The 41,175-nt window shown below is 72.8% G+C and carries 31 protein-coding genes and 1 riboswitch (1 of these 32 cut by a window edge); of the genes, 14 read left to right on the forward strand and 17 right to left on the reverse strand.

What is annotated here, in order from left to right:
- From Q392_RS29345 to Q392_RS29365, 5 genes are all read left to right on the forward strand, one after another.
- Positions 1-1,072, forward strand: the 3' portion of a protein-coding gene (locus tag Q392_RS29345; RefSeq protein WP_038217681.1) for a formimidoylglutamate deiminase. Its footprint begins 335 nt before the window's first position; only the last 1,072 of its 1,407 coding nucleotides appear in the window; its start codon lies beyond the left edge, outside the window; the stop codon is at positions 1,070-1,072.
- 4 nt (positions 1,073-1,076) lie between these two features.
- Positions 1,077-1,901: an N-formylglutamate deformylase gene (gene hutG / locus Q392_RS29350; RefSeq protein WP_038217683.1), complete on the forward strand. Its 825-nt coding sequence runs from the start codon at positions 1,077-1,079 to the stop codon at positions 1,899-1,901.
- Positions 1,898-3,286 carry an FAD-binding oxidoreductase gene (locus Q392_RS29355; RefSeq protein WP_038218087.1) on the forward strand — a complete coding sequence of 463 codons (1,389 nt, stop codon included), beginning with the start codon at positions 1,898-1,900 and terminating at the stop codon, positions 3,284-3,286. The genes hutG and Q392_RS29355 overlap by 4 nt, the downstream gene beginning before the upstream one ends.
- Positions 3,283-4,410: a histidinol-phosphate transaminase gene (locus Q392_RS29360; protein WP_038217697.1), complete on the forward strand. Its 1,128-nt coding sequence runs from the start codon at positions 3,283-3,285 to the stop codon at positions 4,408-4,410. Before Q392_RS29355 ends, Q392_RS29360 begins: the two co-directional genes overlap by 4 nt.
- Before the next feature lie 123 nt (positions 4,411-4,533).
- Positions 4,534-5,130, forward strand: coding sequence for a HutD/Ves family protein (locus tag Q392_RS29365; protein WP_038217700.1), 597 nt, complete (start codon positions 4,534-4,536; stop codon positions 5,128-5,130).
- A 38-nt stretch (positions 5,131-5,168) separates the two neighbouring features.
- Here Q392_RS29365 and Q392_RS31575 read toward each other — a convergent pair whose 3' ends face one another.
- From Q392_RS31575 to recC, 14 genes are all read right to left on the reverse strand, one after another.
- Positions 5,169-5,618: a Fur family transcriptional regulator gene (locus tag Q392_RS31575; protein ID WP_051954084.1), complete on the reverse strand. Its 450-nt coding sequence runs from the start codon at positions 5,616-5,618 to the stop codon at positions 5,169-5,171.
- The gene (locus tag Q392_RS29375) at positions 5,615-7,012 is read right to left on the reverse strand and encodes an efflux transporter outer membrane subunit (RefSeq protein ID WP_038217703.1); all 1,398 of its coding nucleotides are present in this window, start codon (positions 7,010-7,012) and stop codon (positions 5,615-5,617) included. Before Q392_RS29375 ends, Q392_RS31575 begins: the two co-directional genes overlap by 4 nt.
- Positions 7,013-7,014: 2 nt before the next feature.
- Entirely contained in the window at positions 7,015-8,979 is a 1,965-nt protein-coding gene (locus Q392_RS29380; protein WP_038217706.1) for a MacB family efflux pump subunit, read from the reverse strand.
- The gene (locus Q392_RS29385; protein ID WP_038217709.1) at positions 8,973-10,145 is read right to left on the reverse strand and encodes an efflux RND transporter periplasmic adaptor subunit; all 1,173 of its coding nucleotides are present in this window, start codon (positions 10,143-10,145) and stop codon (positions 8,973-8,975) included. The genes Q392_RS29380 and Q392_RS29385 overlap by 7 nt, the downstream gene beginning before the upstream one ends.
- Entirely contained in the window at positions 10,142-10,774 is a 633-nt protein-coding gene (locus Q392_RS29390) for a hypothetical protein (protein ID WP_157008429.1), read from the reverse strand. Before Q392_RS29390 ends, Q392_RS29385 begins: the two co-directional genes overlap by 4 nt.
- Positions 10,775-10,776: 2 nt before the next feature.
- Positions 10,777-11,421: a DUF4198 domain-containing protein gene (locus Q392_RS29395; protein WP_038217713.1), complete on the reverse strand. Its 645-nt coding sequence runs from the start codon at positions 11,419-11,421 to the stop codon at positions 10,777-10,779.
- Between the two features lie 192 nt (positions 11,422-11,613).
- Positions 11,614-14,112: a TonB-dependent siderophore receptor gene (locus tag Q392_RS29400; protein WP_038217715.1), complete on the reverse strand. Its 2,499-nt coding sequence runs from the start codon at positions 14,110-14,112 to the stop codon at positions 11,614-11,616.
- Positions 14,113-14,203: 91 nt separating this feature from the next.
- The gene (locus Q392_RS29405; RefSeq protein ID WP_038217716.1) at positions 14,204-15,208 is read right to left on the reverse strand and encodes a FecR family protein; all 1,005 of its coding nucleotides are present in this window, start codon (positions 15,206-15,208) and stop codon (positions 14,204-14,206) included.
- Positions 15,209-15,398: 190 nt separating this feature from the next.
- Positions 15,399-15,914, reverse strand: a complete 516-nt coding sequence (locus Q392_RS29410) for a sigma-70 family RNA polymerase sigma factor (protein ID WP_084217486.1) — start codon at positions 15,912-15,914, stop codon at positions 15,399-15,401.
- A 172-nt stretch (positions 15,915-16,086) separates the two neighbouring features.
- Entirely contained in the window at positions 16,087-16,683 is a 597-nt protein-coding gene (locus Q392_RS32505) for a DUF4276 family protein (RefSeq protein ID WP_084217487.1), read from the reverse strand.
- The gene (locus Q392_RS29415; protein WP_038217718.1) at positions 16,680-17,885 is read right to left on the reverse strand and encodes an AAA family ATPase; all 1,206 of its coding nucleotides are present in this window, start codon (positions 17,883-17,885) and stop codon (positions 16,680-16,682) included. The genes Q392_RS32505 and Q392_RS29415 overlap by 4 nt, the downstream gene beginning before the upstream one ends.
- A 130-nt stretch (positions 17,886-18,015) precedes the next feature.
- Positions 18,016-20,121, reverse strand: a complete 2,106-nt coding sequence (recD, locus tag Q392_RS29420) for an exodeoxyribonuclease V subunit alpha (protein ID WP_084217488.1) — start codon at positions 20,119-20,121, stop codon at positions 18,016-18,018.
- Positions 20,118-23,828, reverse strand: coding sequence for an exodeoxyribonuclease V subunit beta (recB, locus tag Q392_RS29425; protein ID WP_038217720.1), 3,711 nt, complete (start codon positions 23,826-23,828; stop codon positions 20,118-20,120). The genes recD and recB overlap by 4 nt, the downstream gene beginning before the upstream one ends.
- Positions 23,825-27,379 carry an exodeoxyribonuclease V subunit gamma gene (gene recC / locus Q392_RS29430; RefSeq protein ID WP_038217721.1) on the reverse strand — a complete coding sequence of 1,185 codons (3,555 nt, stop codon included), beginning with the start codon at positions 27,377-27,379 and terminating at the stop codon, positions 23,825-23,827. Before recC ends, recB begins: the two co-directional genes overlap by 4 nt.
- Positions 27,380-27,456: 77 nt before the next feature.
- Between recC and Q392_RS29435 the strand changes: the two genes are divergently transcribed.
- A complete protein-coding gene (locus tag Q392_RS29435) occupies positions 27,457-27,954 on the forward strand; it encodes an SH3 domain-containing protein (protein ID WP_038217724.1) in 498 nt (165 codons plus the stop codon).
- 186 nt (positions 27,955-28,140) lie between these two features.
- Here the strand turns inward: Q392_RS29435 and Q392_RS29440 are convergent, their stop codons facing one another.
- On the reverse strand, positions 28,141-29,247 hold the full coding sequence (locus Q392_RS29440) for a fatty acid desaturase (RefSeq protein WP_038218094.1): 1,107 nt from the start codon (positions 29,245-29,247) through the stop codon (positions 28,141-28,143).
- Between the two features lie 204 nt (positions 29,248-29,451).
- Between Q392_RS29440 and Q392_RS29445 the strand changes: the two genes are divergently transcribed.
- Positions 29,452-30,498 carry a homocysteine S-methyltransferase family protein gene (locus Q392_RS29445; protein WP_038217728.1) on the forward strand — a complete coding sequence of 349 codons (1,047 nt, stop codon included), beginning with the start codon at positions 29,452-29,454 and terminating at the stop codon, positions 30,496-30,498.
- A gap of 107 nt (positions 30,499-30,605) precedes the next feature.
- Positions 30,606-31,436, forward strand: a complete 831-nt coding sequence (locus Q392_RS29450; RefSeq protein ID WP_051954085.1) for an SH3 domain-containing protein — start codon at positions 30,606-30,608, stop codon at positions 31,434-31,436.
- Positions 31,437-31,457: 21 nt separating this feature from the next.
- Here the strand turns inward: Q392_RS29450 and Q392_RS29455 are convergent, their stop codons facing one another.
- On the reverse strand, positions 31,458-32,354 hold the full coding sequence (locus tag Q392_RS29455; protein WP_038217731.1) for a LysR family transcriptional regulator: 897 nt from the start codon (positions 32,352-32,354) through the stop codon (positions 31,458-31,460).
- 65 nt (positions 32,355-32,419) lie between these two features.
- Here Q392_RS29455 and Q392_RS29460 point away from each other — a divergent pair, with 65 nt between their 5' ends.
- Complete coding sequence (locus Q392_RS29460) at positions 32,420-32,896, forward strand: PACE efflux transporter (RefSeq protein WP_051954086.1); 477 nt, start codon at positions 32,420-32,422, stop codon at positions 32,894-32,896.
- Here the strand turns inward: Q392_RS29460 and Q392_RS29465 are convergent.
- Positions 32,848-33,516 (reverse strand): hypothetical protein, encoded by a 669-nt coding sequence (locus tag Q392_RS29465; protein WP_038217735.1) that lies wholly within the window; start codon positions 33,514-33,516, stop codon positions 32,848-32,850. The genes Q392_RS29460 and Q392_RS29465 overlap by 49 nt on opposite strands.
- 127 nt (positions 33,517-33,643) lie before the next feature.
- Positions 33,644-33,718, forward strand: a riboswitch (S-adenosyl-L-homocysteine riboswitch).
- Positions 33,719-33,740: 22 nt separating this feature from the next.
- On the opposite strand from Q392_RS29465, the gene metH reads away from it, so the two are divergent.
- The 5 genes from metH (at position 33,741) to Q392_RS29490 (ending at position 40,811) form a co-directional block, all read left to right on the forward strand.
- Positions 33,741-36,485, forward strand: coding sequence for a methionine synthase (metH, locus tag Q392_RS29470; RefSeq protein ID WP_084217489.1), 2,745 nt, complete (start codon positions 33,741-33,743; stop codon positions 36,483-36,485).
- Positions 36,486-36,569: 84 nt separating this feature from the next.
- A complete protein-coding gene (locus Q392_RS29475; protein WP_038217738.1) occupies positions 36,570-38,327 on the forward strand; it encodes a glycosyltransferase family 39 protein in 1,758 nt (585 codons plus the stop codon).
- Positions 38,324-39,292, forward strand: coding sequence for a glycosyltransferase family 2 protein (locus Q392_RS29480; protein ID WP_038217741.1), 969 nt, complete (start codon positions 38,324-38,326; stop codon positions 39,290-39,292). Before Q392_RS29475 ends, Q392_RS29480 begins: the two co-directional genes overlap by 4 nt.
- A 173-nt stretch (positions 39,293-39,465) precedes the next feature.
- Positions 39,466-39,870, forward strand: a complete 405-nt coding sequence (locus Q392_RS29485) for a GtrA family protein (protein ID WP_038217744.1) — start codon at positions 39,466-39,468, stop codon at positions 39,868-39,870.
- A 35-nt stretch (positions 39,871-39,905) separates the two neighbouring features.
- The gene (locus Q392_RS29490) at positions 39,906-40,811 is read left to right on the forward strand and encodes a YihY/virulence factor BrkB family protein (RefSeq protein ID WP_038217761.1); all 906 of its coding nucleotides are present in this window, start codon (positions 39,906-39,908) and stop codon (positions 40,809-40,811) included.
- The last annotated feature ends 364 nt before the right edge of the window (positions 40,812-41,175 follow it).

Raw genomic sequence — 41,175 nt, forward strand, 5'->3', positions numbered from 1 at the left:
GCTCTATGTCGAAATGCTCGAAGCCGGCTACACCTCGGTCTGCGAGTTCCACTACCTGCACCACGATGCCGACGGCAGGCCGTACGCCGGCGACGCCGAGCTGTCGCTGGCGCTGCTGCGCGCGGCCGGGCGCGCGGGCATCGGGCTGACGCTGCTGCCGGTGCTCTACCAGACCAGCGGCTTCGGCGGCGCCGCGCCGGGCGAAGGCCAGCGCCGCTTCATCCGGTCGACCGAATCGATGCTGAGGCTGCTGGAGCGCCTGCGCCCCGCCTGCGAGGCGCAGGGCGCGCGCCTGGGCCTTGCGCCGCATTCGCTGCGCGCGGTGCCGCCGGATGCGCTGCGCGACGCATTGGCGGGGCTCGACGCGATCGATCCGTCGGCGCCGGTCCACATCCACATCGCCGAGCAGACGGCCGAGGTCGATGCCTGCCTCGCATGGAGCGGCCAGCGGCCCGTCGCATGGCTGCTCGACCACGCGCCGGTCGATGCACGCTGGTGCCTGGTCCATGCCACGCACATGGATGCCGACGAGTACCGGCGCGCGGCGGCCAGCGGCGCGGTGGCGGGCCTGTGCCCGACCACCGAGGCCAATCTCGGCGACGGCATCTTCGACTTCGATGCATGGCGCGCCGCGGACGGCCGCTGGGGATTGGGCTCCGACAGCCATGCCTGCGTGAATGCGGCCGAGGAACTGATGATGCTGGAGTACGGCCAGCGTCTCGCCACGCGCCGGCGCAACGTGGGCGCCGACGCCGCCCACCGCGAGGTCGCGACCGCGCTGACGCTCGCGGCGGTGCAGGGCGGCACGCAGGCCGCGGGCCGCGCCGTCGGCGGGCTGGCGATGGGCCAGCAAGCCGACTTCGTCGTCCTCGATGCGTCGCACGTCGCGCTGCAGGGGCTTGCCGCGCCGGCAATGCTGTCGTCGCATGTGTTCGCCAGCCATCGCACCTCCGCGCTCGATGCGGTGGTCGCCGCGGGGCAGCCGCGCGTGGCGGCCGCCCGCCACCCCTTGCACCACGAGGCGTCCGCCGCCTTCGTCGCCGCGCGCAGCCGGCTTCTCGCCGAGGATTGATCCCATGCCCTTCACCACCACCGAACCGCCCTTCCGCTTCCGTCGCGGCACGCGGCCCCTGCTGATCTCGATGCCGCACGTCGGCACCCATGTGCCGCCGCAGCTCGCGGCACGGCTGACCGACGAGGCGCGGCAGGTGCCCGACACCGACTGGCATCTCGAACGCCTCTACGACTTCGCGGACGAACTGGGTGCCTCGGTGCTGGTCGCGACCCACTCGCGCTACGTGATCGACCTCAACCGGCCGCCGGACGGCGCGAGCCTGTACCCGGGGCAGAGCGTCACCGGCCTGTGCCCGGTCGACACCTTCGACGACACGCCCCTCTATGCCGGCGGCGCCGGCGCCGGCCCCGACGACGCCGAGATCGCCGCGCGCCGCGAAACGGTCTGGCGGCCCTATCACCGGCAGCTCGCCGACGAGCTGGCGCGCCTGAAGGCGCAGCATGGCGTGGCGGCGCTGTGGGACGCGCATTCGATCCGCTCGGTGCTGCCGCGCTTCTTCGAAGGCAGGCTGCCCGACCTGAACCTCGGCACCGCCCAGGGCGCGAGCTGCGACCCCGCGCTCGCGCAGGCGCTGCTCGGCATCGCGAAGGAGGCGGACGGATTCACCAGCGTGCTCAACGGCCGCTTCACCGGCGGCTACATCACGCGCCACCACGGCCAGCCCGCGCAGGGCGTGCACGCGGTGCAGCTCGAGATGACGCAGTGCAGCTACATGCAGGAAGCGCTGCCCTTCGACTACCTGCCGGCGCTCGCGGCGCGCGTCCAGCCGCACCTGCGGCGCATGCTCGAGGCGGTGCTGCGGTTCGTCGAATCGCGCAAGGGCTGAGACGCGTGGAGGTCATCGACGCCATCGCCCGCGCGATCGGTCCCGACCGCGTGCAGACCGGCGACGCGATCCCGGCGCGCCACCGGACCGACTGGAGCGGCGCCGCGCCCGTGCAGCCGCTCGCGCTGGTGCGGCCGCGCTCGACGGAAGAGGTCTCGGCCGTTCTTCGCCTGTGCAGCGCGCATCGCGTGCCGGTGGTGCCGCAGGGGGGCCTCACCGGCCTCGCGGGCGCGGCCGTGCCCGGCGCCGATGCGATCGCGCTGTCGCTCGACCGCATGAACGCCGTCGAATCGCTGGACGCGGCCGCGGCCACCCTCACGGTGCAGGCGGGCGCCACGCTGGAGGCGGTGCAGCAGGCCGCCACCGCGCACGGCCTGCAGTTCGGCGTCGACCTCGGCGCGCGCGGGTCCTGCCAGATCGGCGGCAACCTCGCGACCAATGCCGGCGGCAACGGCGTGCTGCAGTTCGGGATGATGCGCGAGCAGACGCTGGGCCTCGAAGTCGTGCTGGCCGACGGCAGCGTGCTGCCGATGCTTCGGCCCATGATCAAGAACAACACGGGCTACGACCTCAAGCAGCTGTTCATCGGCGCCGAAGGCACGCTCGGCGTGATCACGCGCGCGGTGCTGCGCCTGCATCCGGCACCCCGGGCACGGGCGGCCGCATGGGTGGCGCTTCCCGATTTCGATGCGGCGCCGGCGCTGCTCGGGCGGCTCCAGGCGCACTTTCCCGGCGCCGTCGCCGCCTTCGAGCTGATGTGGCGCGACTTCGTCGAGACCTCGCTGCGGTGGCAGAAGCTGCGCGAGCCTTTCGAGGCGGCGCACCCCTTCGCCGCGCTGGTCGAAGTCGTCGGCCGCGACGAGGCTGCGCTGCGCGACGCGCTCGAAGATGTCCTGGGCAACGCGATGGCGGACGGCGTCGCCGCCGATGCGACCATCGCGCAATCGCAGTCCCAGGCGCAGGCGTTCTGGAAGATCCGCGAAGCGACGGCGGAGCTGCCGGTGCACATGCACCCGCCGATCAATCTCGACGTGAGCCTGCCGATGCGTGAGATCGGCCGCTTTGCGCAGGTCTGCCGCGCCGCCTTCGATGCGCGCTGGCCGGCGCACCATTCGCTGTTCTTCGGCCACGTGGGCGACAGCAACCTGCACATCACCACCGACGGGCAATCGATCGGCGGCGAGGCGGACGAACTCGAGCGCATCGTCTATGCGCAGGTGGCCGCGTTCGGCGGCAGCATCTCGGCCGAGCACGGCATCGGCCTGCACAAGAAGCCGTACCTCGGCGCGAGCCGCTCGCCCGCCGAACTGGCCGCCATGCGCGCCATCAGGCAGGCGCTCGATCCCCTTCGTCTTCTCAATCCCGGCAAGGTTTTCGACCTATGAACGCATCCGTCATCCGCGACCTCGTGCGACCCGAGGTGCCCGCGCTTGCGCCGTACAACGCAGGGCTCTCGTCCGAAGCGGTGCGGCAGCGCTACGGCGTCGAGCACATCTCGCGCCTCGCGAGCAACGAGAACCCCTACGGCGCCAGCCCTGCCGTGGCGAAGGCGCTGGCGGACCTGGCGCTGCGCGTGGGCACGTACCCGGATGCGAACTGCACCGCGCTGCGCGCGGCCATCGCCGGGCGCACCGGCACGCGCGCGGAGCAGATCGTGATCGGCAACGGCTCCGAATCGATCCTCCAGATGCTCTGCCAGGCCTTCCTCTCGCCGGGCGACCGGGTGCTGACACAGCGCCCCGCCTTCGGCCTGCACGAGATCTATCCGCGCATGATGGGTGCGCAGGTCGAACTGCTCGCGCTCACGCCGTCACTGGCGTTCGATCCCGATGCCTGGTGCGAGGCGCTGGCCCGCGGCCCGAAGATCGCGATGCTCGCCAATCCCTCGAACCCCGTCGGCTGCATGTTCGATGCGAAGGCCTTCGCGCGCCTGCTCGAAGCCACGCCGGCCGGCACGCTGCTGGTGATCGACGAGGCCTACTACGAGTACGCGCGCCTGGCGGGCGGCTTCCCCGACGCGCTGCAGATGCTGCGCGGGCAGCCGCGGCCGTGGATCGTGCTGCGCACCTTCTCGAAGGCGTGGGGGCTCGCGGCGCTGCGCGTCGGCTACGGCATCGCGTCGGACGCCTCGCTGGTGCAGTGGCTCGACCGCGTGCGCACGCCGTTCAACGTCAACGAGGCCGCGCAGGCTGCCGCGCTGGCCGCGTGGGACGACGTCCCCTTCATGGAGCGGGCGGTGGCCGAGACGGTCCGGCAGCGCGAATCGATGGCGCAGGCGCTGCATGCCCTGGCCGTGCCCGGCCTGCGCATCGCGCCGTCGGCGGCGAATTTCCTTTTCATCGACCTGGCGCGGCCCAACGGGCCGGTCAACGAGGCGCTGCTCGCGCGCGGCATCATCGTCAAGCCGTGGAAGGAGCCGGGCTTCGAGCACTTCATCCGCGCGTCGATCGGCACCGCGGAGGACAACGCGCGCCTCGTGGCCGCGCTGCGCGAGATCCTCGCCGGATAGGTGAGGCGGCGCGGCCGTATCCGCCACAAGCCGGCGATGGTCGGGCGAGGCGCGGGGGAACTGTGATGCGCCGGGACTTTTCTGTTAGGTTGTGAGCCTGCTCCGCCCTGCGCGGCGACCGCGATGACCCTCGAACGCTTCACCCTCCAGGACCTGCCGGCCACCCCGTGGAAGAACGGCGGCGGCACCACGCGCGAGATCGTGTGCTGGCCGCCGGGCTCGGGGCTGGAGGACTTCTGGTGGCGCGCCAGCGTGGCCACCATCGACGCGCCCGGGCCCTTCTCGGCCTTCGAGGGCGTGGACCGCACCATCCTGCTGCTGGAAGGCGCCGGCGTGCTGCTGACGGGTGAGGGCTTCTCGCACTGGCTGGACACGCCGCACCAGCCCTTCGATTTCAGCGGCGACACGCCGGTGGAATGCAGCCTGATCGGCGGCACCACCACGGACTTCAACCTGATGAGCCGGCGCGCGCACGGCCGGGCCGAGCTGCGCGTGCTGACGGACGAGCCGCTGGACCTGCCGCCGGCGGAGCACGGCCTGCTGCTGACGCTGGACGGCCAGTACCGCATCGACGCCGGCTACCAGCTGCAGGGCCGCGGCCTGTGGTGGGCGCGCGAGCCGCATGCCTGGCGGCTGGTGCCGGCCAGCCGGGGCGCGCGGCTGCTGGTCGTGCAGTGGTGGCCGGCGTCGCAGGAAGCGCCGGTCGACTTCGACGTCTAGGGCCCGTCAACACCACGGAAGGGGTCGCGAAGCGCCGCTCAGCGTGCGAGGCCCGGCGCCTCGTCCACCGGCGCGATCACCAGCGCCATGCCCCGCAGGTCCACCCCTTCGCGCCGCGCGACGGCGACCAGGCGCTCCTTCAGCGGCGCGTCCGCCAGTTCGAGCAGGCGCCCGCTGGACGGGCAGCGCAGGCGCAGCGGCGGGCAGGCGGCGGGCCCCTCCGGCGTGAGCCGGTAGCGCGCCATGCCGTCCGCCGCGGTCTCGCCCAGCAGCAGGCCGCGCGCCTCCAGCTGGTAGACGGTCCGGTAGACGGTGCCCAGGCTGCCGGGAGCGCCTTGCCGCAGCGCGCGGCGGAAGACCTCCTCCGCGCACAGCGCCTCCTGCGGGGCGGCGGCGAACACCTGCAGGATGCCCAGGCGCGCGGCCGTCGGGCGCAGGCCGGCGCGGCGCAGGCGCTCCAGCAGCGGCGATGCGGGCTGCGGCGTCACGAAGCGGCCTCCTCTTCGTCCTGCAGGCGCCATCCCCCGCCCAGCGCCCTGTACAGGTCCACCGAGGCCTGCAGACGCCGGGCCTGGAGCTGGGCCGCCAGGTCCTGCGCCGCGTAGAGGGTGCGCTGGGCGTCCAGCAGCGTCAGCAGGGACTCGGCGCCGGCGCGGTAGCGGCGCTCGGCCAGCGCCAGCGCGCGTTGCGCCTGCCGGAGTTCATCGGCCTGCGCCTGCCGCTGCGCATCCAGTTCGGTCATCGCGCCGAGGGCCGTCTCCACGTCCACGAAGGCGGCCACGACGGTCTGCCGGTAGCCGGCCAGCAGTTCCTCGCGGCGGGCCTGTGCGGCGTCGCGCACGGCGGCGAGGCGGCCGCCGTCGAGGATCGGCGCGGCCAGCGCCGCAGCGAGCGTGTAGGCCGGGTTGTCGAGCACCTGCCGCCAGCGCGAGGCGCCGCTGGCGAGGTCGGCCGACAGCGTCAGGGCCGGCAGCAGCGCGGCGCGGGCGGCGGCCACGTCGGCATCGGCCGCGGCGAGCTGCGCCTCGGCGCGTGCGATGTCGGGGCGGCGCGCCAGCAGCGCGGCCGGCGTGCCGGGCTGGAGCGCAGGCGCGCGCAGCGCGGCGAGCGAACGCACCTGTGCGAGGGGCGCGCCCTCGGCCCGGCCGAGCAGCAGGGCCAGCGCCATGTGCGCGGCGTGCGCCTGCTCGCGCAGCGCGGCCAGACTGCGCCGCTGGGCGGCGACCAGGCCGCGCTGCTGCGCCAGTTCCAGCAGCGAGGCGGCGCCGGCGCGCGCGCGGGCCTCGACCACGGCCAGCAGCCGCTCGGCGGTCTGCAGGTTCAGCGCGCCGAGGTCGATGCGCTCGTGCAGCGCCACGGCCTGCAGCCAGGCGCCGGCCACGCCGGCGGCCAGGGCGAGCCGCAGCGTGTCGCGGTCGTGCCGGCTGGCCTGCAACAAGGCTTCGCCGCCGTCGCGCGCGGCGCGGTGGCGGCCCCAGAAGTCGGCCTCGTAGCGCATCTGCAGGCTGGCGCCGAAGGCGGTGCCGGCCACGTCCGCATGGCCGCCCAGACGCGCCTCGCGGCCGGCCGAAACGCCCGCCGTCAGCGAGGGCCACAGCGCCGCGCCGGCCGCGCGCGCGGCGGCCTCGGCCTGCTGCACGCGCGCGACGGCGGCCGCGAGGTCGTGGCTGCCCTCCGCGGCCTGGCGCACCAGGGCGTCGAGTTCGGCGCTGCCGAAGGCGCTCCACCAGTCGGCGGCGATCCCGTCCGCACCGGTGGCAGGCGCCTGCGCCCAGCGTTCGGGCAACGCCGGTGGCGCGTCCTGCGGCGGCGTGTGCGTTGCGCAGCCGGCCGCCGAAAGCAGCGCGGCGACGGCCGCGAAGCGATGAAGGTGCAGCCGCATCCTCATTCCCCCGCCAGCGCCACCACCGGGTCCAGCCGCGCGGCGGTGCGCGCCGGCATGAAGCCGAAGACCAGCCCGGTGGCCGCCGCGCAGCCGAAAGCCAGCAGCATCGCGCTGACCGAGAACACCACCGCCGCACCGGCCGCGATGAGGCCGATGCCCACCGCCAGCCCGACGCCCACGCCCGCCACGCCGCCGGCCAGCGTGAGCAGCATGGCCTCGGTGAGGAACTGGCGCTGCACGTCGCGCCGGCGCGCGCCCACGGCCATGCGGATGCCGATCTCGCGCAGCCGCTCGCGCACCGTCATCAGCATCACGTTCATCACGCCGATGCCGCCGACCACCAGCGAGACGGTGGCGATCAGGCCGAGCATCATGGTCATGCTGCGGCGCGTCTCGGCCTCGGCCTGCAGGCGCGCGGCGGCGTTGCTGATGGCGAAGTCCTCGCGGCCGTGGCGCGCCAGCAGCACGCGGCGGATGGCCTGCTCGGCCGGCCCCACCTGCTCGGGCGAGGCGGCCGCGATGACGGTGTAGTCGGGCTGCGTCTGCACGCGGTACACGCGCGCGCGGCCGGCGCGCCAGGGAATGAAGACCATGTCGTCGTAGCTCTGCGCGCCCGACTCGGCGCCGCGCTCGGCCATCGTGCCGATCACCTCGAAGGGCGAGTCGCCGATGAGCAACTGGCGCCCGCGCGGGTCGGCCACGCCGGGGAAGAAGTGCTGCTGCGCGCGGTGGCCCAGCACCACCAGCGGCGTGAGGGCGCGGTCCTCGGCCTCGGTGTGGTAGCGGCCGAGCGCGACCTTCCACTGGTGCACGTCGGGCATGAAGTGCTGCGCGGCGAAGACGTAGACCTGCCGCTCCACGCGGCCCTGGCGCACCGGGATCGGGTCGCCGATCACCGGCATGACGTAGGCGATCTCGGGCAGCTCGGCGAGGGCGGCGAGGTCTTCCTCGGTGATGAGCCCCGGTGGCCCGCCGGTGTCGGGCGCGCGGCCGCCCAGGTACATGATGGTGGTGCCCAGCGTGCCCATCTGCTCGACCACGCGCTGGCGCGCGCCCTCGCCGATGGCCAGCATCACGATCACCGAGGCCACGCCGATCACGATGCCCAGCAGCGTGAGGCCGGTGCGCAGCCGGTTGCGGCCCATGCCGCGCGAGGCGGTGCGCGCCGCTTCCCCCAGCTCGGAAAAGAAGGTGGCGCGGCGCGCCTGCGCATCGTCCTGCGGCGGCAGCGCGGGCGCGGCGACGGGCGAAGTGCCGGCGACAGGCGCGCCGTTCATGCGGTCGGCCACGATGCAGCCGTCGCGGATCTCCACCACGCGGCGCGCCTGCGCCGCCACCTCGCGGTCGTGGGTGATGAGCACGATGGTGTGGCCGCGGTCGGCCAGCGCGTGCAGCAGGGCCATCACCTCGGCGCCGCTGGCGCTGTCGAGCGCGCCGGTGGGTTCGTCGGCCAGCAGCACGCGCCCGCCGTTCATCAGCGCGCGGGCGATGGCCACGCGCTGCTGCTGGCCGCCCGAGAGCTGGTGCGGCCTCAAGTGGGCCTTGCCTTCCAGGCCCAGTTGTTCGAGCAGCGCCTGCGCGCGCCGCGCGCGCTCGTCCGCCGGCAGGCCGGCGTAGAGCGCGGGCAGCTCCACGTTCTCGCCCGCCGTCTCGCTGCCGATCAGGTGGTAGCCCTGGAACACGAAGCCGAAGGTCTGGCGCCGCAGCGCCGCCAGCGCGTCGGCGTCCAGCGCGGCCACGTCGCGGCCCTCGAAGAGGTAGCTGCCGCCGCTCGGGCGATCGAGCCCGCCGAGCAGGTTCATCAGCGTGGACTTGCCCGAGCCCGAGGCGCCGACGATGGCGACGAACTCGCCGGCGCGCACCGTGAGGTCGATGCCGTGCAGCACCTCGACCTCGGGCTGGCCGCCGCTGCCGCCGTAGCGCTTGCGCACGCCGCGCAGCTCGATCAGCGGCGGCGTCACCATTGCAGCCACTTCGGCGTGCGCGGTCGGCGCGTCTCGCCGGTGACGATGCGCTCGCCCTCCTTCAGCCCCTCGCTCACCTCGGCCAGGTGGCGGCTGCGCACGCCCACGCGCACGCGGCGTTGCTCGGGCCGGCCGCCTTCGCCCAGCACGCGCACCGCCGCCTGGCCTGGCGCATCGGCCACGGGCTGCAATGCGGCCAACGGCACCGCCAGCGCGTCCTCGGTGCCGGCGACCTGGAAGACCGCCTGCGCCGTCATCTGCGGCATCAGCGCGCCGTCGGCGTTGTCGACGTCGAAGAGCACGGTGTAGGTGACGGCCTTGGTGGCGGGCGCGGCGGCGGCGCCGGCGGACTCGGCACTCGTTTCCTGCAGCGGCGGCGCGGGCAGCACCTGGCGCACGCGGCTGCGCCATCGGCGCGCTTCGCCCTCGCCGTCGCTGCCCAGGGTGGTGAACCACACGGCCATGCCGGGGCGCACGCGGCGCACGTCGGCCTCGGACACCTCGGTCCACACCGTCATGCCGCCCAGGTCGGCGATGCGCAGGATGCGCGGCGTCTGGTAGGTGGCGTTGAGGGTCTGGCCCTCGCGCGCCTCGACGCCGACCACGGTGCCGTCCATCGGCGCGAAGATGCGCGTGTAGCCCAGCCGCGCCTCGTCGGCGCGCTGCGTGGCACGGGTCTCGGCGATCTGGGCACGAAGCTGCGCGATGCGCGCGGCGCGCACGGCCAGCTCGGCCTCGGCGGCCTGCACGTCCTCGGCGCGCGTGGCTTCCTCGGCTGCCATCTGGCGCTGGCGCGCCATCTGCTGCGCGGCCAGGCGGTGCAGCGCCTCCTGCTCGGCGAGCTGGGCCCGCAGGCCGTCGAGCTGCGCGCGGCCGGCGTCGACGGTGGCCTGCTGCACGCTGGGGTCGATCTCCACCAGGAGCTGGCCGCGCCGCACCGCGTCGCCGGCGGCCACGTGCAGGCGGCGGATCTGGCCCGAGACCTGCGCGCCCACGTCCACGTACTGGCGCGGCTGCAGCGTGCCGATGGCGGTGACGGTGTCCTGCACCGGCTGCCGGCGCACGGCCTCGGTCTCGTAGCGCACCTCGGGCGGCAGGAGCAGCAGGGCAGCGGCGGCCACGACGCCGGCCACCGCCAGCGCCGCGCCGAGGGCGCGCCATTTCATCGGGCCGGCACCTCGAAGCTCAGCGTGGCGGTGTGGCGCACGTCGGGGTAGTCCCGGCCCTCGAAGCTGGCGCCCTTGCCGTCGACGCGCGCGCTGACCTCCAGCACGTACAGGCCCGGGAAGGGCGTCGTCAGCGTGACGCTGCCGTCCGCGTCGGGCCGCAGCGTGCGCGACCAGCCCTCGGCGGTCTCGATGTTGACCTGCGCGGCGGCCACGGCCTTGCCCTTCCACATCAGGCGGAAGGTGCTGCCGCCGGGCGTGGTGGGCACCAGTTCGAGGTCGTTCGCCGGCGCCGTGTCGCGGCGGCCGAGGCGGGCCTGGTAGTGGGTCAGCACGCCCTGCGCGCCGGGCAGCACGGCGGTGAAGCGCAAGTCGGCGGCGTCGGCACCCGCGTCGATCGCGAAGCGCGCGGCCTCGGCACGTGCGGGCACCGGCTGGCCGCCCTGGCTCGCCTTCGGGTCCTTCAGCGCCGGCAGCGCGGCCAGCGGCTTGGCAAGGGTGCCGGCGCGCACCTCGGCCTGGCCGCCGCGCGCGGGCTGCAGCCACAGGGAGTCGGCCGTCGCAGGCAGCGCGGCCGTGCCGAGGGCGATGCCGGCGAGCGCCGCGCGCAGAAGCAGCGAAACGGCCATGCTCAGTGCACCACGAAGCTCAGGGTGGCGGTGTAGTCCACCGCGTCCACAGTCTCGCCGACGACCTGGCGCTTTTCCTTGACCGAGTGCGAGGCCACCAGCACGTAGCGGCCGGGGCCGCGCGCGGGCAGCGCGAGGCGCCCCTCGGCGTCGGTCTTCAGGCGCTTGGCCCACTGGTTCGGGTCCACCACCGTCACGGTCTTGCCGGCCACGGGCTGGCCCTTGAAGACGAGCGTGAAGCGGTCGCCCTGCGGCGCGGCGGGCACGAACTCGTAGTCGAGCGCGGCGCGGGTGTCGCGGCGGCCTTCGCGGGCGTTGAACACGGCGGCCTTGAGCGTGCCGTCCTTGGCGCGCCAGGGCTTCCACACCTGGTCGTTGACCAGGCGCAGGTCGGCACCGGCGGGCGCGGGTGCCTCGAGGCGGTCGTCGTGCGCGGTGAGCTTGAGCGGCGCGGCCGGGTCGGCGGCGAACAGGCGCGTGGTGCCGGCCAGCTTGGCGACTTCCTCGCCGCGGTCGCGCTCGCCGTCGACGTCGCCGACGAACACGCGCGCGGGGCCGTCGCCGTCGCGTTCGATCCAGAGCTGGTGGGCCTGGGCCGATCCGGCGAGGACGGCCAGGGCGAGGGACAGCAGGGCGGGGGTTTTCATGCGGATGGGTCTCCTGGGGACAAAAGGGTTCATTTGGTCTTGCGCTCGAAGCACAACGACCGTTCGGGCTGAGCTCGGCCTGTCCTGAGCCTGTCGAAGGATCGAAGCCCTGCGCAGCGCTTCGACAAGCTCAGCGTGAACGGTGGTGAGGGGACAACGGTGTTGGGGGGGAACGTCGGTGGTGGAGCAGCGTCAGAACCGCGCCTCCAGCGAGACGCGCGCGGAGCGCGGCGCGCCCCAGTAGCTGTTGCCGGTGGTGTTGTAGTAGCGCTTGTCGAAGACGTTGTAGATGTTCAGCGTGGCCGCCAGCCGCGGGTTGAAGGCGTAGCGCAGCATCAGGTCGGCCACCGCGTAGGAGGGCTGCACGAAGCGCAGCTTCGCCGGGCCCATGTCGTCGCTGTAGATCTCGCTCTGCCAGCGCAGCGCGCCGCCGACCGTCAGGCCGTGGCCGATGCCGGCGATGCGGTAGCTGGTGGCCAGCTTGAGAGTGTTCTGCGGCACCTGGGTCAGCAGCCGCTTGCCGTCGCGGTCGCGCGTCATGTTGCGCGCGAAGGCGGCCGACAGCTGCCAGCCCGGCTGCATCTCGCCGCTGACCTCGATCTCGAAGCCGCGCGTGCTGGTGCCCGACTTGGGCTCGTAGGCGGCGGAGCCGTCGGGCGCGAAGGTGTTGGGGATCGCCACCGGCAGGTTGTCCTGCTTGGCCTTGTAGACCGCGGCGCTGACGTTCAGGCGGTCGTCCAGCACGCTGCCCTTGACGCCCACCTCGTAGCTGGCGCCGGTCTGCGGGTCGAGGAAGTCGCCGCTGGCCGTCTTGTTGTTCTGCGGCTTGAAGATGTCGGTGTAGCTGGCGTAGGCGCTCCAGTCGCGGCTGAAGTCCCAGACCACGGCGGCGTAGGGCGTGACCTGGCCGGTCTCGCGGCGATCGTTGTAGGTGGTGCGGCCGGTGCGGAAGGTGGTGGTGCTCTGGTCGCGGCGCCAGTCGGTCACGCGCGCGCCCACCAGCACGGCCAGGCTGTCGGCGGGCCGGAAGCGCAGCGTGCCGTAGGCGCTGTACAGCCGCTCGTCCGATGTCAGCATGCTGTTCGCCGGGTTGTAGGGCTGCGCGGGCCAGGCGCCGTTCCACAGGTGGATGTTGGGGATCGCGCTGCTCCAGCCGTCGAAGTACCAGAGGTTGTAGCCCGGCGTGGTGTAGGTGGCGCGCGAGGCCTCGGCGCCGAAGACGAGGTCGTGCTTGCGGCCGAGCGCGTCGAACTTGCCGGTGACCTGCACGTCCAGCGTGTCCTGGCGCGGATCGGCCGCCCAGCGGCCGGCCCACAGGCTCACGCCCGCGCCGGTGAAGCGGTCGGGGTTGCCGCCGCTGGCGTAGCCGAGCACCTCGTCGTAGATCGTCCAGCTGCGGATGGCGGTGGCCTTGAGCTTCCAGTCGGGCGCGAGCTGGTGCTCGATGCCGGCGAAGACGCTGCCGTAGCGGCGGTAGGAGCTGGCCCAGTCGGCGGCGGCCGAGTCGGAGACGCGCCAGTGCGTGCGCGTGCCGTCGCTGTAGTAGGCCGGCAGGCCGCCGCGCGCATGGCCGGTGGATTCCATGCGCTGCCACGAGAAGCCGGCGTGCACGCGCGTGTCGGGCGTCAGGTCGGCCTCGACCACGCCGTAGAGCACCTTGCGCTCTTCCTCCAGGCGGTCGATGTACGAGTCGCTCTTCTGCATGGCGGCGATCAGCCGGCCGCGCACGGTGCCGGCCTCGTTCAGCGGGGTGGAGATGTCCGCCTCGGCACGCCGGTGCGCCCACGAGCCGAGTTCGCCGCGCACCAGGGCCTGGAAGCCGGCCACCGGCCGCTTGCGGATCACGTTGATGGCCGCGCCCGGCGTGCCGATGCCGCTCATCAGGCCGCTGGCGCCGCGCAGCACCTCCACGCGGTCGACGGTGGCGATGTCGTAGGTCTGGAAGATGTCGGTGTAGCCGGAGTTGAGCTGACGCACGCCGTCGACGAGGTAGGTGTCCACGCCGAAGCCGCGCGAGTAGATGGGCGAGCTGTCGCTGCCGGTGTTGCCGCCCTGGGCCACGACCAGGCCCGGCGTCTGCGCGATCACGTCGGTCAGTTGCGTCAGGCCCTGGTCGTCGATGCGCTGGCGGGTGATGACGCTGATGGACTGCGGCGTCTCGCGCGGCGAGAGGTTCAGCCGCGTCGAGGTGCTGGTGGACTGCGTGGTGTAGGAGCCGGTGCCCTCGGTGGCGGCGCCGCGCTCGGCGTCGGCGCTGACGGTCACGGTGGCGAGCGAGGCGGCGTCCTGGGCGGCGGCGGGCGCCGACGAGGCGGGCTCGGCCGCCGCCAGCACGTAGCCGCCCGCGCTGCGCACGGCGCGCAGGCCGCTGCCGCGCAGCAACTGCGCGAAGCCCTCGTCCACCCCGCGGCTGCCGCGCAGGCCATCGGTGCGCAGGCCGGCCAGGCGCGAGGCGTCCATCGACAGCGTGACGCCGGCCTGCTGCGCGAAGCGCACCAGGGCCTGGTCGAGCGGGCCGGCGGGAATGTCGAAGCTGGGCGCGGCGGCTGCCGGCGCCTGGGCCGACGCAGGCAGCGGCGCGGCCAGCAGGCCGGCCAGGGCGAGGCCGGCGGCAGCGGCCAGGGGTGCGAGCCGCGCGGGCACGCGGCGGCGAAGGCGCCGCGAGGGGCGCAGGAACAGTTCGGAAGGCATGGGCGGAGGAAGGACGGAAGGAAGAAAAGGAGGCGCTTTCTTCCTTGACGGGCCAGGCGGCCGAAGCGGAACCGCTCCCCGCGAAAAAATTTCAGCCCGCCCGCTCCACCCGCACCCAGAAGCGCGTCAGGCGCGTCACGCGCAGCTGCGGAAAGCTGGCCTGCAGTAGCGCCAGCGCGCGCTCGGGGTCGTCCAGCGGCAGCACGGCGCTCACGCGCAGGCCGGCCAGCCGCGCGGCGTCGTAGCCCAGGTGGCCGGGATGGTGGCGCGCCAGTTCGTCCAGCACTTCGGCCAGCGGGCGGTCCAGCACCACCCACTGCCGTTGCTGCCACTGCGTGCGCAGGCCCTGCGGATCGACGGCGCCCAGCGGCGTGACGGCCTCGGACGTGATGCGCACCTGCTCGCCGGCCTGCACGCGCACGGCGTCGTTGGCATGGCGGGCCACCTGCCGCGCGCTGCGCACGGCGGTGGCGGACTCGATCATCGCCAGCCGCGTGGCCTCGGCCCCGCGCTCGACGACGAACTGCGTGCCGAGCGCGCGCACCTCGCCGTCGCGGGTGCGCACGACGAAGGGCCGGGCGGGGTCCCGGGCGACGTCCACCAGGATGTCGCCGCGCAGCAGGCGCACGGTGCGCTGGTGGCCGTCGAAGTGCAGGTCCACCGCGCTGCCGCCGGCCAGGGTGAGGCGCGAGCCGTCGGGCAGCGGCTGGCTGCGCCATTCCCCGGTGCCGGTGCGCAGGTCGGCCACCAGGGCCTGTGGCCATTCGTCGCGCACGCCGGCCCACAGCGCCAGCGCCGCCACCGCGGCGGCGGCCAGGCCGGCCGCGGCGCGGGAGCGCGTGCGCCGGGCGGCCGTGGCGTCTTCACCGGCCTGCAGCGCGGCACGGGCCATGCGTGCGCCGCTGCCCTGCAGCGGCTGCAGGGCGGCCAGCCACCGTTCCATGGACGCGGCGGCCTCGGCATGGCGCGGATCGGCGGCCTTCCAAGCCTCGAAGCCGGCACGCACGCGCTCGCGCTCCGTGGGGTCGGTCGCGCCCAGGCCGGCCAGCCACTCGGCGGCCTGCTCGGCCAGCATGGGCGTGCCGGATTCGCTCATGCCCTCTCAGCCATGGCGCTGCGCGCCACCCGCAGAGCACGAAACCGGCTCGCAAGCAAAGGCTCCGAAGGCCGCGAAGCAGGCCATGCCAGTGCACCCGCGGAACCGGCTTTGCCGGGCCGCCGGGTGCGCCCCCCTTGGGGGGTATGGGCCGGCCACACGAAGTGAGGACGGCCAAACGGGGGGTGTTTCATCTCACGCACTGCACCAGCACCTGGGCCAGGTACTTGCGCACCATGCGGTCGGACACGCCCAGCTCGGCCGCCACCGCCTCGTGCGTCATGCCGTCCAGGTAGTGCAGCAGGAAGGCGGCGCGGGCCTTGGCGGCCACGCGGTCGAGCACGTCGCTCAGCTCGCGCAGCGCACGCAGGGCGGCCAGTGCCGCCTCCGGCGCGGGGTAGTGCAGGTCGCCGTGTTCGGCGAGCAGGGCCACCTCGGCGCGCCAGGCGTCCTCGACGGCCTGCCGGCGGGCGTGGTCCACCAGCAGGCGCTGGGCGGTGGTGCGCAGGTAGGCGCGCGGCTCGCGCAGCAGCGGCAGGGCGTCGCGCGCCGCCAGCAGGCGCACGAAGGTGTCCTGCGCCACGTCGGCGGCATGGTGCGCGCAGCCCAGGCGGCGGTGCAGCCAGCCGCGCAACCAGCCGTGGTGGTCGCGGTAGAGCAGGCCGATGTCCTGCGCGCAACCCAGGGGCGCGGCCGGCGTGGGCAAGGTGGCTCTCCAGTCCTCGGATGTGATGCGAAGACGGTAATGATAATTGTTTTTATTTGAACGGAGTGTTGCTTGCCTGCTCTACAGGGAGATATCAGTCAGCGCACCCGCCTGGCGATGGCAGACGGGGTGGGTTCGTTCACATGCCGCTTGCCGCCTTGCCTCTACCATCTCACGAGGATCGCTCAGAGACATGGCAGCGCCACTCCTTGATCAGCTTGCGGAACGAGCGGCTGTGGTCGAATGCTTGACTCAGATTGAATCGCGCTGCAAACGCTGGCTGATCCAGAATTTCGCTGTATGTGCCACCTTTCATGTGCTCTCGCATCCAGCCCTTGGCATTGCGCGGGATCTCGGCTTCCATCTGTTCATTGGGCGCTACGGAAAAGCCGCGTGCACCATGCAGGGATTGCGCAGCCGCAATGAACCACGCTTCGAACTCCCGATTTGCCAGCACGACCGATAGCCGTCGATGCGGCACAACTTGTTGAGCTCGCCGATATGTTTCAGCTCCAAGGGCCGCAGGGCAGTCATCGTCGGCGTCCAGCAGGATCAGGATCCACCCGTTGTCACCACTCTTCGCAGCAGCCAGCAGCAGTTGCCTGCGAAGTTCCTCATCCTTATGAAGGAACTTGTCACGTCTCACGCGGATAGGCTGCAGTGGATTGACAGTGACAGCTGGGTTGATCTCCACGGCTATTCTGCGCAGCAAGATGGGCAACGCCGCAACTTCTCCATCGCCCTCCACGATAGATGCAATCGAAATCACGAACGGGTCTCCCCAAACAGGTCGATCTGCGCATCGCTTTGTCGATCGATAACCTTTCTATCGGGCGCCAATTGATTCATCCGCAGTAATTCCCCGGCAGAGAACAGATGGTCACGCAACATCTGGCGAGAAGCCTCGTCCAAGGGCGCGATCTTGGTTTCTCCTCCTTCCGAAACTACCGCGAGAATGGCATCCACATCGATACTCTTGTCGTCCAACAGATCCGGGCTATGACTGGTCACCAGCACCTGAGTGTGATTGGCCGCCTGACCCAGCACCTCTCGCAAGGCAGCGCTGGCAGCCGGATGCAATGCCGTTTCCGGCTCCTCGATCCCAATCAATGTAGGTGAATAGTCAACATTACTTTGAAGCAACGCAGTTAGCACACCCAAGGCGCGCAACGTGCCATCCGACATGTTCTGTGCCAGGAATTTCCAGGGATGCTTGGCACCAGCCATGTCTTGACGGAACTCCAAGGTTTCCATGGGACCGATGGCTTTGCGCTCCATGCCATGCACCATGGGAACCACCGATTGAAGATATTCCCGGATCGTCTCCACCCGATCCGGCGCAACACGTTCCAGGTGGCCAATCACGCTTGCGATGTTCTCGCCTACTGACTTGAGCAAACGGCCATCCTGCGGCTTCTGAAGCTCCCGCATCAGCTTCGGATTCAGGTTGTAGAAGCCCATCGCCGTCAACGCATCGAACACGGGTCTGAACGCCGTGAAGCCAGAAGCCGCTACTAGTGCGAGCCGATCCGCCGTCACGGCAGGAAAAGCAGCTTCGCTGCTGTCGATCAGTCGGCCTTTCTCAATGCGAAAGAAAGGCCCTTTGCCGATGCCCCCGATGACACACTTCTCATGTTGCACTTCGTAGCCACCACTGGCCATGGCCCCAATATCAAAGGCGTACCAGCCTTCGCGGCCGTCCTTCAAGCGAAATTCGAGGCGAATGCCGAAATAGGTAGGGTGACCGCTGGAGCGTCGGCGCACCTCGTTCAAACCGCCGCGCTCATTAATGGCGTTGTCGAGAGAGCCTGCGAGCGCATCTCGGACAAAGTGGAGGGCGTCGAGAAAATTGCTCTTGCCAGCCCCGTTTTGTCCGACAAGATAGGTCAAGGGTTGCAGGCGTACGTCGCAGTTGCCAATGCTCTTGTAGTTGCGCAACACAACGCGCCGAATAAAAACGGTATGGGGCATAGCAGACCTTCTATCCTGAACTGAAACGATGATGGCAAGCGCATTGCAGCGGTCTCGGCCGTACTCCGAACCACACTCACTGACTGCCGGGCGGCATCCTGCCACAGCACACGACGTCAGCACTCCGCTTTCAGCCTAGGTCCGCCATCAGCCCGCTCGCCCGCAGCACGCGCCGCCCGATCGCCTCGCGCAGCACCCGATCGCCGGCGGCGGCGGGCGCGGCGAGGGTGAACCAGGTCCTGGCCCGCGTGATGCCGGTGTAGACCAGTTCGCGCGTGAGCACGGGGCTGGCGGCGTCGGGCAGCACCAGGGCGCAGTGCTCGAACTCGGAGCCCTGCGACTTGTGGACGGTCATGGCGAAGACGGTCTCGACGGCCGCGAGGCGCGCCGGCAGCACCCAGCGCACGCCGCCGCTGCCGTCGGCCGCGGGGAAGGCGACGCGGCGCGCCAGGCCGGCCGCTGGGTCGGGGTGGCCGTCATCATCGAAGCGGGCGGGCAGCTCCAGCACCAGGCCGACGTCGCCGTTCATCAGGCCGAGCGCATGGTCGTTGCGGGTGACGAGCACCGGCCGGCCGGGGAACCAGCCCTGCGTGCCCTGCAGCCAGCCGGCCTCGCGCAGGATCTCCGCCACGGTGGCGTTGAGGCCGGCGACGCCCCACGGCCCCTCGCGCAGCGCGGCGAGCAGCTGGAAGCGGCCCATCGCCCGCAGCACACGCGCGGCCCAGGCGTCCCAGTCGGCGCGCGGCACGTCGGGCGCGGGGCGGGTGGCCTGCATCAGGCGCAGGGCGTGGGCCGGGCCCACCGGGCCGGCGTCCTCGTCGGCCAGGACCAGGGCGCGCAGCGCTGCATCCTGGGCCAGCCTGGCGGGCGCGGCCTGGAGGGCGCAGACACGCAGGTCGCCGCGGCCTTCGCGCAGCAGCGCCTGCGCCGCCTCGGCGCGGCCCTCGTTCACCGCGGCGGCGAGCTGCCCGATGCCGCTGTCGACGCCGAAGCGGTGGCTCACGCGCAGCATGGCGATGGCCTGGTCCATCGGGCGGCCGGCGGCATCGCACAGCGCGGGCGGCGGGCGCTGGCCGGCGGCGTCGGCCAGCCATTGCGCGGTGGCCGCGTCGTAGTGGCCGCCTTCGGCGCGGCGGCACAGCTCGCCCAGCACGGCGCCGGCCTCGACGGAGGCGAGCTGGTCCTTGTCGCCGAGCAGCACCAGGCGCGCCGCGGGCGGCAGGGCGGCCAGCAGCGCGGCCATCATCTCCAGGTCGACCATCGAGGCCTCGTCCACCACCAGCACGTCCAGCGGCAGCGGGTGGCCGGCGTGGTGGCGGAAGCGCCGGCTGTCGGGACGGCTGCCGAGCAGGCGGTGCAGGGTGGTGGCCTGGTCGGGCACGTCGTCGCGCGGCGATGCCAGTTGCGCCCAGGGCAGGCGGTCGAGCGCGCCGCGGATGGATTCGGTCAGGCGCGCGGCGGCCTTGCCGGTCGGCGCGGCCAGCCTGATGCGCAGCGCGGCGCCGCCGTGTTCGCGCGCCATCGACTGCAGCAGGGCCAGCAGGCGCACCACGGTGGTGGTCTTGCCGGTGCCGGGGCCGCCGGTGACGATGGCGAAGCGCTGGCGCAGCGCGAGGGCGCAGGCAAGCTTCTGCCAGTTCGGCCCGGCCGGCGCTGCGGCGTCGTCGAACAGCCGGTCGAGCACGGGGCGGATGCGCTCGGCCGGCGCGACGGGTGCGGGGGCGAGGCGCGCCTCGATGCGCGCGCGCACCTCCTGCTCGTAGCGCCAGTAGCGCCGCAGGTACAGGCGCGGGCCTTGCAGTACCAGGGGCGTGTCGCCCTCGCTCGCGCCGCACAGGCAGCTGCCGCGCAGCGCGCCCTGCCAGCCGGCGAGGGTCAGCGGGCGCAGCCAGCGGTCCAGGCCGCGCGGCGCGGCGCCGGCGGCCTGCTCGGGCGGCAGCGACAGGCTGGCGCGGCTGTCGTCCAGCGTCGCGGACAGGTCGAGGCAGACGTGGCCGCGGCCGAGCTGGTGGCTGGCGAGCGCAGCGGCCAGCAGCACCTCGGGCGGCGCGGCCGCCTCGCGCGACAGCAGGAACAGGGCGAAGCTGCGGTCCAGCTCGCGCAGCCAGCCTTGCGCGACCCAGTGATCGAGATCCGACAGCAGGTCCGCCCGGCGCGCATCGGCGGCCGCCGCGGCCGGGTCGGCGTCGAACAGATCCGGCATCGCGGGCGCGGGCGGTGCGGCACGGCGGGTCATGCGACAGCCTCCGCGCCGAAGAGCGCATCCAGCGACTCGATCAATTCGCGCGGCGGCCGCTCGGCGAACACGCCGCGCGTTCCGGCATCGGCGCCGCGCAGAAAGAGGTACACCGCGCCGCCCATGTGCCGCTCGTAGTCGTAGCCGTGCAGCCGCGCGCGCAGCAGGCGGTGCAGCGCGAACACGTAGAGCACGTACTGCACGTCGTAGCGGTGCGCCAGCAGCGCCTCGCGCATCGCCGCGTCGTCGTAGGCGGCGGCATCCGGCCCCAGCCAGTTGGACTTGTAGTCGGCCACCCACCAGCGGCCCTCGTGCTCGAACACCAGGTCCATGAAGCCCTTGAGCATGCCGGCCAGCCGCGTGCCGGGCAGGGCCGGGCGCGGCGCGGCGCCGAGGGTATGGCGCGTGACCAGCGCGTCGATGCGGCGCGCGTCGGCGCGCTGCACCGGCACCCAGAACTCCATCTCGGTCTGGTACTGCGCCAGCCCCGCGAGCGTGGCCGGCGCCGCGCCCGGCAGCGGCATCGGCAGCGCCAGCCAGCGCGGCAGCCAGTCGCACAGCGGGTCGATCCAGGCCTCCCAGCCGCGCACGGCGCAGCGGCGCGCGACCAGGTCGCGCAGCGCCTGCGGCGTCTTCAGCACGCGGGCGAAGCCCTGCTGCGCGCACCACTCCAGCAGGCCGTGCAGGAAGCTGCCGGGCTCGGAGCCCTTGGGGAAGGCGTGCCAGGTGCCGGCGGCCGGCTGGACCGGCGCCGCCTGAACGGATGGCGAAGCGGCCGCGGCCTCCTCCAGCGCCTGGTCCTGCCGTGCGTCCTCGGGCTCGGCACCCTCCTCGTCGGCAGACACCGAGGGCGCGACCTCGGCGCCGAGCTGCTGCACCAGCGCCGAGTAGCTGGCGATCCACCACGGCGCGTGGCCCTGGCGCAGCGGCACGCGCGCGGGGCCGAGGGCCGGCGCGGGCGGCGGCTGCCACCGCACGTCCTGTGGCGCGGGCACGGGCCGCACGGCGATGTCGGGGCAGCCGGCGGCCAAGGCATCCAGGCCCTCGTGGTACGCCTCCAGGCTGTCGACCGGCGCGCCGGCGCCGAGCACCTGTCCGAGCGCGCCCTTGTGCAGCTCGACCTTGCGTGCGCTGCCGGTGGCCAGCGGCGCCACGCCCAGCCACAGCGCATGGCGCGCGCGGGTCAGCGCCACGTAGAGCAGGCGCATGTCCTCGGCCAGGCGTTCCTCTTCGGCGCGGCGGTGCGCCTCGTCGTGCGCGCCGTCGAGTTCGAGCACGGGCGCGTCCAGCGCCTCGTCGTGGAAGCCGACGGCGCGAGTGCTGTCCTTCTTCGCGTCGCGCCAGGCGGCGATGAAGGGCAGCAGCACCAGCGGGTATTCGAGGCCCTTGGACTTGTGGATGGTCACGACCTTGATGAGCGCGTCGTCGCTTTCCAGGCGCAGGATGTCCTCCTCGCCCTCGGGTCTGGCCACGCGCTCGGCGAAGGCGCGCAGCAGCGCCTGCGGGCCGTCGAGTTCGCCGGCGCGGCGCTGCAGCCACTCGGCCAGGTGCAGCACGTTGGTCAGGCGCCGCTCGCCGCCCTCCTGCGCCAGCCAGCGCGCGGGCAGGCCGTGGGCGTGCAGCAGCTCGTGCAGCATCGGCAGCACGCCGTGGCGCTGCCACAGCTCGTGCAGGCCGCGCCAGCGCAGCGCGATCGCCTCCCAGCCCAGCTCGTCCTCCTGCAGCCGCGCCAGCTCGGCCAGCGGCAGGCCCAGCGTGCGGGTGGCCAGCGCGGTGCGCAGCAGCGCCTCGTCGCCGGGGTCGGCGGCGGCGCGCAGCCAGTGCTGCAGGTCCTGCGCCTCGGGCGTGGCGAAGACCGAGGCGCGGTCGGACAGGTAGACGCTGCGCAGGCCGCGCACGGCGAGCGCGCCGCGGATGGCGTCGGCCTCGGTGCCGCTGCGCACCAGCACGGCGATGTCGGCCGGGCGCAGCGGCTGCCAGCCGCCGTCCTCGTGCCGGAATCCGCTGTCGCCGCCGAGCCAGCGCACCACCTCGGAGGCGAAGGCCTCGGCCATGTGGGCACGGTACTCGCCCAGGCCGACGAAGGCCCTGCCCTCCGCGGGCGCCTGCGACCACAGCGTCATCGCCGGCGCGGGCGCGCCGTCCAGCCACAGCGCCTCGGGCCGGCCGCGGGCCTGCACGGGCAGGAAGGGCACCGGGTCGTCGCCGTCCCGCGCGAAGCGGAAGGCGCCGCGTTCGTGCTGCTGCGCGCGGCCGAACACGTGGTTGACGGCGCACACCGCCGCCTCGGTCGAGCGGTGGTTGGTGCCCAGCGCGTAGTGCGCCGGGGCCGTGTCGGCGCGGGCACGCAGGTAGGTGCGGATGTCCGCGCCGCGGAAGGCGTAGATCGCCTGCTTGGGGTCGCCGATCAGGATCAGCCCGGCATCTTCCGCGCCGGCGTCGCCGTAGATGCGGCGGAAGATGCGGTACTGCACCGGGTCGGTGTCCTGGAACTCGTCGATCAGCGCGATGGGGAACTGCGCGCGGATGTGCGCGGCCAGCGCGTCGCCGCCTTCGCCGCGCAATGCGCGATCTAGCTGCAGCAGCAGGTCGTCGAAGCCCAGTTCGGCACGGCGCTGCTTCTCAGCCGCCAGGGCGCTGCGCAGCTCGGCGGCGGCGTGGGCGGCCAGGCGGGCGCGCAGGTCATCGGGCTGCGCGGCGCCGGCCGTGTCCAGCCAGGCGTCGATCGCAGCCATGGCGGCATGCTCGGGCACCGGCTGGCCCTTCTTGAGCTTGAGGCCCGCGCAGCCGAAGCGCTCGATGTTCTTCGGCGCCTCCGCGCCTTCGCACCAGTCGCCGAGCGCGGCCAGCCAGCCGTCGAAGACGGTGTCGTCGTCCTTGCCACGGTAGCTGTTGCCGTTGAGGTGCGGACGAAGCTGGTCGCGCCACAGCGATTCCAGCGCGGCGCGGTCCTCGCGCCAGAGCGCGCGGGCGGCGGCTTCGCTTTCGTCGGCCCGCGCCATGGCCTCGCCGAGCGCGCGCAGTTCCTGCATCACGTCGTGCGCCGCGTCGAGCGCCTCGCCCTTCAGGTGCAGGCGCGCGTCGTCCCGCCCGAGCAGCGGCTTGGCGGCCTGCCACAGCGCCTCGGGCGAGGCGAAGCATTGCAGCAGCGCGCGCGCGGCCGCCGCATCCAGCGGGTAGTAGTGCCGACGCCAGTGGTCGTGCAGCACGCGCTGCTGCAGGTCCTGCAGGTCGGTCTGCAGCGTCTGCGCGAAAAGGCTGCCGCTGCCCATCGCGTGCTCGCGCAGCATGCGCCAGGCCCAGCCGTGGATGGTGTGGACGGCGGCCTCGTCCATCCACTGCGCGGCGGTGCGCAGGCGGTGCGCGCAGGCGGGCCACTGGTCGGGCGGGTAGCCGCCCTGCAGCGCGGCCAGCACGTCGCCGGGCTGCGGCGCGGCCTCGCCGGCGAACACGCGCGCCGCTTCGGCGAGCCGGGCGCGGATGCGCTCGCGCAGCTCCTGCGTGGCGGCCTCGGTGAAGGTCACGACCAGGATCTCGGGCGGCGTGAGCGGCCGCGCGAAGGCGGTGCCCGGCTCGCCGTGGCCCAGCACCAGGCGCAGGTAGAGCAGCGCGATGGTCCAGGTCTTGCCGGTGCCGGCGCTCGCCTCGATCAGGCGCGCGCCGTGCAGCGGGAAGCGCAGCGGGTCCAGCGGCTGCGGGCCGGTCATGCCTTGTCCTCCGCGCCCTGGCGCGGGCTGCCCAAGGCGCGCCACAGCGGCGCGTAGAGCCGGTCGCGCCACGCGGTGAAGCCGCGTCCGTCGGGCGTGGTGGCAGCGGACAGGTCCGCAAAGGAGGGGTACGCGCGCGCCAGCGCCGGCCGGCGCGCTTCGCCGTCGCGGTTCCAGGCGCCGTCGTACTCGGCCGCGGCGTCCTTGCCGCCCAGGTCGGCGAAGGCCGTGCGGCAGGCCACGGGCAGCGGCTGGCGCATGCCCGCGGCCCAGGCTTGCATCAACGCGGACAGTTCGGATTCGGCGTCGGTGCGGTCCAGCTCCTTCAGCGCCAGCACGCCCGACTCGCTGGCGAGCACCGTGCGCGTCGGCCCCGCAGCGATCTGCAGGGCGATGTGCGCAGGCCAGTGACGCACGACGTGGTGCCAGGCGAAGTCCTTGCCCTTGTGCAAGCGGCCGTTGGCGAGCAGCACGCGCGCGGGCGGCGCGTCGTGGCCGGCGGCGGGCAGGCGGCGCGGCGGGAGGGTGTCTTCCAGCGCGATGCCGCTGCCGGCGTCGTGCCAGCGCAGCGCGATGGGGTGCTCCTCCGCCACGGGCCACTGCTCGCACGCATCGAGGTAGTGGCCCAGCGTGCGCGCCACGCGCTGCTGCAGCCCGGCTGCGGCCAGCTCACCGAAGGCGCGCATCGGCAGGCGGCCCTCTCGCTGCAACTGCCCGGCCTGCACCGTGAGTGCTTCGTGCAAGCCCGCACGTGCCGCGGCCGTCGACGGCTGCGCATCGCACCACGGCTGCAGCGCGCCGCGCAGCGCCTGCTCCAGCTGCCAGTTCTGCAGGCCGTCGACGGCGAAGAGTTCGTCGTCCAGCGCCGCCTCGGCCTCGTCGTCGAAGCGCACGCGCAGTCGCTCGGCGAAGAAGGCCTCGATGGGCTGGGCGATGAAGGCTTCGAGTTCGCGCAGCGCGAGCGGCTCGTCGGGCTGCCAGGGCGGCAGGGGCCCTTCGGCCGCCTGCGGTGCAGCGGCGCCGTGCGCGGCCTGCCACTCGGCGCCGTAGCTGTACAGGCCGTCGAGCGCCGGCGCCGCCGGCGCATCGGCGGCGAAGTAGCGCGGGCTGAAGGGCTGCAGCGGGTGCTCGGTGGTCAGGGCCGGCAGCAGCGCGCCGGCATCGTCTTCATGGCCCGCAGGATTCGCCAATCGCCAGCCGGCCGCCAGGTGGTCGCGCAACTGGCCGACGAGCACGCTGGGCGCGCGGTGGCTGTTGTCGCGCACGTCGCGGCCGACCCAGCTGATGTAGAGCTGCTCGCGCGCCGACAGCAGCGCCTCCAGCAGCAGGTAGCGGTCGTCGTCGCGGCGCGAGCGGTCGCCGGGGCGCCAGTCGCCCTGCATCAGGTCGAAGTCGGCGCGCACGGCGGGGCGCGGGAAGTCGCCGTCGTTCATGCCCAGCAGGCACACCACCCGGAAGGGGATGGCGCGCATCGGCATCAGCGTGCAGAAGCTGACGCCACCGGTCATGAAGCGCTGCTGCAGGCCATGCGGCTCGGCCAGGGCGAGCCAGCTTTCGCGCACCACGGCCAGCGGCAGGGCCTCGTCGAAGGTGGCGCCGGCGCAGTCTTCGAGCCAGCGTTCGAGGGCGTGCAGCAGCTCCTGCACGCGCAGCTGGTCGCGCGGCGCCTGCGGCGCGAAGAAGCGTTGCAGCAGGGCGCGCAGGCGCTCGGCCCACTGCGCCGGCATGGCGGGCTCGGCCAGCGTGTCCAGGGTCTCGCGCAGGGCGCGCAACAGGGCGGCCAGCGGCCCGAGGGCGGCGGCGTCGAGGCCGCCCACTTCGTCGTAGGGCGCGATGCCGTCGAAGGGGGCGCCCTCGCCGACGGCGAAGCCGAGCAGCATGCGGTCGAGGCCGAAACGCCAGCTGTTGGCCTCGCCGGCGGCTTCCAGGCCGTGCGCGGCGCGCTGCGCGGCATCCAGGCCCCAGCGCACGCCGGCGCCTTCGATCCAGCGCTTGAGTTGCGGCAGCGCCTCGTCGGCCAGGCCGAAGCGCGCGCGCAGGGCCTGCACGTCGAGCAGATCGAGCACGTCGCTGGCGGCGAAACGGCTGTCGGGGAGCTGGAGCAGTTGTTCCAGCGCGATCAGGAGCGGCTCGCGCCCGCGGCGGCCCTGGTCGGCGACGGCGAAGGGGATGTGGCGCGGGTCGCCGCGCGGCACGCGGCCGAACACGGCCTCGATGTGCGGCGCGTAGGCGTCCACGTCGGGCAGCATCACGATCACGTCGCGCGGCTGCAGCGTGGGGTCGGCGTCGAAGCGGGCCAGCAGCTGGTCGTGCAGGACCTCGACCTCGCGCTGCGCCGAATGCGCGGCATGGAAGCGCAGCGAGCGGTCCTGCGCGGGATCGACGGCCGGCCAGAGGGCGCGCGACTCAGCCAGCGGGCGCAGTTCGAGGATGTCGTCCTGCAGCTGGCGCAGCAGGCTGTGCGGCGGCGCGCCGTCATCGCTGAAGAGGTCGATGCGCCCGCTGCCGATGCCGGACCATGCGGCGCGGTAGCGCTCGGGCTCGTCGATGCCGTCGACCAGGTGCAGGTGGTCGCGGCCCTGCTTGCCCCAGGCGGCCAGCAGCGGATGGGCGTGCTGGTGCAGCGCCTCGGGGTCGAGCACCGCGGGCATGCCGGGCCGGCGCGCCTGGCGGCGGTAGGCGCCGCGCAGCAGGTCCTGGTCGGCCACGATGTCGGTCCAGTGGTGGCGGCAGGGGTTGTGCACGAACAGCATCACCTGCGCGAAGCGCGCGAGGGCGTGCAGCGCGGCCAGGGTCTGCGCGGGCAGCGCGGAGATGCCGAACACGGTGACGCGGCGCGGCAGGCCGCGCGGGGCGGGGGCGCCTTCGGGCAGCGCGGCCAGCGCGGCGATGAAGCGCTGGTGCACGCCGGCGCGGCTTTCGGCCGCCGCCTCGGGGCCGGCGTCCTGAAGCACGGCGCGCCACAGCAGGGCCTGCCAGCGCTGATCGTCGGGCAGCGTACGGGTGCCGTGGCGCAGCGAGGCCAACCGGTCATGCCCCGCGGCCCAGTCGTCGAGCCAGTCGGCGCGGTAGACCTGGTACTGGTCGAACAGGTCGGCCAGGCGCAGGGCGAGCTGGTGACGCTTGCGGAGGTCGGCATCCTGGGCCAGGAAACGTGCCAGCGGCTCGAAACCCGGCGTGTCGCGCAAAGCCGGCAGCAGGCGCATCAGGCGCCAGGCCAGCGGCGCCTCGTCCAGCGGCGAGCGCTCGGGTACCGCATCGCGGCCCAGCACGGCGCGGTAGGCGCGCCACAGGAACTGCGCCGGCAGTTGCACGTCCAGCGCGGCGGCGATGCCCAGGCCCCCCTCGGCCGGCTCGGCCGCCAGCGCCAGCTTGAGCCACTGGGCGATGCCGTTGCTCTGCACCAGCACCACCTCGTTCTCCAGCGGCGCGAGCGGGTGGCGCTGCATCCACGCGACGAGCAGCCGACGCAGGTCCTCCGGCCGGTTGCCGTGCAGCACCATCAGGCCGGGCTGCAGCGTGGGGGAAGGATCGGAGGGGGTGGTCGGCATGGACGGCGGGTGCAGCGGGCGATGCTAGCGCGGCCCTGTGCCAAACTCACCCGCTTCTGCCAGGAGGAGGGAACGCCATGTCCGCCATTCGTCCGCTGCTGCCGCTGCTCGCGGCCCTGCTCTGCCTGCCGGCCGCGGCCCAGGCCGGCGAGGACGAGGCCCTGGTGCTGCCCCGCAGCGTGCTGCGGGCCGAGCCTTCCGCCCGCGCCGCCGTGGTGCAGCGGCTGGGCGCGGCGCAGCGTGCGCAGGTGCTCGGCTGCGTCCAGGACGCGCCGTGGTGCGAGGTGGTGCTGGCCGGCGGCATGCGCGGCTGGGTGGCGGAAGGCCGGCTGCAGGACCTGCCCGAAGACCGCACGGCGCAGGCCGGGGAGGAAGAGGACCTGGACCACCGCACGGACACGCCGCTGCCCTGGCGCGGCGTGCCGCAGCCGGGCGTCGGCGTGGTGGGCTACGAACACTACGGCTATGGCTACGGCGGCGGCACGGTGATCTACGTGGCACCGCGCGGCGGCCCGGGCGAGCCGCTGTTCCCGATGCGGCCGGGCTGGGCCCGCGGCCAGCCGATGCCGCGTTGAGGTCGGATCGTCTCGTTTGTTGCGCGTTTGGCTGAAACGCCCGCCCGGCCGGCGCTGCAGGCCGATTGCACTTTGCCGCTGACTCCATAAAAACCGTTCGGGCTGAGCCTGTCGAAGCCGGGTTGCGGCGCTTCGACAGGCTCAGCCCGAACGGTTGGATTGGATGTGGGTGAGCGCCCTTGCGCCTCAGAGCGCGGCCGCCGGCACCGGCGCCGGCTCGCTGGTCGCGCGGCCCTTGAAGTCGGTCCAGCAGCGCTGCGTGAAGTCGTACAGCTTGCAGCGGCGCGCGGTGTCGAAGTACCAGCGCCACGAGAAGCGCTGCACCACGATGCGCCCGGGCAGCAGTTCCTCGATACGGGCCTGCGCGGCCTTGAGCTTGTACAGCGGGATGCTCATGTCCACGTGGTGCGCCGTGTGCTCCATGATGTGGTGCATCAGCGAGCCGATGCGCCACGGGAAGGTCAGGTGCACGGTGGTGGAGACGAAGGGCTGCGCGCGCTGCCAGGCCGCGCGGTCGTCGTGCCACGAGACCTTGACGTGCGTGTGGTGCACGTACACCACGAAGCCGATCATCGCGAACCAGAACAGCACCGGCAGCACGAAGGCGAAGCCCAGCATCGGCAGCAGCGCGCGGCCGGTGGCGAAGCTCACCGCCACCAGCGCCGCCAGCCACAGCGCGGCGAAGGACAGCACCAGCGCGCAGTCGCGCGAGAACACGGGCCGCTCGGCGTTGGCCGACTTGTCGCGCGCGATCATGCGGCGCCACCAGATCTCGACCATGTAGTACACGCCGGGCGCCCAGCCGCTGCGGTACAGGCGCTCCATGAAGCGGCGCGCCGGCGGCAGCGCCTCGTACTCGGTCTGCGTCAGGGGCGCCCAGACGAAGTCCACGCCCTTGAGGTTGGTGAAGCCGTGGTGAACCGTGTTGTGGCCCATGTCCCACAGGCTGTAGGGCGTGAGCGAGGGCAGGAAGGCGATGCGGCCCAGCCACCTGTTCAGGCGCCGGTGCGGCGTCAGGCTCTGGTGGCAGGCGTCGTGGCCGATGATGAACAGGCGCCCGATGACGAAGCCGCAGGCCAGGCCGGCCGCGAGGCGCGCCCACCACGGCTGCAGCAGCACGGCGGCGGCCAGCAGCGCGAAGAAGAACACGTAGTCCAGCGCCAGCAGCGCGATCGGCTGCAGGGTGGTGCGCTGCACCAGCGGCAGCAGCCAGCCGCGGATGATCTTGCGGTGCGGCAGCGGGGCTTCGGGGGGCAGGGGAAGCGGCCCCTCCGTGAGGGAGGATTCGGACATGGCAACCAGGGCGGCGCGCACGGGGCGCACACGAACGATGAAAAAGTAAGGGAAGCGGGGTGGCCGGCGGTGTGCCGACACTAACCGATGCCGCCCGACGGCTTCATGACACCCGTCAAGCGCCGGCCGGACAGCCCGCCACACGGCAGGGCCGCCGGGATGCCGTGCCGGCCCGCGCAAGGGGCGATTCCTACAATCGCCGCCATGAGCCTGCCCGCCTACACCCGCGCCCGTGAGCTGCCCGGTATTCTCGCCGAACGCATCGCCATCCTGGACGGCGCCATGGGCACCATGATCCAGCGGCTGCGTCTTTCCGAGGAACAATACCGCGGCGAACGCTTCCGGGATGCCCCCAAGGATGTGAAGGGCAACAACGAACTGCTCTCGCTGACGCGCCCCGACGTCATCCGCGACATCCACGAAGGCTACCTGGCCGCCGGGGCGGACCTGGTCGAGACCAACACTTTCGGCGCCACCACCATCGCGCAGGAAGACTACGAAATGGCGCACCTGGCGCGCGAGATGAACCTCGCCTCGGCCCGCCTGGCGCGCGAGGCCTGCGACAAGTTCTCCACGCCCGACAGGCCGCGCTTCGTCGCCGGCGCCCTCGGCCCCACGCCCAAGACGGCCAGCATCAGCCCCGACGTGAACGACCCCGGCGCCCGCAACGTCGACTTCGAGCAGCTGCGCGCCGCCTACCACCAGCAGACCGCCGCGCTGATCGAGGGCGGCGCCGACGTGCTGCTGGTCGAGACCATCTTCGACACCCTCAACGCCAAGGCCGCCCTGTTCGCCATCGACGAGGTGTTCGAGGCCACCGGCGAGTGCCTGCCCATCATCATCAGCGGAACGGTGACCGACGCCTCCGGCCGCATCCTCTCGGGCCAGACCGTCACCGCCTTCTGGCACAGCGTGCGCCACGCACGGCCGCTGGCCATCGGCCTGAACTGCGCGCTGGGCGCGGCCCTGATGCGGCCCTACATCCAGGAGCTGAACCGCGCGGCGCCCGAGACCTTCGTGAGCTGCTACCCCAACGCCGGCCTGCCCAACCCGATGAGCGACACCGGCTTCGACGAGACGCCGGACGTCACGGCGCGGCTGCTGCACGAGTTCGCAGCCGAGGGGCTGGTCAACATCGTCGGCGGCTGCTGCGGCACCACGCCCGACCACATCGCCGCCATCGGCGCGGCAGTGGCGCCGATGCGGGCGCGGGCGGTGGCGGCCGGGCCCTTCTACCGCGAGGCTGCCTGAACCGCGCAGGGCCGCCGCGCCCTCCCCTCCAGGTGGCGCCCACCGATTGACAACGCGCCGCGGGGCTCTACCGTGGATCAGGTTCATCCGCACACAAGGAGGCCGCGATGCCCGAATCGAAACCGCCCCCCCGTTCCCTGCGCTGGCTGGCGGCCGGCGCCCTGGCGCTGACGCTGGCCCTGCCGATGGCCGCCTCGGCGCAGGAGGCCTACACGCGCGGCGTGCTGAACCTGCGCGCCGGGCCGGGCACCGACTACCCGGTGGTCGTCCAGCTGGCCGCCGGCCAGCCGCTGAACGTCATCGGCTGCACCACCGGCTATGCCTGGTGCGACGTGGTGCTGCCCGACGGCCTGCGCGGATGGGTGGTGGCCAGCCGGCTCGACTACGCCTGGGGCAGCGACGTGGTGCCGCTGGTGAGCTACGGGGCGATGATCGGCGTTCCGATCATCGGCTTCACCCTCGGCAGCTACTGGAGCGACCACTACCGCAACCGGCCCTGGTTCCGCGAGCCGCGCTGGTGGGGGCACCGCCCGCCCCCGCCGCCGATGCCGGGATGGCGCCCCGCCCCGCCGCCGCCCATCGGCTGGCACCCCCGCCCGCCCCGCCCGGGCTGGCACCCGCCAGGCGGGCCGCCGCCCCGGCCCGGCTGGCAGGGCCCCGACCGGCCGCGCCCCGGCTGGCGGCCGCCCGATCGGCCGCACCGGCCCGGCGTGGCGCCGCCGGCGGCGCGCCCGCCCGGCTGGGAAAGCCGCCCGGGCCGGCCCGGCCGCCCCGAGGGTCCGGGAAGCCGCCCCGGGCCCGGCCCGCGCCCGCCGCAGTGGAACGGCCCACCCCCGGGCGCCGGCCGGCCGATGCCGCCGCCCCGGCCGATGCCCGCCCCACGCGGTTCGGCGACGCCCTCGGCCGGCCAGAACACGCCCCTGGGTGACCGGCCCTGAGGCGGCGCCGGGACGCGGCGCTCAGCCGTTGGCCTCGCGCATCAGCGCCAGGAAGCGGGCGGCGCCCAGGCCCATCGGCCGCTCCTTGGACCAGACCACGTCCACCCACAGCGTGAGCGCGTTGGTCAGGCCGGCCAGCGGCAGCTCGCGCAGCGTGCCCGCGGCCAGCTGGGGGCGCACCACACTGCGCGGCAGCCAGCCCCAGCCCAGGCCGGCCTCGAGCAGGCTGCAGGCGGCCTCGGGGCTGTCGGTGAGCCAGCGCTGCCGCGCGAACAGCAGGCGCGGGTCGGCCACGCCGGCGTCGCGCCCGGCCACCACGATCTGCCGCGTGCGCCCCAGGTGCGCCTCGCCCAGGCCGCCGCCCTGCCCGCCGGCCTCCTGCAGCAGCGGATGGCCCGGCGCCACCACGGCCACCAGCGTCTCGCTGCCGACCTCCTGAAAGCCCTCCCGGCCGTCCTGGCCGGGCCGCTCGAAGACCAGCGCGAGCTGGGCGCGGCCGCTGTGCAGCAGCGCCAGCGCGTCGGCCTGCGGCGCGGCCAGCACCTCCACGTCCAGCAGCGGGAAATCCCGCACCAGCCGGGCGACGGCGCCGGTCCAGGCGGCGCCCAGCAGTTCGGGGGCGATGGCCAGCGTCAGCCGGCTCTCCAGGCCCCGGGTGAGCGAGAGGGCCTGCGCCTCCAGTTGCGCCAACTGGCCGGCCAGCAGGCGCGCCTGCGGCTCCAGCGCGCGCGCCGCCGCGGTGGGCTGCGGCTCGCGGCCCGAGCGGTCGAACAGCGGCAGGTCCAGTTCCGCCTCCAGGTGCGCGATCGCCATGCTCACGGCCGAGGGCACCCGGCCCAGGGCGCGCGCCGCGGCCGAGAAGGAGCCGCTGTCGAGCACCGCCAGGAAGACCGCCACGTTCTCGCTGGTGAAGGCCATTTCTATCAATTTATCTGAAAGAAGATGACTTTTTATATCAGCATTCAAGACATAAAGTGCCGTCCATGCAAGGCATTCAGCGAAAGATCGTCTACGTCACCCTCTACGAGGGCATCGCCATCGTGTGCGCCAGCGCCGGGTTGGCGCTCACTTCCGACAGCGGCCTCATGAAGGCGGGCGTCGCCTCCGCCATGGCCTCGGCCATCGCGCTGGTGTGGAACCTCGTGTTCAACACCGCCTTCGAGTGGTGGGAAGCGCGCCAGGCGGTGCGCGGGCGCAGCCTGCGCCGGCGCGTGGCGCATGCGCTGGGCTTCGAGGGCGGGCTGGGGCTGATCCTGATCCCGGTCTTCGCCTGGTGGCTGGACGTGAGCCTGCTGCAGGCACTGGTGATGGAGGCGGGGCTGATGCTGTTCTTCCTGGTCTACACCTTCGCCTTCAACTGGGCCTTCGACGGCATCTTCGGCCTGCCGGCGGCAGCGCAGGCGGCGCAGCCTCAGCGCGGATCGAAGGACACGCGGTACCCCCAGCCCGAGGCGGGCTGAAAGCCGAAAAAGCCGGTGTAGACCTCGCAGCGCTCGTTGGCGGGGCCCCGCACGAGCTGGTGAAAGAGCTGGGTCGGCGTGTCCAGGCCATCCATGTCCGAGGTCGCGGCGTGCCGTCCCCCGGAATCGGCGCGGGTCAGCAGCCCCGCCGCCGCGAAGGCATAGCCCGCATGCGTGGCGCAGTTGAGGCCGACGATGCCGAACATGCCGGGATCGACCCGCATCGAGGACCAGGCGCGCTCGAACTGCCGGCACTCGCGTTCCGAGACCTCGATCGCGAGCAGGGTCGACACCGCGCCGGTCGCCGCGGCGGCGGCGCGGTCGACGTAGGGGCGCCGGTGGACCATCAGTTCGCGATAGCCCCAGACCGTGCCCGCCAGCGTGGCGCTGAGTGCGCGCACGCCCAGGGTGGCCGTTTCCGAACCGCGGCTGCCGGACACCGGGATGCCAGTTTCGGCAAAAAAGCCGATCGGCTCCCCCGAGGACAGCACGCAGTCGGCATGGCCTTCGCTGGGCGGCGCGGCGCCGGGCCGCGCCATGCCGCGCACCACCAGCCCGATCCGGTAGCGCTGCGGCGCGAACGAGCGTTCGGTCAGTAGATTCCAGCGGATGTCCGTCATGGGGGCTCCTTGTGGTGGCGGGCGCGGCGGCGTCCTGCCGCACGGGAGGAAGGACGAACGGGCGGCGCCGCTTCTCAAGTGCCCTGGCCGCGCTGCGGGGTGAGGCGGACGGCATAAAATCCGCCCCTTCCCCAAGGAGCGTTGCAGCAGCCGCCGGCTGTCAGGCTTGGGGGCCTCTTCCGCGCAACGACGCTCGCCTGTCCATGCCATCCGCAGGTGAGCCCATGTCGATTCCCACGCCCCCCGTCGCCCCGATGAAGCTGTCCGGCCTGGAGCCGGTCACGCTCGGCGAGGGCAGCCTGTTCGTCAACATCGGCGAGCGCACCAACGTCACCGGCTCCAAGGCCTTCGCGCGGATGATCCTGAACGGCCGCTTCGAGGAGGCGCTGGCCGTGGCGCGCCAGCAGGTGGAGAACGGCGCCCAGGTGATCGACGTGAACATGGACGAGGCCATGCTCGACAGCAAGGCGGCCATGGTGCGCTTCCTGAACCTGATCGCCTCCGAGCCCGACATCGCCCGCGTGCCGATCATGGTGGACTCCTCCAAGTGGGAGGTGATCGAGGCCGGGCTGCGCTGCATCCAGGGCAAGGGCATCGTCAACTCGATCTCCATGAAGGAGGGCATCGAGAAGTTCAAGCACGAGGCGCGGCTGGTGCGGCGCTACGGCGCGGCGGCGGTGGTGATGGCCTTCGACGAAGTGGGCCAGGCCGACACCTACCAGCGCAAGATCGAGATCTGCGAGCGGGCCTACCGCGTGCTGGTCGACGAGGTGGGCTTCCCGCCCGAGGACATCATCTTCGACCCCAACATCTTCGCCATCGCCACCGGCATCGAGGAACACAACAACTACGCGGTGGACTTCATCGAGGCCACGCGCTGGATCAAGCAGAACCTGCCGGGCGCGAAGGTGTCGGGCGGCGTCAGCAACGTGAGCTTCTCCTTCCGCGGCAACGACCCGGTGCGCGAGGCGATCCACACGGTCTTCCTCTACCACGCCATCCGCGCGGGCATGGACATGGGCATCGTCAACGCCGGCATGGTGGGCGTGTACGACGAGGTGGAGCCGCAGCTTCGCGAGCGGGTGGAGGACGTGGTCCTCAACCGCCGCCCCGACGCCGGCGAGCGCCTGGTGGAGATCGCCGAGAGCGCCAAGGGCGCCGCCAGGGACGAGAGCCGCAAGCTCGAATGGCGCGGCACCCCGGAGCAGCCGGTGCCGGTGGCGCAGCGCCTGTCGCATGCGCTGGTGCACGGCATCACCGACTTCATCGTCGAGGACACGGAGGAGGCCTACCGCGAGATCGTCGCCCGGGGCGGCCGTCCGCTGCACGTGATCGAGGGGCCGCTGATGGACGGCATGAACGTGGTCGGCGACCTGTTCGGCGCCGGCAAGATGTTCCTGCCGCAGGTGGTGAAGTCGGCCCGCGTGATGAAGCAGGCGGTGGCGCACCTGATCCCCTACATCGAGGAAGAGAAGAAGCGCGACGAGGCGGCCGGCCGTGACGTGCGCAGCAAGGGCAAGATCGTCATCGCCACCGTCAAGGGCGACGTGCACGACATCGGCAAGAACATCGTCACCGTCGTGCTCCAGTGCAACAACTTCGAGGTGGTGAACATGGGCGTGATGGTCCCGTGCCACGAGATCCTGGCCCGGGCAAGGATCGAGGGCGCGGACATCGTCGGCCTGTCGGGCCTGATCACGCCCAGCCTGGAAGAGATGCAGTACGTGGCCGGCGAGATGCAGAAGGACGAGCACTTCCGCATCCGGAAGATCCCGCTCCTGATCGGCGGCGCCACCACCAGCCGCGTGCACACCGCGGTGAAGATCGCGCCGCACTACGAGGGCCCGGTGGTCTACGTGCCCGACGCCTCGCGCAGCGTGGGCGTGGCGCAGAACCTGCTCTCGGAGCAGGCGGCGCAGTACATCGCCGAGGTCAACGCCGACTACGAGCGCGTGCGCCACCAGCACGCCAACCGCAAGCAGGTGCCGCTGTGGCCGCTGGCGAAGGCGCGCGCCAACAAAACGCCGGTCGACTGGCGCGGCTACCAGCCGACCCGGCCGAAGTTCACCGGCCGCCGCATCTTCCGCAACTACGACCTGTCGGAGCTGGCCGCCGCCATCGACTGGGGCCCCTTCTTCCAGACCTGGGACCTGGCGGGGCCCTTCCCGCAGATCCTCAAGGACGAGATCGTGGGCAGCGAGGCGCAGCGCGTCTTCTCCGACGGCAAGCGCATGCTGCAGCGGCTGATCGAGGGCCGCTGGCTCACCGCCAACGGCGTGGTGGGCTTCTGGCCGGCCAACACCGAGCACGACGACGACATCGTGCTCTACGCCGACGAGGGCCGCGAACGCAAGGTGCTGACCTGGTACGGCATGCGCCAGCAGACCGAGAAGCAGGAGGTGAACGGCGTGATGCGCCCCAACCGCTGCCTCGCCGACTTCGTCGCGCCGCGCGACGCGGGCATCGCGGACTACGTGGGCGCCTTCGCCGTCACGGCCGGCATCGGCGCCGAGAAGAAGGAGAAGTACTTCCTCGACGACCTGGACGACTACTCCGCCATCATGTTCAAGGCCCTGGCCGACCGCCTGGCCGAGGCCTTCGCCGAGGTGCTGCACCGGCGCGTGCGCATGGACCTGTGGGGCTACGCGCCCGACGAGCAGCTCGGCCTGGAGCAGCTCATCAAGGAGCAGTACCGCGGCATCCGTCCGGCGCCCGGCTACCCGGCCTGCCCCGACCACAGCGTCAAGGGCCCGCTGTTCGAGCTGCTGCAGTGCGAGGAGATCGGCATGGGCCTGACCGAGAGCCTGGCGATGACGCCGGCGGCCAGCGTATCCGGGTTCTATCTGGGGCATCCCGAGGCAAAGTACTTCAGCGTGGGCAGAATCGGGCCCGACCAGCTGGCCGACCTGGCCGCGCGCCGGCAGGTGGCCGAGGCCGACCTGCAGCGGCTGCTGGCACCGAACCTGTAACGCCTGCAGCGGCGCGGCCCCACGCGCGCTGCGTTCCTTGTCCTACGTTCATCGCCCGGGGGCCGCATTCCTTTTGTGTCGTTGATGAGTTTCGCCGCGCAGCACTATGCGGCCCTGGCCGTGTGCGCGTTCGCGGCCTGGGGCGCGGGCGCCTGCGCGCTCGCGCTGCTGCGCGTGGCGCCGCTGGACGACCCTTGGCTGGAGGCCGCCCTGGCCGCCGCGCTGGGACTCGGCCTGTACGTGCTGGCCTTCCAGGGCCTGGGCCTGGCCGGCCTGCTGCGTCCGCCCGCGGTGGGCGCGCTGGTGGCGGCGGGCCTGCTCGGCGCCGCGCTGCGGGTGCCGGCGCTGCGCCGTGCGCTGCGCGGCCGGCCCCGGCCGCCGCTGACGGCGGCCGGCCGCGCCGCGCTGGCCGTGGCCTGGGGCGCCTTCGCCGTCTCGCTGGTGGAGCCGCTGTCGCCGCCGCATGCCTTCGACGAGATGATGTACCACCTGCCGTGGGCGCGCGAGGTGGCGGCGAGCGGGCGCATCGGCGTGTACGACTGGCTGCGCTACCCCTGGTTTCCGTACAACTACAACCTGCTCTACGCGGCCGCGATGCCGCTGATGGGCGACGTCTTCCCGCACCTGCTGCACGCGCTGGCCGGCTGGATCGCCGCGCTGCTGATCTACCGCCTGGCACTGCGCCACACCGACCGCGTCACCGCCTGCATGGCGGCCGTGATCCTGCTGGCGGTGGGCGAATACGCCAATGCGCTGATCGACATGGGCGTGGCGCTGTTCGTGCTGGCGGCCTGCGTGCTGCTGTGGGACTGGCGCGCGGACGCAGCGCGCGACCCGCGCCGGCTGATGCTGGCCGCCTTCCTGCTCGGCGTGGCGGCGGGCAGCAAGTACCAGGCCCTCACCTTCCTGCCGCTGCTGGGGGTGTTCGTGCTCTGGCGCGAGCGCCGGCCCGGCGTGCTGCTGGCCGGCCTGGCCGTGTTCCTGCTGCCGTGCATCTACTGGTACGGCCGCAACTGGCTGCACACGGGCGACCCGTTCAACCCCATCGGCGCGCGGGTGTTCGGCTTCACCAACTGGAACGCGGCCGACTACCGCCAGCAGGTGGACGACGTGCGCGTGCACGCCGCGCTGCCCAACGTGATGCTGTGGCCGGCCCTGCTGGTGCCCTGGTGCGTGTTCTGGAAGGCGCGCCCGGCCGTGCGCGCGGCCTTCGCCTTCGGCGCCTGGTCGGTGCTGGTGTGGGTCGCCACCTCGCGCTACCCGCGCTACATGATGGCCGCCTTCCCGATGCTGGCCTGGCTGGGTGCGATGGGCTGGCGGCAGCTGTACCTGTGGGCCGCCGCGGGCGTGCGGCGATGGATGCCCGCGCTGGCCCGGGCACCGGTGCCGCGCATCGCCGGCGGCGCGCTGCTGGCGCTGCTGGCAGTGGTCGGCGTGCAACGCATGGTGGTGCATGCGCGCATGGTCGCCGCCACGCCCGAGGCGCGCGAGGCCTTCCTGCGCGCCAACGTGCCCGGCTACGAGGTGCTTCGGTACGTGCACGCCCACGGCCAGGGCCGGCTGTACCAGGTCGGCCTGAACGACGCCATCTACTTCGCCGGCCAGCCGGCCTGGGGCGACGTGTTCGGGCCCTACCGGCTTTCCGACTACATCCTGCTGCCGCCCGAGGCGCTGGCGCGCAAGCTGGCGTCGCAGGGCTTCGGTACGATCGTCGTCAACACGGCCATCGCGCCCTACGTCGACACGCAGCCCGGCTTCGCCCGGTACTTCGCGCCCCTGTTCGTGCGCGGGGCGGTGAAGGCGTACCGCGTGCTTCCCACCCCTTCCGGCCCGACCCCATGACCGCTGCTGCCCCCGACCTCGCGGCCCTGCGCATCGCCGCCGTCATCCCCTGCTACAACGAGGCGGCCGCCATCGGCCAGGTGATCGCCAGCTTCCGCGCGGCGCTGCCGCAGGTGCAGATCCACGTCTTCGACAACGCCTCCACCGACGACACGGCCGCCGTGGCGCGCGCCGCCGGCGCCGAGGTGACGCACGTGGCCCTGCGCGGCAAGGGCAACGTGGTTCGCCGCATGTTCGCCGACGTGGAGGCCGACGTGTACGTGATGGTGGACGGCGACGCCACCTATGACCTGGCGCGCCTGGCCGAGATGATCGCGCTGCTGGTGGACGGCAACCTCGACATGGTGGTGGGCGCGCGCCAGGACGATCGCCAGGACGTCCAGACCTACCGCCCCGGCCACCGCCTGGGCAACCGCCTGCTCACCGGCACGGTGGCGGCGCTGTTCGGCGGCGGCTTCACCGACATGCTGTCGGGCCTGCGCGTGTTCTCGCGGCGCTACGTCAAGAGCTTCCCGGCGCTGGCGCAGGGCTTCGAGACCGAGACCGAACTGACCGTGCACGCGCTGGAGCTGCGCATGCCCTGGACCGAGCTGCCGGTGCGCTACCTGTCGCGGCCGGAGGGCTCGGACAGCAAGCTCTCCACGTACCGCGACGGCTGGCGCATCCTGCTGATGATCACGCGGCTGTTCGTCAACGAGCGGCCGCTGTCCTTCTTCAGCACCATCGCCGCGCTGCTGGCGCTGGCGGCGCTGGCGCTGGCGGTGCCGCTGGTGCTCACCTGGCTGCACACGGGGCTGGTGCCGCGCCTGCCCACCGCGGTGCTGGCCACGGGGATGATGCTGGCCGGCATGCTCTCGGCCGCCTGCGGCGCCGTGCTGCGCACCGTGACGCTGGGCCGGCGCGAGGTCAAGCGGCTGCGCTACCTGGCGATCCCCGGCGTGCGGTACGTGCTGGAGCGAGAATGAGTCCACCCCCGTTTCTCCCGGACTTCGTTCCGGTCGAATCCCCCTCAAGGGGGCGCACCCGGCGGCCCGGCAAAGCCGGTTCCGCGGGTGCACTGGCATGGCCTGCTCCGCGGCCTTCGGTTCTGTTTCGTTGCATGCAATGCCGGTGATACGCAACTCCCTGGGCCATTGAGATGAACACCATCGGCGAACGCCGGCGCCTGCTGCTGTTCGCCGTGGCCGGCGCGATCGGCTTCGTGGTCGACGCCGGCGTGCTGTACGCGCTGGCGCCCTGGCTGGGCTGGTACGCGGCGCGGGTGCTCTCCTTCCTCGCGGCGGCCAGCGTCACCTGGCTCTTCAACCGCCGCTACACCTTCGCCGCGGCGCGCCCGCCATCGCTGTGGCGCGAGTACCTGGCCTACCTGGGCGCCATGCTGGGCGGCGCGGCGGTCAACTACGCCATCTACGCGCTGACGCTGCACCTGGCGCACGGCCCCTGGGCCGCGCTGCTGGGCGTGGCGCTGGGCAGCCTGGGCGGCATGGCCGTCAACTATCTCTCGGCGCGGCACCTGGTGTTCCGGCCGCGCGGCCCGCGCTGATCGACAGCGCCGGCCGATGCCGCTAGGGTCGGGGCATGTCTGCCGCGCCGCCACCTTCTCCTTCCCCCTCCCTGCCGCCCCTCGTCCGCAAGCTGCTCGCCCCCCTGCGGCCGCTGGCGCCGCTGTGGCGCGCGGCCACGCTGTGGCAGGAGGCCGACGGCCTGCGCATGAGCGCGGCGATGTCCTTCTACGGCATCCTGAGCCTGGCCCCCCTGCTGGTGCTGATCGTCGCCATCCTGGGCTGGTGGCTGGACCGCGCGTTCGTCGAGACGCGCCTGGTCAGCGAGATCGCCGGCGTGGTGGGCCAGCGCGGCGCGCAGGCGGTGCAGCAGGCGATCACCAGCGCCCAGCAGCCGCGCGAAGGGATCATCGCCTCGGCGCTGGCCTTCGTCCTGCTCATCTCCGGCGCCACCGGCGTGTTCGCCGAACTGCAGTCCGCCTTCGAGCGGCTGTGGCGCCAGGGCGGCCCGCCGGCGCCCAAGGCGCCGTGGTGGCACACCGCCTCGCTGCGGCTGCGCGGGCTAGGCTACATCCTGGTGTTCGGCCTGCTGCTGCTGATGTCGCTGGCGGCCAGCACGGCGATCAACTTCATCGCCGACTGGGCCGGCCAGTGGCTGTCGCTCAAGCCGCTGCTGCGCGCCATCAACGAGCTGATCTCCTTCGCTTTCTGCACGGGCCTGTTCGCCGGGCTGATGCGGCTGAGCAGCGGCCCCAAGCCGCGCCTGCGCTACATGCTGGCGGGCGGCGCGGTGGGCGCGGTGCTGTTCACGCTGGGCAAGCAGGCGCTGGCGATCTACCTCTCGACGGCCGCCGTCGTCTCGGCCTACGGCGCGGCCGGCTCGCTGGTGGTGATCCTGATGTGGATCTACTTCACGGCCGCGATCCTGCTGTTCTCGGCCAGTTGCGCGCGGGCGCTGCACGAGGAGGCGGCGGCGCGCTGAGCCGCTTGGGTCGCGGCCGCGGTCGTGATCCGTGGTCCGGCCCCTCACACCCGTTCGATAACCCTCACCGTTCACGCTGAGCTTGGCCTGTCCTGAGCCTGACGAAGGGTCGAAGCGCCGCGCCCCGGCTTCGACAAGCTCAGCCCGAACGGGTGGGGGAATCGACCTCATCCGGTGGCTTTCCCCTTCGATGCACCCCAGCGGTTCCACGCGCCGTGGCCGGGGGCCTGGGGCGCGGGCGATTTGTGGGGCGGCGAGGAGCGCAGGCCAGGGGCGGGCGTGCCTGCCGAAGGACAGGCACGCTTCAACTCTGACTCGCTGCACCTGTTTGAACGGAGCGCTCCGCAGGAGCGCGCAGTGAGTT

Origin of the sequence: Xenophilus azovorans DSM 13620 (genome assembly GCF_000745855.1) — a bacterium.
GTDB lineage: Bacteria > Pseudomonadota > Gammaproteobacteria > Burkholderiales > Burkholderiaceae_C > Xenophilus > Xenophilus azovorans.

Excerpts from the sequence above, each read along its gene's own strand:
- Q392_RS29375 (WP_038217703.1), bottom strand. The coding sequence starts at position 7,012 with ATGCGGCTGCACCTTCATCGCTTCGCGGCCGTCGCCGCGCTGCTTTCG.
- Q392_RS29485 (WP_038217744.1), top strand. The coding sequence starts at position 39,466 with ATGAACACCATCGGCGAACGCCGGCGCCTGCTGCTGTTCGCCGTGGCC.
- hutG (WP_038217683.1), top strand. The coding sequence starts at position 1,077 with ATGCCCTTCACCACCACCGAACCGCCCTTCCGCTTCCGTCGCGGCACG.
- Q392_RS29415 (WP_038217718.1), bottom strand. The coding sequence starts at position 17,885 with ATGCCCCATACCGTTTTTATTCGGCGCGTTGTGTTGCGCAACTACAAG.
- Q392_RS29400 (WP_038217715.1), bottom strand. The coding sequence starts at position 14,112 with ATGCCTTCCGAACTGTTCCTGCGCCCCTCGCGGCGCCTTCGCCGCCGC.
- Q392_RS29440 (WP_038218094.1), bottom strand. The coding sequence starts at position 29,247 with ATGTCCGAATCCTCCCTCACGGAGGGGCCGCTTCCCCTGCCCCCCGAA.
- Q392_RS29450 (WP_051954085.1), top strand. The coding sequence starts at position 30,606 with ATGCCCGAATCGAAACCGCCCCCCCGTTCCCTGCGCTGGCTGGCGGCC.
- Q392_RS29380 (WP_038217706.1), bottom strand. The coding sequence starts at position 8,979 with ATGGTGACGCCGCCGCTGATCGAGCTGCGCGGCGTGCGCAAGCGCTAC.
- Q392_RS29475 (WP_038217738.1), top strand. The coding sequence starts at position 36,570 with ATGAGTTTCGCCGCGCAGCACTATGCGGCCCTGGCCGTGTGCGCGTTC.
- Q392_RS29390 (WP_157008429.1), bottom strand. The coding sequence starts at position 10,774 with ATGGCCGTTTCGCTGCTTCTGCGCGCGGCGCTCGCCGGCATCGCCCTC.
- Q392_RS29490 (WP_038217761.1), top strand. The coding sequence starts at position 39,906 with ATGTCTGCCGCGCCGCCACCTTCTCCTTCCCCCTCCCTGCCGCCCCTC.
- recB (WP_038217720.1), bottom strand. The coding sequence starts at position 23,828 with ATGACCGGCCCGCAGCCGCTGGACCCGCTGCGCTTCCCGCTGCACGGC.
- Q392_RS29460 (WP_051954086.1), top strand. The coding sequence starts at position 32,420 with ATGCAAGGCATTCAGCGAAAGATCGTCTACGTCACCCTCTACGAGGGC.
- Q392_RS29480 (WP_038217741.1), top strand. The coding sequence starts at position 38,324 with ATGACCGCTGCTGCCCCCGACCTCGCGGCCCTGCGCATCGCCGCCGTC.
- Q392_RS29395 (WP_038217713.1), bottom strand. The coding sequence starts at position 11,421 with ATGAAAACCCCCGCCCTGCTGTCCCTCGCCCTGGCCGTCCTCGCCGGA.
- Q392_RS29360 (WP_038217697.1), top strand. The coding sequence starts at position 3,283 with ATGAACGCATCCGTCATCCGCGACCTCGTGCGACCCGAGGTGCCCGCG.
- metH (WP_084217489.1), top strand. The coding sequence starts at position 33,741 with ATGTCGATTCCCACGCCCCCCGTCGCCCCGATGAAGCTGTCCGGCCTG.
- Q392_RS29445 (WP_038217728.1), top strand. The coding sequence starts at position 29,452 with ATGAGCCTGCCCGCCTACACCCGCGCCCGTGAGCTGCCCGGTATTCTC.
- Q392_RS29465 (WP_038217735.1), bottom strand. The coding sequence starts at position 33,516 with ATGACGGACATCCGCTGGAATCTACTGACCGAACGCTCGTTCGCGCCG.
- Q392_RS29405 (WP_038217716.1), bottom strand. The coding sequence starts at position 15,208 with ATGAGCGAATCCGGCACGCCCATGCTGGCCGAGCAGGCCGCCGAGTGG.
- Q392_RS29435 (WP_038217724.1), top strand. The coding sequence starts at position 27,457 with ATGTCCGCCATTCGTCCGCTGCTGCCGCTGCTCGCGGCCCTGCTCTGC.
- Q392_RS29385 (WP_038217709.1), bottom strand. The coding sequence starts at position 10,145 with ATGAAATGGCGCGCCCTCGGCGCGGCGCTGGCGGTGGCCGGCGTCGTG.
- recD (WP_084217488.1), bottom strand. The coding sequence starts at position 20,121 with ATGACCCGCCGTGCCGCACCGCCCGCGCCCGCGATGCCGGATCTGTTC.
- Q392_RS29365 (WP_038217700.1), top strand. The coding sequence starts at position 4,534 with ATGACCCTCGAACGCTTCACCCTCCAGGACCTGCCGGCCACCCCGTGG.
- Q392_RS29455 (WP_038217731.1), bottom strand. The coding sequence starts at position 32,354 with ATGGCCTTCACCAGCGAGAACGTGGCGGTCTTCCTGGCGGTGCTCGAC.
- recC (WP_038217721.1), bottom strand. The coding sequence starts at position 27,379 with ATGCCGACCACCCCCTCCGATCCTTCCCCCACGCTGCAGCCCGGCCTG.